Raw genomic sequence first — 57,671 nt, 5'->3', positions numbered from 1 at the left:
CGGAGCTATCTTTGATTTTGTCAGTTAAGTAATCTACGTTAACTGCTTCACTACCATCATTACCTGTTGCATACGCCACGTTAGTTACGTGAGTACCACCAGATTTATTAGTACTATTATATGTAGGGCCTTCGTATGTCACCTTGGATTTATCTACATTCCCAGAACCATCTACATCGTATTTAACAGCGCGATCGTTTAATTTATCGAACTCAGTTTTAGACGCAATATCTTTAATAGTTACAGTATTAGTAGTACCAGATTTATCGTCTTTTACCTTCAAGTCTACTTTATTGCCAGTTACAGTATACGCTTTGTCAGTAGCTGTATCGTTTTCAATCAAGCGATAGTCACTAGAACCGGCATTCGCTGCTCTCACCGCATCACTAACCGTTTTCAATTGATCTTCTGTAGCAGCACGACCAGATACAAATACAGGATTAGCCATGTTCCATGCTGTGTTATCTAAACCAGTTACAAAGTTACCAGTTTGTGTAGCACCTTTGTTATCTGTTGTACCTTGGTTACCCATAGTAGCAGTGCCAGCTTTCACAGTATTGGTAGCCGTCACTGTATTTACATTAAGATCTTTATTCAAAGTAACAGCAATCGTGGAATCATCACCAGTTTGCGTAATTTTTGTGGTGATATTCGTATCGCCAGATATAGTTACGGTAGAGCCAAGTTTATTTGTCTTAACATCATTGTTGTCTGCGTTAAACTTCAAACCTGTGTTGATCAAATCTGTTTTAGTGTTGTTAATTTTATCTGTTAAATCAGATTTTGTAGTATCTAACTCTGTTTTAGAAGCAATGTCTTTAATAGTTACAGTCTTCGTATTCGCTGGAGTACTACCATCTTGCACTGTTAAGTCAACTTTATTGCCAGTTACAGTGTACGCTTTATCAGCAGCTGCACTGTTTTCTACTAATCGGTAATCTCCCGCTGCCGCTACATTGACTGCATATGTTTTATATGTGCCATCTGTACCTTCTGTAACAGTTGTATTTTGACCAGCAATAACTTTTACAGCCTTTTGAGCCTCTTCACGAATGACAGTTTTACCATCATTATTGATATTGGATAGGTCAGTTTTTGCTACCTTAGTAGGATCTACATCAACAGTATAGTTACGAACACCGTTTGCATCAGGTGTACCACCTGTAAGGGTCATCAAGCCGCTAGTGCCTAAAGAAACCTTTGTATCCATAGCATTTACAGTATATGTTTTTTGACCTGTTGTAGTATCTACAGTAGCTGCTGGAATTGTTACATTATGACCAGCCTCAACGATTGTGCCTAATGCAGTGATATTCTTTTTACCTACATTTGTGATGTTGGAAAGATCTTTATTAGCTGCATTATCGATTTTATCCTTTGTATCATTTGTTAAGGTTACATCGATAGTTTGGTTATTAGCTTTAGTCGTTACATAAGTTCCATCGCCTTTTACAGTCAATGTTTGTTTATCTAACAATACATCATTTTTGCCGTTATTGTCATTTGTATTGCCTGCAATTTTAAGGTTTACATTGCGCAATTGAGCCACGTTAACTGCATCTGTATCTTTTTTGCCAGCAGCAAGGTTTGTGATTTGACGTGTTTCTGTACCAACACTTGTGCTTTGACCAACAGATACTGCACCCAAAGTAGATGTTGCTACAGAGCCAGTTAAATCAGTGTATCTATTCGCACGGTTATCCGCTACGCTTACATCATAACCAGCTACGCCAGCTGCCGTATTTGCTACGGAATTAGAACCTAACGCAACGCCATCATCTTCTGTTACTTTCGCGTTATAACCTAATGCAGTACCTTTTTCACTTGTTGCAGTTGCATCCGCACCAAGTGCCGTACCAAAGTTACCTGCTGCAGAGGCACGTACACCTGCTGCTGTCGCATTTGTGCCTGTAGCACCTTTATTATCATAGTTTGCATCAGCAGATGTACCTTTAGCGCTGAAGAAGTTAGTTTGTGCTGCTTCTACAGCTTCTTTTACTGTATGATATGTGCTATTTTTGATATTGAAATCAGGTGCTTTGTAGGTAGAGCCATTTGCTTCATAACCAGTATAGGTAGGGCCTGCAATGGTCATAGCCAAGTTGTTATTTACATAACGCAATTGTTTAATCGTTGCAGCGTCATTATCGTTTTGACCACCTGCTACGTTAACAATACGACGAGGCGTAGCAGTATTACCAACTGCTACAACGCCCGATTCTGCAGGGTTCATTTCGTTGGTGAAAGCAGCATATGTACTTACTAAAGGATCGTTAAATTCTGTGCCTGCCCCAAGTGCAATAGAGTTATTAGAACTAATTTTAGCACCAGAACCTAATGCCATGGAGTTTTCACCAGTAACTTCAGCACCATTACCGATAGCTGTTGCGTTGCTGCTTGTTGCTTTAGAAGCACTACCGATAGCCATAGTACCAGCTTTACTTGCTTCTGCTGTACTACCAATAGCAAGAGCATTAGCCTCTAATGCTTTTGCCTGACCGCCCAATGCAATGGCATTCGCCTTAGAAGCCTGTGCTGTTCTACCCATAGCGATAGCATTTGTACCTGCCGCAGATGCAGTGTTACCAAATGCGAAAGAATCTGTACCAGTAGCACGAGAAGAATTACCCATTGCTACTGCATTAGCTGCTTTAGTTTTAGCATTAGAACCAAATGCCATGGAATCTGTAGCTGCTGCTGTAGTACGCGCTTTTGTGCCGAATGCAAGAGAACGTGCACCTTCTGTTACAGTATTAGTAGTACCATTATAGGCTGCACTAGGTTCATTACCACTACCTGGTACTGTGATAGGCTCAGCTGCACCGATGGCAATGGATTGATCCCCCTTCGATTGCGCAGAATAACCCAAAGCAAAACTACCAGTACCACTCGCCCAAGAAGTTGTACCAATAGCTGTAGAGAAATTACCTGTCGCTGCTGATTGACGCATCATCGCTAGAGAGTTAAAGCCACTAGATAAGGAAGCCGTGCCAATAGCCATAGCAGATGGTTTTGTGGACTGTGCATAATTACCAAGGGAAAAAGATAAACCACCTGTAGCTTGTGCATAATCGCCAATAGCCACACCAGAATAATACGTAGGATCACTAGCCTCTTGAATCTTCGTATTGTGACCAATGGAAATACCATTTAATGCACTACCAGAATAATATCCAGTAGTAGCAGTGCCATCTAAGGCACTCATATTACCAGGGTTATTATAATTGTATAAATAACTCCATTGATTACCACCATTTTTAGCTGTTGCATAGCCAGCATTCACGCCATCAATCATGATAGCCGCTGCATTTACAGATGTAATATTCACACCCGCCAACAATGCAGCTACAGCCATAACTGTACTCATATGGGTATATGTTTTACCAGTATGTAAGGATTTAACCTTACCACCACTGCTTTTTACGATTTCCGAAACAACTACATAACACTTTTTGGTTTTACTCCAAATAACATTGTAAATCCGATTCATAATTTAACCTCTAGCTTACAATACATATAAATAAGTTCTTACTCTCAATGACTTTACTGAAACTTCACCATTTCTTCATAATCATTGAATGTCCTAATCATATCAAAATTTTTCTATGCAGTAAATAAAAATTCATTTTATATTCATGTGTTAGAATGTTTATAAAATATCGCCAATAATGAGCCGTTTCTACCTCATAATAGCTGGTTACTCCGTCATAATGCCCATTTTTTCTATAATTTATATGATTTTACATGTTGTTTTTATGAATAATTTACAACTAATTAAAGATTTGTATATAATTCGGGATGAAAAAAATCTAGAGTTTAAATTTACTATTTCCAGTTTACTACTTGAATTGCAATAAGTATTACTGTTTTCGTTAGATTCTCGTTGCCAGGCTGCATAGGCTGCATCTTGCATTCAGATCAAGGGTGGCAGTATCAGCATAGCAGTTATCAAAAAACATTAAAAAATCACGCTATCATCCAAAGTATGTCTCGAAAAGGAAACTGTTTGGATAATAGCGTGATGGAAAACTTCTTTGGTTTACTAAAGTCAGAATTGTTATATTTAGAGAAATTTACTTCCTATGAAGATTTTATCAACAAATTAAGAGATTATATTGATTATTACAATACGAAACGTATTAAGCTCAAACAAAAAGAGGTAACGACCATTATCGTTACCTCTTTCCTATGTATATTTTGTTATATCTACTGCTTAACGAACGTGTTTAGCATGTTTAGCACGCATAGCTTGTTTCAAGCTGTAGATTACCATTTCGTTCATGTAGAAACGTAATTCGTTGTTGTTCATGTTTTCAGTATTCTTTTCAAGAATAGCTAAAATTTGGCTTTCATATTCAGCTTGGCTCAATTGGGATACTGCAGGATTCTTAAAGAAGTCTTTGTAATCCAAATACATACGATCTAATGCTACGCGAGCATAGCTATCTTTTTTATAGCGATGGCTTGTGATGTACCAGCTACGACGAACGTTCATGTAGTACAACGCATTGTTAGCAAGACGTTCTTGACCAGACACACGGCCAGTATTTGGTTGATTAAGTTGGAATGCAGCGAATTCAGAAACAACTGCTTTTACTTCTTCGCTAGGAACTGCAAGAGAAACCTCTTGTTCGTTCACAGTCATAGGTGCAGATGCTTGTTCAGGCATCATCAATTGATCTTGAGCTGCATTAGCTTGACCAGCGAAACATACACCGGCAATTGCCATAATTGGTAATAATTTTGTTAATTTCATAGTTCTCCTCTCTCGAAGTGCCCTCCCCAGAGCTACTTCATTTATCATGTACTAGATATTATCTCTTTAGGAACTGTTATCCCCATAGAGATCCCCATACTAAGCATGGTAAATTTATTAATACAGTCAGTAAGCATCTATCAATAATGATTCCGTAGCTTACCGTTTCATTAGTATACACGATACATCGTATTTCGTCTATATAATTTTGCCTTAAATGTAGAAGAAAAATGAAGAGTCGCTATGTGCTTAACTCTATGACAAATACTATAAAAGCCTCCTAATAATACAGTTATGACTCTACTATTAGGAGGCTTGATATATTTGGGCTATTTTACAAAGTAGTATTTATTAAATCTTCCTTAGAATTTATGTGTAAATCCTGCATTCACAGACCAACCAGCTTTATAATCGCCAGATAGACCTGTGCTAATATCACCGAAGATGCTGTTATTTGCATTGAAGCCATAGCGGCCACCGAATGCTAGATCTGTCCAAGTACCTTTAATATCTTCGGAAGTGTATTTAGTAGTAGCACCACTTGTGTACGCAGTTTTCACTGTACCAGAGAAGGCATGGTTCACGCCTACGCGAGTATAGATGTTACCTGCACCGAAGTTTTTACCGATTTCAAGGCCAAGACCACCTGCTGTGCTGCTCACACCAGATTGATCTACATGCATGCGGCCTGCATTGAAGCTGTCACCACCGAAGTGAGTGTAGCTCAATTGTGCTTGTGGTTCAATGTATGTACCATTTGAAAGCTTCACAGTTTTACCATAGCGTGCACCGATAGAGTATGCATTAGCTTTAGTCTCGCCAGACAGGCTTTCACCAATTTCATTACGAACCGTGAAGTCGTTAGAAGCACGACCTACTTGAGACTCGATGTGGATGTATTGGTTATTACCAAGATCTTTCAAGCCGTACGCACCAACTGCAAAGGCTTTTTCTTTGCCAGTACCATTGAATACGTAGTCATCGTTGCCACGAAGATAGGAAACTTGACCACCTACGGTCCAACCGCTGCTAGTTTTAGCGTCGTAACCACCTTGAATACGTGTATACGTTGTATCTGTATCGATACCTGTTGTATTGAAGCTGTATTTACCGCCTCCAACGCGAGCCCAAATACCTGTAGGTTCGCCTTGTTGCAATACACGTGGACGATACATATTATCCGTCAATGTTCTCCAACCATTGATATTACTCATGATGGCAGAACGAGCACCGCGCATATGAGGTGTATCAAAATCACCTATCACAACATGAATATGACCGTTGTTCTCAGGTTTAGGAGCTGGAGCTGGCTCTGGTTTTACTTCTGGTTTTGGAGCCGGAGCTGGTGTTGGTTTAACTTCCGGTTTTGGAGCTGGAGCCGGTGTAGGTTTTACCTCCGGTTTTGGAGCTGGAGCTGGCTCTGGTTTTACTTCTGGTTTTGGAGTTGGTTTAGGTTGTGGCTTAGGCTCAGGTTTTGGAGTCGGTTTTACCTCTGGTTTCGGAACCGGAGCTGGTTTATTTTCACCATATACGTATTTACCTTGACCATCTTTATCTGCTTGCCAAGTAATGTCCCCTTCTTTAGCATGACCAGAAGTGATGACTGTAAAACGACCAGATTCAGAACCATCAGATGCAATAGCTACTGTACCTTGAAGGTTTCTTTCACCATTTACATAGTTGTGATAATACATCTTATGTGCCAAGTTATCTAAGATCTTATTTACATTCTCTTCGGAAGACATGTCTAGACCTTTTTGACTAGAGTATACATGGGCGTACGCATTAGGTGCTGCACTTGTAATGTGAATATCTCCACCCCAGAAGGAATCTGGCGTTAAACCATTCACAATATTTTCACGTGGTGTGTATTCTGGATCTTCTGTATCATCGTACTCACCATTTATATCATAAAAGAAATTTACATGACCTTCTAACTTATCGATATGAATTTCATTGTGCTCATTTTGAATGACAGCACTTTCAAAATTACGGTTTTCAGAACCTACCAAGCGATGTACATGGCTTGGTGTTGTCATCGTGCTATAGCTAGTGCCATCTAAACCACCTTGATAGAAATGATCCCAATGGCCACGATTACCAAGGAATACATTGATATGGTTTGGTTGCTTTGCATTTTTATCTGCTAAATTAAGAGCAAAACCAGTCCATAGTACTTCATCATTATCTAAACCAATATTGATTTCAGATGGATGAGTAGCACTGCCATCGATACGTACGTCACCTTCAATAGACATATCATGGCTCGTAAAATTACCTGTATTGCCATCTACGCCAAGATTTACAGTGCCGCCATTAGCAATAACTACAGGTTTACTAAGGCGTCCCATTTGAATATGACCAGCTTTAACATTAACAGTACCACCATTTTTACTGATAATGAAAGAACGACGTTCTGCAGGAATACTTGAAACCACATCATCTACAGTAATAGTACCGCCAGTATCCGCATCAATACCAGCAGCAAAGCCAGTCACTACACCTGCATTGATTTTTCCACCATCTGTAGCAGTAAGATATGCACCTTGAGGTGTAGTAACATATGTACTCCCCGCCATTGCATACGGCACTACAGAGCTAGCAATTGTTAGGGCAATTGCTAAAGATAATTTCGTTTTACTCACACGTTTCATAAAACCCTCTCTAATTCACACTATAAATTATTATTAAATATTTTTAATTATAATTTATAATCAAAGCCTTGTAAATATGAGGTAAAATTGTCACATCATCTCTAGTAGGCGTTACTATCAATACAATAAAGGCAGCGATCATCTCGCTGCCTTTATTATTTCTACTATTTTATATATTTCTATTTATAGATTCTTATTGATTCGCTTATATGTTCGCCATATAATGGACTTAGGATAGTCAGCGAGGTTGGGCCTCTCTTCGTTAATGAAGGGAGGGTTGTCTATGAGTGATTATGAGTTAATCATGATAATTCTAGAGGCAATGACTGTTGTCATTGCCTTTGGTGCACTTGTGGCTCTTATTTGTCTTGGAAAAGACAAATAGCCCTTCGTTATCCCCTGGATAATTAGGTAACTGAAAGGCCATTTCATCAATTTTTTGTAACTGTGAGATGAGCCCGACGGAACCACTCGTTTGGCTATCTGTTTATATTATAGGGTTTATATCATATATCGTCAAATACAGATAAACAATACTAATATGTTGTATTATAAACCAAGAGGCAGCGACTAAGTCACTGCCTCTTATCTTTTTATCTTTATTTACGTGCCACGCGCATGGCCGCCATCATGCCTGGAGATTTCCAGAGGGATTGGCCTTTGTCGCTTACGAGTTTATCGTTATTGTAAAATACGTCTGCATTGTAGTAGTCATCATTGCTAGATGTTACTTTATAACTCAAACCAGCCGTTGTGTACACTGTAAAGTTGAGGATATCCCCCACTCGTTTTACAGAGTCTTGGTCTACATACCAGCTATTGCCGTGATACGTCGTAGCATATACATCTCTACGAGCTTCTACATCACGTGTATTAATGCCGATTAATACGAGTAAAGCAGCCAATATATATACAAATTTACGCATTATGATTACCTCCGTTTTATGGTGAAAATATTTTTATAGTATACTCAAAAACGGTGAAAATCTCATTAAAACTTCAGTTTTTTCTCTATCCTTGATTGAATGCGTTCTCTGGCTCAAGGCCCTCAAACTATTAATATTTTTCGTATCAGTTTATTCTTTAGAGTCTAATATGCTCGTCTTTAGCATATACGACTCAGTACGACCATACTTTACTTTTATAAGATGGTCTTTAGGAATTTGTTTAAACCTAGTAAAGATAGTTCCTCTACTTTTACCACAAGCATTCATGATTTCAGCTTTACTAATACCTACGCCTAATGAAAATAGCCGTGCCTGTAGTAACAAGATGTATATTTCTCGTAATAGTGGATCGGTAATTTCATTAGTGCTGAAAAATTGCTCTAACTTTTGTTTTTCTTCGGATAAACGATTTATTCGCTTATTCAATAGTTCCGTAGCATTATCAATGGTTTTCTCTATAAGCGAAATAAAAGCAATTATAAAATAAGTTAGATCACCACCATTAATCTCAGCAGTAGTCATTTTAAAAGCATCATAATATTCTTTTTTATTATTATTAATAACTGCAGATAAACGTAATGCCACAAGAGGGTGAAAGTATTTTGCTAAATAAGCCGTTGAAATAAAACGATTCGTACGCCCATTTCCATCATAGAATGGATGTATATAGCCAAAATAATAGTGAAAAAGAGCTACCCGAATAGGAAGAACAAGCATCTCATCATTAAGAACTGCTAAAGCTTGATCCATCTCTTGTATAATACGCGACTCAGGTAATGTCCCTCTATGAATTACTTTCCCTTGATGATTAACTATATCTACAGAGTCTCGTCTGAATACAACTCCATCGGGCTGATTTTTATCATCTATTTCACTACTAATGATATCTTCAAATAATGCTCTTATATGTGGGCTACTTTCAAAGGTAAAGCCATGAGGATTCTCAAGGATAGCCTTATATTTACTAATAATACTCGAAAATCTAAGTTTACCATTTTCTCTGTTTTGTATAGCCTCTTGGATTTCTCTTCGACTACTATATACGCCTTCAATATCATTAGTCGCCTTAATTTCAGTAGATAAGAAGGCATTCATAACATGAGAAATCAGGACTGTAGGAACTTCAGAAACTAAAGTAATAAACGCACTGCGCTTTTCTTCTAAAGATAGTAACAGCATTACTAATACAGGGTGATACATAAAAAATGCACCATATGTATTACGCCTATTATATTCATGGATAGGAATAGGTAAAGAAATCGAGCTTTCAGAGTTGCGACGATTATCTAATATACGTTGCCACTCAGTCGGCTGTTTATAATAAATCTTATGCATAGGTTCAAACTTCATCATGTCCCTCCTATCTAACCTAGATAACGATTATAGTAAAAGTACAAAATAATATTATTTTATACTCTAAATGTTATTAATCATAAAGTAATGTTCAAAATCTTTATATTTTGAATATTACTTTATCTAATTATATTAATTATGTTCAAAAATAGCAAATTTTAAACATCAATCAAAAAATATTAAGTAAAATTAAATGCGTAGGTACCACAATACGAGTACAAAAAGAGGCTGCTCTACATGAGCAGCCTCTTAAAGTATCTAAGTATTATATTATTAAATTAGAACGTGCGTTTTACGTCTACACCTACTAAGTATGCAGTTTTATCTTTTTTATCGGTCATGTTATGAAGTCTAGATACGCCTATCTTCGCTGCTAAGGACCAATCGTTAGATAGTTTACGGCTGTGATCAACCCAAACGTTAAGGGCTTTCGCATTTGTATGGAGTTCACGGTTTAGACGCAAGTACTCAACGTTGAAGCCTGTTAAGTTTGCTTTTTTATCCCAGTGACCAAGGCGAGCATATAAACGATTACTGCTGTTGCCCATGTAGTCGCCTATAATATTGCCTTTGTGTACATAACCATCGTTATAGGACCAGTGAGCATACCACCAGTTGCTTGTTCTACCGCCTTCTAAGCGAAGATTCCAGTCATCGTGGTTGCCAAGTTTTGGCAAGTATACGCCTGCAGTCCAAGCGATCTTAGATGGACTCGGAATAAAGCCAAGGCCTGTAGCTTGGTCTTCACCATATACCATGCCATATACCTCCATGGATGGTAATGTCCATTTAATATCGTAACCAGCGATGCTATTCCATTTATCTTTAGAGCGGCTACTTTCATTTTTACCCGTTAAGAAGCGACCATAGTCAGAAAGGCTCAAGTGACGGCCTTCACCGCCCATGATAGATGTTAAGCTCGCACCGACTACAAGGCGTTTTGTAGGGGATACTTCAACGCGAGCACCTACAAAGCTTGGATGTTTCACGTCGTTACGATCATCAGACAATTTCGCATATACAAAGGTTGGCTTAATGGAACGCAAGAAGCGGAACGTACCGCCTACTTTTACAGGGTTAATAGTCGTTACTTTCACACCTGTTAAGGCATTCATATTGTTGGACAGATTGAGGGATGATTGGTACATAGGGCCCCACCAAAGCTCATCTTTACCAGCTTGTACCTCTACGGCACCGATATGTGTTTTCACGTAGCCGTTTACAAGTCGTGCACTGTTATCGCCAGCAAATAAATCAGCGCGCGGTGTAATGGCGTACGCTACATGGTTGCCCGCCGTACCGCGAATGTGCATTTCACCGCTTACAGTAGTGCCGCGATTGTATTTATAACCATTATTATTGCTGTTCAATGGTTGATACGTGCTCGCCGTACGAACCCAACCACCACGGTTTTGGTTGTACTCTGGAGAATTCGTAGATGTAACAGATACAGTAGCAGAGTCGACTACTACTTTGGACTCTTGTTTTCGTGTTGCCAAAGTTTGGATATCATCGGCATACTCAGTTTCAAGATTTTGAAGCATGGATTGAACGAATTGTGGTGTATTAGCATCCACTTTACCATTCGCTTCTTGTACCCATTCAGCCACTTGTAAACGGCTGTAAGGCTTGGATGTTGGCAATGTATCGATATAGCCTTGCGCATGCAAGGAATCGATCATGTCATATGTTGTAGAATTTAAATTTACATTTGGTGATACAATTTGTGCACCATAAACTGGAGCGATGGCCATGGCCATAATAGCGCTTGTAACTAATAATTTAATACGTTTCATCCGATAACTCTCCTCAGTATAATAAAAATTGTACGATTAAAACATACTATCTCTCTCAAAATAATAGTAATGCTCTAAGAAAGCAACTACTTTCACAGATAAAAGCACATTAACCCTCTTGAGCCAAGTAATCCATGAGCAGTTGATAGCCTTCTTTCATATTAATTTGAGGCGCCCAGCCCAAAGCTTGGAGCTTGTCCGCCGTTAAATAATACTTCACAGTTGGCGCATAACCATAGTTATTTGTTTCTGGAATGTCCATCACTACGGAAATGCGGCCCCCTACGACCTCATCAGCCACGAGTTTTGCAATATCATAAATGCTTCTCGTTTCCTTAGCATTGCATATATTATACGCTTCTCCCGGTACGCCAGCTTTCAGCAATACTAAAATACCCGTTAAGGCATCGGTGAGGTAACAGAAATTCGATAAAGACTCGCCCTTTGTGTGCAAAACGATATCTTTGTTTTGCAACGCGCTTTTGGCGAACTGAATCGACACGCGATTGTCCTCACCTGCTACGCCAGGGCCAAAGGTTTGTGCCAAACGAGCAATAGTGACGTTCACACCGTATTCCTTGGCATACGCATAACAGTAACATTCGCAGGCGCGCTTGCCTTCCGAATAAGAACTGCGCGTATCTAGATGATTGATATACCCCAAATCATCTTCGGTCATTGTTTGGTAATCCTCGTATTGGATGCCGTATTGCTCCATAGAGGACAAATAGACCATATTCTTACTATTTTGTGCTTTTGAAAGCTCCAAGCATTCCACCGTTTGATTGATGGATGTATGCAAGGTTTCTACAGGATTGCTGATAAAAAACTTGGACTGCGTTGGTGATGCGGTATGAACAATATAGTCGATAGGCTCCGCAATATCCTTTACGTTTACCTTCGTAATGGTAAAAGTATCTCTTCTAAAGCCTTCAAAAAAAGCTTCTGCTTTTTCTATATTGCGCACATGACCGATTACGCGGATATTTGTATGTAATACATCATTAGCCGTCATAATGGACTTGATGAGCATAGAACCAATCAAGCCAGTAGCGCCAGTAATCAACATAGTGCGACCACTAAAGAACGTAAACAAATCCTTGTTGCTATTGACGGTCCGCATCAACTCGTCTTGTAGTACTCTGTTCATTATCTATCCTCTAAGTAACTATAAACCAATAACATTCATACTATCTTGTACATCTAAATAGGCTTTAAATGTGTAGAAGTCGATTGGCGTTGTAATCTTAATGTTCGCAGGCAAGCCCTCTACTAAATATAAGGTGTGCCCAAAGTGCTGCATCATGGACGCAGAATCGATAAATTCCAATTTCTCTTCATTGGCCTTTAGATGGGCTTTATGAATATCACCTAAGAAGAAGCACTGCGGCGCCTTAGCAATTACACATTGTGAGCGATCTAAAATTGTACCTGCCGTATGAGGCTCCGCCCCTTTTACGAAGGTAGTTTCCGTAGACGGTGCTACGGTAATGGCATTACCATGATGAAGCACGCAAGAAATGCATTCTTCAATCATCATTTCATTGATGATCGGTCTAACCCCGTCATGCAAGAGCACTACAGTTTCATCATCGAATAGTCTGCGACATTCTTCTAAACCGCGGAAGATAGATTCCTGACCTGTACTACCACCAGGAATGATGGATACAACCTTCGTTAGACCAAACTTAGCCACCAAAGACTCCACTTGAGGAATCCCCGACGCTAAGGATACTACAATAATCTTGTCGATATTAGGCGCATATTGGAAATGCTCCAACGTATGGACAATAATTGGCTTTTGATTGACTAGCAAAAATTGTTTTGGAATACCGGACGAGCTCATGCGTTGTCCTGTCCCACCTGCAAAAATGATAGCTACATTCATGGTAATACCCTCCTTTTTTTGATAACTACTAGTTAGTGAAATGGTTCTAATCAGTAGATTACAAAAATCAGTAGATTCTACTAGTTAGTTATATTATGAAGTGTATAAGCAAGTGACGCAAATGGTGCAATATCACTTGGAATAATACGATGAGATTTAGGTACGTAGATCATATCGCCATCTTCAAGAGCGATGTTTTGTTTAATATCTTGTTTCTTGATGAAAGCTTCCATATCTACTTCTCGTACGTATACAGTGTCATCGATAACGCGCACCACTTGGATGTGACGTGGACGAGCCTTTCTAGCTGTACCTTGTGCGCTAGAGATGGCAGCAAATACGTTCATGTAATCAGCGCCTAAGCGGTAGATACCAGGTTTTGGTACTTCGCCCATTACATAGACTTGGCGACCGCCGTATTCAGATACGTTAACTGTCAAGTCTGGATCATGGACGTATCTAGAGAACTTCTGATTGAGCAATGCTGTTGCTTCATTCAATGTAAGACCAGATAATTTAACAACACCAGTATATGGTGTATTGATTCGACCATCTGGACCAATCATGAGGGTAATACCAGACTTGCTTGTTGCATCCCCGCCACCAGTAAAGCCGAGCTCACCATTACTATAGCCTAACATGTGAAGATTGATTTTATCGTATTTAGATAAACGGTATTCCCCAATATCTGTACGAGCCAAGGAGAATACGCTGTCTTTTGGATCAATGTACTCGCCATTTTCAAGAACCATCGTCAACTTTTGTTCCTTTGTAGGATGTTTTGTTTTGAAAGTAACGACCTCTCTACCTTTAACATGGCTATCTACGACAGATACGTCTTGTACCTCTTGATTATAAGAAGTAGAAACGCCACCCATATACTCAACACCAGCTGCATTTGCCATAGCTACATTACATGCCAAGCAAGCACCTACCAATGCCATTAATAACTTACGTTTGTTCATGTTTATCTCCTTAGTATTACCTTTTCTTCAATCTTAACTTCACTAAAACTGAATCACTTAGCTGCCTTTCATAGGTGTTAAAGTTAATCACTCGTTGAAGCCCGAAGTAAATAAAAGCGTATACTAACATACTAATAATCAGAATATAAATAGATTTGTTTAAATCAATATAAGGAATAATATATATGCCCGCTACTGTTACTGCAATAGTAACGAGGGACAAGCGGAAAATTTCTTTCCAGAAATGAATGATGTTCAGCTTCATCGTCCGTTGGTAGTACACATTCATGATGAGGCCATTGCCTAGCACCATGGAAAGACCAGTAGCCGCCGCACCACCGATAATGCCGTACGCATCAATCCAGAAGTATGCAAGCACTACGTTTAAGGTACCAACGAGAACATACACTACAGCGCGCACATGATATACATTGCGAGCCTGCATAACAGCAAGACCTACGTTCTGGATCAAGTCGATAGTAAATGGTCCGATGATGAGTAAGGTAATGATATATACCAAGTCAAAACCGTCGCCAACCCAGTAATGAAGGAAGCTATGTCCAAATACGATAAATCCGCTGAGGATTAAGGACAATAAATAAAACTGTAAACGGCCTATCTTGAGGAATAAGCTTTGGAACTCTTCGTCGCTACAACGATTCGTAACCATAGCTGTAATCTTTGGTAACAATGTACCTGAAACGGCGAGAGCAATATTCATATAGTTAATATAAATCTGACTCGCAATGGCGTAAATCGCAACGGATTCAGCGCCCATTTTCATGCCTAGTAAAAGCTGGTTACTTTGCCAAAACACTTGGTCCACAATAGCTACTACGAACATGCTAAGGGATAGGTTGCGCATGGCGAGGATAATTTCATTATCCCAGCCGCGGTACACCAATCGAGTGCCCAATTTATTGTGGCAGTATAGAACTTTCACAATCACCAGCACCACATTGAAGATGGTTTGTACTAACACAACGCTCAACGCCGATGGATAGATTATAATCATACCGATAATTGCAAAGGGTTGTAGCAAGATTTGTAGTAAACTAACGGAACGATGAAATATGAAGCGCTCTTCGGAAATGATGACCGCATCAAAGACCTTAGATGCGAAAAGCACCAATAGGTTCAGTAAGAGTAATAAGAAAATATTTTGAGCACTACCGATCATAGATGGGTCTAGGGTAGCCCCAAAGATATATGGAATACAAAAATAGAATATGAGACCTACGAGACTAAGGAGTATGCCAATGCCTACGTAGAGGATGAGAGACATCGTTAAGAGCTTATCGATTTTCTCTTGATCTTGTAACGTCTTATATTTTACTAAAAATCGGGTAATCGTTGCAGATAACCCGAAGTCTAGTACGTTGAAATAAGCGATAATAGAGCCGAGCAAGCGGTATAAACCAAACTCAGCAACGCCGATAAAGGACAGTAGAATTGGTACATAGGCTAAGTTAACGATGGTATTTCCTAGCAAGAGTGCATAGGACAACAAGGTGCCAACCTTTCTCTGTTTGGAAAAATTCTGAGACATAGAGTTTCTCCTATTCTACCGATCAAACATCTTGAAGTTAAATTGGTACTCAATATTCATACTCGACGGAAATGGGTTACGCCAATTTGAATAGTAATCTTGTGGTATGGCAGACATCGTATTTAAGAATGTATACATATACAATAATAATATAATATAACCCCATTTAAAGTTATAGATTTTATCTTTCACCTGTAACAAGAAATTGGAATTTAAGTATTGAATTGTATACGGCATAATGAGAATAATAAAATACTCAAAATATTTAGTTAAGCGCGTAATTGGTAAAGAAAAGGCAAACAAGAAATGACCTAAAATCCCTAAGAACCAAATGTTTAACAAGCCTTTATACTGTGGCTTAAGTTCTAAAATCGCTAAACGAGCAAGGGAGAATAAGCCAAAATGATAAAACATATAAAATCCTGTCATTTTAACAGAGTCTACATCAGAAAGATAACTTAAATAACGACCATCTACCTGCAATATAGCAAACAAAGTAGATAAAAAGGTTAATACAATATTAAGCTTAAATACGATGAAGGTTAAAATAAATACGATAGCGTACTTGTACCAAGAGAATACTCTAGTAGGCACAAAGTATAGTACGGCAGCTACGACAGCACTATAGTGCATAGATGCAGCAAGGGCTACTACTAATAAATATTTCCATAAACTACGTTCTAAACAGTAACGGTACCCCCAAAAGATAAGAACCATGCTAAGACCTTGTCGAATACCATTTAAAGAAAAGAAATACTCTAAACAGTAAAATAATGCGACAGTTAAAATTTGGATTTCCGTATCTTTTATGTAATACTTAATAGCGCTCCATAAGATTAACATAATTGGGAGCTCATAGGCGATAAACATCACCTGATAAGAGAAATGAAACTGACGTAAGAATTCAACCAATAATAAAAATGTTGGTTCTGGGTATAAATCATCAATTTTAACTGTATCAAATAACACTATATACCAGTCATAGTCCGTGCCAATTTCAGATCTAAATAAGCCGAAGAAAGTTAATACCACCATTACGAGGATGGGCATACACTTTTTATACTGTGGCGGAAGTAAACGCTCCGCCACAATGGAGGTTAGTATAAATATGGCCAGACCAATCCAAAATGCCATAGGATCACCTAATCTTTCATGCCACTCATACGTCTAGTGTATTGCACATAAATAAATGCACCTGCAATCACTAAGTATAATAAGCCGCCCGCAACCATTACATAAAGTTTACGTGGCCAAGAATGTTTCAATGGTAATGTAGGCTCGTTGATAACACGCATATCCATACCGTCGATATTTTCTTTAATTTTTAATTCTTCCAAGCTCTTTGTTAACAAGTTGTATGTATCGGCAGATACTTTAGCATTACGTTGTAATTCTAAGAACTTAACGGATTTTTGAGATAATTGATTAGATTGTTCTATATTTTGTTTACCCAATGTATCAAGTTGAGCAAGAGCCGCTTGCGCTGCTTCGATGTTATTCTTAGCAACTACGCGTTTTTGTAACAAGTCCATTTGCACTGGGCTGATTGTTACGTTTTCAGAAGCGATGGATTTCGCTACTGTTTTAGATAATTCGCCTTCTAAGTAAGCAATGTTTTCTTTAACTTTTATAACTTCTGGATAATCATCAGTAAATTTGAATTGTAATTTAGCTAATTTTTCGTTTTCGCTGAACAATTCTTTACGGATAGATTGGATTTCAGAGTTGTCCGCCATTTGGGAATCTACTAATTTTTGGTTTTGGCTATCGATTTGAGCCTCAATAGAGCCTAATACAGCAGTATTTGTATTGATTTTTACAGTTTCTTCTGCTTTTGCTTTTTCATAACCAGATGTTCTTTCCAACAAGATTTTTTCTTGTTCTGTTGGAGAGAATACGCCATTTTCTTGTTTGTATTTTTCAAGAGTCGCTATATCTGCATCCATTTTTTGTTTAGCTGCTTCGTTTTTCTTTTCCAAGATTTTAACTAATGTAGAGTCTTGTGCAGAGCTTACATCAGCAATAGCATTTTTCAAAGATTCAACTACATCACTAGCAATGCGTTGTGCATTTTCAGGAGAGTCTGCAGTAATAGTAAAGGACAAGATAGAAGTACCACGAGGGTTATCTACTTGCATGTATTTTTTTACGAAATCGTCAGCATCGAAGTTTTCTTTTTCTGCATCTTCATTGCCTAATTTTTTAATAACAGGATTGATAACCTTGTCACTCTTAAGTACGGACATATAGTCTAGTACAGAGTCACCACTGGAAATACCTGCTAGTGTTAATAATGCAGCGTTTTGTGCCAACGCACCAAAGGCTCCAGCTTTTGGTTTTACTTGAATCATTACACTAGATTGATACTGCTTTGGCAGCAAGAATGCTAATAAAAGGAATATTACAAAGATGCCTCCCATTAAAACAAGGAGTAATTTCTTATACTCTTTGATAATATCCTTTATAAGCTGATATGAAATAACTTTCGGTCCCATACAATTCCTTTCTTTGACAATACATAAACTATCTACGTCTAAATTTATAACGATAATAAACAACTACTATCCAATATAGCTTCATCTGTAACAAACACACAATTAGCTGCTTCTTACTACTTAAAATTGAATCTACTACTAAAGGATGTAATGTGGCCAATCTTTTTACGCATTTATAATACGAGGATGTAGTAAAATTATCCTCTAACGCCGCATACTTGTTTAATAAATCGATTATTTGATAAATATAAATAGTATTATAACTTGTTGGACAATGCTCCTTTAAAAAACTATATTCTATCTCCATTTTAAACAGGTCATCAGAAAAGGTTTTTTCTGTGTATAAAGTGCTCAATGATATTTTTGTATCATAGTGAAAGTATTGATATAAACTATCTTCTTCTATTTTATAAGATGTGATGAATCTATAATAGGAGAAGTTAAAAACTTGGTCTTCTGCTACGGATAAACTCTCATCAAATCTAAGATGATGCTCATCGATTATAGATTTGCGATACAACTTTGCTACAGGTCCCCGAAGCCAATCAATAAGACTATAATATTCTTCAAATAAGTTACCTTTAAGTGGTGCTTTATGTTTGCGCAACTTTTTTTTATAAATACAGCCATTTCCATCTACATATATATCTTGTAGAGATCCAATAACAAGATCCGCCTCGGTACTCGCATTAATAAATAATTCCAAATAAGTATTAGAAATAATATCATCACTGTCAACAAAGACAACAAACTCGCCACAGGCTGTATCTAACCCTATATTACGAGCTGAGCTGACTCCACCATTTTTTTTATGTATTACATGAATCTTCGAACTTATTTTTGCTAGTTGATCACATAGTTCTGATGAGCCATCTGTGCTACCATCATCAACTAAAATCAATTCATACTGTTCATAACTTTGCTCCAGTATAGAATTTACACACTCCGTTAATTGTTCTTTAACATTATATACTGGAATTATAATACTAATTAAAGGCTTCTCCATAAAACTACTCCAACATCTAAGGTTATTAATAATATATGACACATCATCCACTTGGTTTACAATTAAATATATTTATTTACGACGTTAATATATCATTTGTGTCATTATTTCTTTACTTATTAAAATAAGTGTATGTTTTAACTAGTCCATCATGAAGATTACATTTAGCTCTAAATAAAAGATCTCTTTCTGATTTTTCAGTTGCCAATACAGAATCTCTAATATCACCTAATCTAGGTTTTTCATATACTACATCAATATTTTTATGACTTATACTTCTAAATTCATCCACTAATAAATTAATAGAACTAGGAATATTAGTACTTACATTATAGATACCATTAAACTGGCTTTGCATACCTAGAATATTAGCTTCAACTACATCATCAATATATATAAAATCCCTAGTTTGTTCACCATCTCCATAAATAACAATCGAATCATCTTGAGATATGGCTTTAGAAAAAATACTAATAACTCCACCTTCCCCCCCATTACCTTGTCTAGGGCCAAATACATTAGAATATCGATAACAGATATACTGTAATCCATATGATTCATGATAAATACGAAGATAATGTTCTGCCGTAAGCTTTGTTAGTCCATAAAAAGAAGACGGATTCCCGGTCATTGTCTCATCTAATGGTAAGGTAGTTAAATTACCATATACAGCAGCAGAAGATGGCATTAAAAATTTCTTAATATCTAACTTTACAGAAACATTGAGTAGATTTATTAGCCCCATCAAATTAATATCACAATCTAACATAGGGTTATTCATCGAGGTTGTGACCTCTGTTTGTGCAGCCTGATGAAAAATATAATCTGGTTTAAACAATTCTAACGTAGAATATAGTTCTGAACTCCGAATATCCAGTTCCACAAACTCGGCCTTCGGATTAACAAAATCCTTATTCCCTGTATATAAATTATCAATAACTTGTACCGCATGGCCCTCTTTAATTAAACGGTCAACTAAATGAGAGCCAATAAAACCTGCTCCACCTGTTACAACTATTCTCATTATTTTCCCCTTCATATAAAAGCTTCTATTATTAAATGAACATAAAACAGCAACTCTTTATCTTTAAATACCACTCTTCCTATAAAATTAAATCTTATAAGCTTTAATACTTGATACTTTACGTTTATCCTCAGCAGGTATTTCCATATAATTATGACCATATAAATTACTTAAATATGTATCGTAACATGAAAAAATCTCTAATGTTAAATCTCTAAACTCTATAGGGACACGTTTTTCAAAAGCATCCTTTACCATACATTCAGCTTCACCATAAACGCCACCAGTAATAGCGCCTACATGATTAGAAGTATTATAATCATACTGTTTTGCTAATTGATCTAATTTATGAGCCCAATATTTATATCCCACACATTTAGCCAAAATAATTAATATAGACTTGATACATGCTCTAGTAAATGATTTACCATGTCCTAATTTAGCATCACATAGTTCAAGCATCTTACTATAAATTTTACGTTTTTTATAGATACTAATAACTTCATTTTTATCATTTGGTAATCCATCAACAGGCATAATATCCATAAATAAAAACTGATTAGCATTACTGTACTCATCTTCAATCCTGATATCAAGCTTTTCTAATCGTGCAAAAGGATATTTTGAGTTATTACGCTCAATAGATCTAAGCAGGTAATTGCTATTTAAAACCTTTGGAAATATAGTAATTAATTTTTCATAATCTGGCCGACTTAAACAAATGTCTATATCATCATCCCAAGGAATAAAATCTTTATGCCTAATGGCCCCTAATAATGATCCTCCTGATAGCGAATATTTAATATCATTCTCTTTACAAAAGGAATCAAACTCTTTAAGCATTATAAATAAATGATCTTGAATTTCAGATATAGTCAACATTATTAAAAATCCCCTAATTTTCAAACCATACTAACTTCATTTGTCGTATAAATTCATCTTCTGACCAGTCTTCAATACCGAATCTAGGTATAGAAAATGGATTAGCATTAGAATGAAGCTGTGCTCTTCTAGTACTAACTGAATATGTGAATCCTAGATCTTGAACAATTTGTTCTGTCACTTGATCAAAACTTTCTTTATGACCAAAAGGATACGCAAAAATATCTATATCCGTGTGTAACAAATTCTCTAAAAAAAGCTTAGAAGATTGTATTTCATGTATTTGCTCTTCTCTACTAATTTGTTTCAACGCTGGATGGTGTATAGTATGCGCTCCTAATGTAATTAACTGACTTTGATATAACTCTATTAACTCCGACGAAGTCATAGTCCTATTATTAGGATTAACCTTCAATCCATAAAATTCATACCATCTGTCTAATATCATATCTCTTTCATTAGGATGTAGAGAAAAAAGCATATGGTGTAACGTATAAAAACTATGTAATCTCTTTGTATCATCGGATATATCAAATACATGTCTTTGATTTAATATATCTAACTCAATTAATTCTCTTAGATTTTTATTTTCGAATAAAACAGTTTCTAATCGATCCCACCAAAACTCTTTATCTGTATCTACACCCCCAGAAGTTATAAATATCGTAGCTGGTACTTGATATTTTTTTAAAATTGGAAATGCATATTTATAATTATCATAATAACCATCGTCAAATGTAATAATAACCGACGGTTCCTTTATATTGTTATGTTTTAAATCATCAAAAGTTATTACATTATACTGGCTTTTTAAGACTTTAATATGACTATCAAAATTTTCAGGTGTTACATTGATATTAAATAAGTCTCTGTTTAAATAATTAATTCTATGATAGAGTAATACGGCTACTGGTTTATCAATCATATTATGAATTATATTAATAGGTGCCCATCTTTTTCTATAAATAGAGCGAATCCATGGTAAATTTTCTTTTATATACCCTTTTAAACTCATTTTTTTTCCTTATATATTTTTTCAATTTTTTTTATTGCATCACGAGAATCATATCCCAATGCCTTAATTTCATTTCTACAATCAATAAATTTATTCTTCTTAAATCTAAATAAAATCTCTTGAGCCCATTTTTTAGAATTATCAATTGGTAAAGAGACACATAAGTCTGTTAGCATAACCTCTTGTGTAATCGTATCAGAAACTAATATTGGTATACCTAATGCTTGAGACTCAATAGCAATTAGCGGTAGCCCTTCAAATAAAGAAGGTAATATCATAATATCTATAGCTTGCATAACATCCACAGTGTTATTTACATACCCCATAAAAATAACCTTGTCAGATATAGCTGCTGATTTTACAAGACTTTCAATCTTATGCCGTTCTACACCATCACCCAAGAGAAATAAATAACTATTAGGATTTTGTTTTAATACCTCTTTAAATATATCGATAATAAAAGGGTGATTTTTAACAGGTGTAAAACGACCAATATGTCCTACTATCAATGCATCCTTAGGAATGTTAAATTTTTGTCTAACCTCCAACCCTAGATTTATATTTCTATCGTATAAATCCAAATCGATAGCATTATGTAATAAATAATATGAATCACTATCTATACAAATTCTAGGAAACATCCATTCTGATGCCTTAGTAGAGCAGCCTATATAAGTATCAACCGAATAAGGTAATAAAATTCTTCCAACCTTATGTAATCCTGTCTTTAGAAAGCGTACAATTTTTCGATTATCATCTATACTAGAGCTATGCGCATGTAAAATAATAGTTTTAAATCCAGCTAATTTAGCAATCAAAATAGGAATAATATTGACATAAGATTGATGAAAATGAATGATATCTTTTCCTTCAGAAAGTAGGCACTTCATTTTTTTATAAAACTGAATAATATGATACGGTCTACTAACCGTCTCTACCTTATAATTTACATCAAAATTTTGAGGATCATCATAACTCAGTAATGTTAATTCAAATTCTTTTTTATCAATCATTCTATACAATTGAAGAACATAAGATGTTAAACCACCCATATCTTTATCTATAGGAAGCTCTATTACCTTTATCATATCAGTATATTATCTCCCAAATAATTTACGTTTTAAGAATAAGCCACCTTTTTTCAACCAGTTTTGTGGCTCCATAAAGGATACATTTTGTTCCTTATAGTCAATATTATTTGCTTCAATCCATACATCTAGCAAGATTTCGCTTACAAAGCCATAAATACGCGCTTCGTATGTATCGTAATTGGAAATATCGACGCGATGTTCAATCTCTTCCAAGATAGAGAACATCCACTCGCAGTATTGATCAAATAGGTCGCGACGCATGACAAACATGTTGAACATATGCGCCCAGGTGCGATTGCAAACCTTTGTGAAAGCAGCGCTATATTCTGGATATTTTTCAGCGATGATTTGCTCTGCCGCATCAAGGCCGTCGCTATGATGAGCATTATTATAATGAGAACGGTTGGATTCAATATAATATTTACGTTTATCTGCTACTACTACAGGATACTCTGAAAGCAATTTCTCCCATTCTGCGCCTGTAAGAATTTGATTTTTTTTATCCTCTACAGAACGAACCTCTTTGCGAGTAAAGTAACGTCTGTAATGAACGAGACCAATATAGTCCGCATCAAGATTTTTCCAAGCCCAATATAAGCCTGTTAATTCACAATAATTTGCATTTTTTGAAGATATATTATCTCCCGTATGATCACCCGTATAGCCAATATCCGCCTTGCCTTCTCGACCTACATGGATTGGCAGATAGACAGGGTCTTCTGGCATCCAATATTGTTTATGGGTGGCTACTAATATTTTAATATTCACTATATTCCCACCTTACTAATTTCCTATATCCCATAAAAATACTATAAATATAAGTATCTTATGCCTTAATTTTCATGAGTTTAGAATTTCCAAAAATCCAAGAAGTTATTTTAAATCTATCAAAAAACATAACAATAAAAATTGGTATTATTGTACTAATAATACAAGATAGCAATATAACAACTATAATATTGTCGATAGATAAGTTTTTAAATATTGTTCTTAATGGGCTTGAGAAATATAAATGCAAGATATAAATCCCTAGGGAATATCGACCACAAATATTCCAGAAAGTAATCAATTTTCTATCTTTTAATTTAAAAAATAAAATAGCAAGAAAAGAGGATGCGCCTAATGCACATACAAATTTAAAAGCCGTATGGACTGTAGTATATGGAAAACTTATACTCGCCATCAAAATACTAATAAGTCCAACGATAAGCAAATTTTTACTTATAATATTTTTTATACTTTCATAATACGTATATATTACAGATCCTAAAGTAAAGTACACTCCACCATAGATAATTGAGTTAACAACTTTAAATATACCTTCTACTGGTGGTAGAAATAAATATAATAGCAAGAATGTTATAAAAATCACTAAAGATTTAAATAAAGACTCAAATAGAGGAACAAATACAAATAACCAAATAAGCACATATAAAAACCATAAATAAGAAAGCGGAGCAATATATATATGCATTAAGTCTGAAAAAGTAAAAAAATCACTCATTTGAATTTTCCCATAAAGAGAAGCATAATATTTTGATATCCAAAAGACAACTGAAAATAAAAGATACATAGGAATCAAATTCAAAAATTTATTAACAATATTTATTACAATCCCTGTATTTTTTTTTGACCAAGTAAGTTTATATAAGAAACCACTAATCAGAAAAAATAATGGCATATGGAAACTATAAATCAAATCGTGAGTCAATTGTAAACTCCATTGGTATTCAGGAAATATTCCAGCCCTTAAATAACCAAGAACAACATGACCAACTACAACTAAAAATATAGCAAATCCCTTTAAAGAATCTAACCATTCTATTCTCATTTATCGAGTTCCTTTTTACATAATTCTAATGCACTAGCTATAACTTTATCCATATCGTAATATTTATATTCCCCTAAACGACCACCGAATATTACATTAGAAACTATTTTCGCTTTCTTTACGTATTTAGCATATAAATCTAAGTTTTTTACATCATTAACTGGATAATATGCTTCTTCACCAATTTTCCAATCTTTAGGGTATTCTTTTGTTACGTATGTAACAGGCTGCGTACCAAATTCAAAATGTTTATGTTCGATAATACGAGTATATGGTATTTCGCCTTCTGTATAATTCACAACTGCCACGCCTTGAAGGTTTTCCTCTTCAAGACGCTCTGTTTCAAAATGAAGACCGCGGTATTCCAATACACCTTCAGAATAGTCAAAATACTCATCAATAGGACCTGTGTAGATAATTTTACCTGCCAACGTTTCATATTCATCGCGATGTTTAAGGAAATCTACACCTAAACGCACTTCAATACCTTCTAACATACTCTCAATCATCTTTGTATAGCCACCAATTGGAATACCTTGGAAGCGATCATTAAAGTAGTTATTATCGTATGTATAACGAACAGGTAAACGTTTAATGATGAAAGCTGGTAGCTCCGTACATTTACGGCCCCACTGTTTCTCTGTATAGCCTTTAATAAGCTTTTCATAAATATCTGTACCAACTAGGCTAATTGCTTGCTCCTCCAAATTTTTTGGTTCCCCTGAAATTACTGCACGTTGCTTATTGATAATTTCGTTAGCCTCTTTTGGTGTACGAATATTCCACATCTTAGAAAATGTGTTCATATTGAAAGGCAAATTATACATTTCACCTTTATAGTTAGCTACAGGACTATTTACATAATGATTAAACTCTGCAAATTGATTTACATAATCCCATACATGTTTTATTGATGTGTGAAAAATGTGAGCACCATAAACATGGATATTAATATCATCTTTAGTTTCACAATACATGTTACCTGCTATATGATTTCGGCGATCAATAACTAATACTGATTTACCTCGTTTATTTGCTTCATGTGCAAATACAGCACCAAATGGTCCTGCACCGACAACTAAATAATCATATTGTCTTTTCATATATACCTCTATTTTTTTATACCTAAACAAAGTAATCGTGAATAATGATTTTTTCTTAACATATAACCAATGAAAATAGATACAATAGTAGATGCTACGAAACATACAATAAATGCTTCATAATACAAGCCTAATTTAGACCAAAGTAGAATCCTAAATGGAATTTTAACAATATCGCTGAATATATAGATATCCATTGAAACAGTACCTAAGAAAATTAAAAGACTGTTATACCATCCAACTCTATTATGAATTTGATTAGCTACATAATATGTAATATTAATGCCTGAAATAGCAGTTATGATATTAAGTATTTTAAACATATTAACATCGAGCAGTAATACATAATTGCCTATGCTAAAAACAACAATAGATACAAGTACAATTACTGACGATTTGATGTAATCCAAAAGCTTATATTGTTTAATATATAAGCCTAACACATAGAAAAACTGAAAATACAATATACTTGAAACCATTGATATGGAGGAAATATTTATTACATCAGAAAAAACAGCAATAAGTAAGGATATACTTAATAAACTTACATTTACACGTTTAACTAATAACCCCATAAGAATGGAAATAAAGAACAAGCAATATAAAAACCAAAGTTCTCCATCAGGGTTAACACCAATAAAAATTTTCCATATATCCTGTGCATTTATTTGTTGATTTGCAAATTTAGATAAGGCTAATTTAAACGGAAAATATAATAAACCTATTGTAAAATATGGAACCATTAATCGTATAAATTTATCTTTTACAAACTTATTAAAACCTTCTTTCAAAGGTATATGAATGAAATAACCGGCTACAAAGAAAAACACAGGCATATGAAAACTATAAATTATCGTTCTCATTAAATATAAAGGATAGCTAGCAATCCCACTTGCGCTTGCTTGATCTGGTACTGAATGACCTAGTACAACAAGTAAAATAGCAATCCCCTTCATAATATCAAAACTACTATCCCTCATAGTTAATACTAGTAAGCCCCTTTCGATTTAATAACAGCAAAAACTGTTTTTACTAGATACACAATATCGATCCATACAGACCAGTTGTGTACATACCAAGAGTCCATAAGAACTCGTTCTTCATACGTCGTATCACTACGACCACTTACTTGCCATACGCCAGTAATCCCTGGTGGTACGAGATAGAAGTCGTTAATATATTCGCCATATTTTTCAACTTCTGCACGCACGATAGGTCTTGGTCCTACAAGGCTCATATCGCCAATCAATACATTCCACAATTGTGGCAATTCATCAAGACTTGTTTTTCGAAGGAATTTACCGATTTTTGTAACACGAGGATCATCTTTTAATTTGAAATCACGTTCCCATTCTTCACGGGCTTCAGGATTTTCTTTCAAATAAATTTCCAACGCCTCTTGTGCATTAGGCACCATAGAGCGGAATTTATAACAAGGGAACTCCTTGCCCCCTTGGCCTACACGTTTATGACCAAATACGATAGGACCTGGAGAGTCTAAGTAAATTAAGATCGCTACGATAGCTATTACAGGCAAAATCAAAATGCCACCGATTACTGTAGCTGTAATATCAAAGATTCGTTTAAAGAGACGATTGCGTCGTTGAGCAAGGTTATTTTTAACCTCTAAAATCAAGGTTTGCTCGTTCATCAAGCCCCGTGCTTGAATATTCGCTGCAGGAATACCGAATAACTCAGGAACGAAGGTTACCTTTTCAACAAGAATTTGCAGTTTATTAATCAAAGTGACTAATTTGTGAGATTCCAAGCCTGGCGCACAGACGAGAACATTTGGAATATTATATTTCTTAATTACTGCTTCAGCATCGTTGAATTTGCCAAGGCATTCGTATTTGTTAGCTAATACAGAGGATTTAGGATGATCATCTACAAAACCTACAATTTTGTACATCGCAAGCGGCATATTGCTGAAATGAACGTCCACGAGCTCTGCTGTTTTACCAGCCCCTACAAGTAATACAGGAATAGCTAAAATGTTCAATTTAATAAGTGTACGAGCTAAGATATAACGGAATAGAATGATGTAAAGTAATATAAACCCATAAGATAAAATCACGAACAAGCGGGATACATTATTTATAATATGACCTGCGTACATTAAAACGATAGACAATACGATACCAATAGTAATACTGCGGAAGATGATTTTTACCTTTTCCCAGTAGGCTGTATCGATTTTATAACCGTGGTTCAAGAAGAGAACTGTTATAAAAAGAAGAGGTGTTATAATATAGGCATACCAATAATCGATATGCAATACCATGTCACTTTCACTAAATGGTAAAAGCAACCTCAAATTATAAGCGGATACAATGCCGCAAATAACAGAAATATAATCGACAATTACCATTAAGGTCTTAACGATGACATTAGAATTAACGTATGTATTTTTCATATATACTCCCTCATAACTACTAAACTAGTTATTTTAATTAATCTAACTTCCCATTTTTAATACATCAAATATGTATCATATAAATACACTAATCATACGAATACACTACAAGAGGTTATAATTAATGAAAAAAACGATTAGCACAGTAATCATTCTCTTGATTATTGCTTTTATTTGGAGTAATTCATATCAAGCAAAGACTGACTCCGTTCAGCTCAGCATGTTCTTTACTACAAATATACAACCCCTATTAATCAAACTTGGATTACATCCAAATGTAAATATTCTAGATACCTATGTGCGTAAACTGGCTCACCTTACAGAGTTTATGGCTCTCGGTGCAGTTATTTACTATACATTCAAACAAATTTTTACAACCCATATAGCCAAAAAAAGTATCCTACTGGCAATCTGCATCGCTTCATTAGATGAAGTCATTCAAATTTACACACCAGGTAGGACAGCAACAATTGGCGATGTTCTGCTTGATACAACAGGCTCTATGATTGGTATTCTGATCATGAAAGGCCTTCTCAAACTATTTCACTAAGCTGCTTATCCTAGAACTAATCTCCCCATTCTAAAATAAAACGCTTATTTATTTCTCAAATCTAAACTCTCTTATATTAGTTATCTTCGATGTATAATAACTTTCTCATTATTTATACTTATAAAAAAAAGGTCATTTTCTCAACACAACATCAAGAAAACAACCTTCCTTCTTTATATAATGATACTAAACTCTCTTAATTTCATTATATTAATTTTACCATATTCTCATGTAGTTTTCATATAAACTATTTATAAAATGTTACATTTTTTACTCATAAAACAGCTTATATATTGGCACCTCTAATAATACAGCTCAACACTCTAAATCCTGTATTATTAATGCTCTAACCAACCACGGAATTTATGAGATGTACCGTCATTGGAATCTAAATTCTCTAAGTATACATAAGAGTTTTCCATGTCTACTTTAATACCTAAAGATTTCTTCTTAGATTTTGCCATATTAATAGCAAGACCTAATACGTTTACAGTCTTAAAGAAATATTCTGTAGCAGTTAACTCTTCTAAATCATGATTTGCATCTGCAATCATACGCAATTTATAGTATTTAGAATCACCATACATTTTAAAAGTAAAGATGGCTTGTTTAGATGCTGCATCAAAATCGATTTTATATTTTTCAATAGCCCCTTCTAATGTAGTAAGAGTGCTATTAGTAGTAGTGTCTACCACTAGATTCATGATCAAATCCATTGGATTGTTCATCATCATAAATGTAGTACTCATATCTTCTCCCTCAATATTTATCAAATCCGAATTATACTAACCCCAAACATTACTAATTGATATTTGATATTTAATAATTTCGATATTGATAGTATACATGATAATTCTAAAATTTCTACATAAAAGTTATAAAACTTTCATGAATTCCTCATTTTTAATTAAATGTAATTATTTTATTTAACTTATCTATTTCTTAGATTAATAAATGAAGAAACTTTATATATCAAAAAAAGCTAGTGTTCAAAATAATATATTTTGAACACTAGCTTTTTAGTTTAAGTTAATTCTTAGCCACCCTTTCATCGAATAGGATGCTTATACTTTTATCTTAAAATATTAGTCAATAATTATTTTAAGTATGGCTTTAAATTTTCATGAACTTGTACCATATATTGATCAAGTAATTCATAGCGTTTTCTGTATTGACTACGTTTTTGTGATTTGATTTCTTCAATTGGCTTGCGATATTCTTCTAGTGGAATTTTGTAAAATCTAGGATCTTGTGAAAGTTCGCCACCACTTTCTTGCCATAAAGAATCGAGTTCCGCCACTTTAGCACGATGAATACGTATTAAATGGGTATTTGCATAAAAACCTTCATCAGATACAGCATAGATTGTTTCTACACCACATTCTTTTGCGATCAATCTAAGTAAATATATAATAAAGTTTTTTGGTCGATAACCAAACATCTTTTTGGTAGCTATTTTTGCATTATCTAAACCATCCTTATAGCCTTGAATCGTACCAATCCACATGGCTTTTTCCCCATTAAAACCTTTACCAAACCGGAAATTAGCATGATATACACCTTTTGATTCTAATGTTAGTAATAACGTTAACAAGCCTTCTTTACGTTGCCCTGGTCCATAATAGAGTTGAGCTTTCATGTTTAATTCTTCTGATTCCCAAACGATAAAACCGCGCTTAATACGGCTTACATCATCCCAGATATTAGTTTCGTCAACAGAATACATAGATTGAATGGCTTCATCAGTAAATATGTTTTGAATATAATCAAAATGATTGATAATAGCATCTAAACGCTCATCTGCAGTAGATTCTTTAAAGAAAAAGATCCGCGTCATCAACTCATATAAACCAATTTGACGGTGTAGTAATTCTGGATCTGGTTTATAATTAGCAAAATAGTTTTCTAATCGTTTCATATGCTGGCGGCGACCTAAGGAGCGAGCCGTGTGCAATACAACTCGTCTCGTTTCTCTCCAACTGCGCTTACCATATATTTTTCGGCCTTTTGTCCATTGATTTTGTATATATTGAAACACCTTTATCACCTCAAATAACGAATCTCTTAACTAAATCCCCTATCTATACAATATTCATTAAAAGATGATTAACATATGTTAATCATCTTTTTTTGAAAATAGCTTTTCTTCATGGTTAATTAACCAAGTTGTTAATAAACTCCAATCTCGTGCTTCTTTAGCATGATTATCTATAGGTCTTATCTGAGTTACTGGTTCAGCTGATGGTTGATTACTTTCACCATAATCAGATCGAATATCCCCCATAAGTGAATCGGTAATCCATTGATAGGGAGTCACCAAAGGTTCTGGTTGGTCATCAAACAAAGATGGCGTAATCGAGTAATACTCAAACCCTTTTGGTGCTATCGCCTCAATAATGGTTGGCATTAAACTCATATGAGTCCCTTTTTGAGTAGTAATCATATTACGATCTAAATCAGGATGTTGTAATAACGCAACAGTGCAGAACGTGTCGCGTAATGTATAGTCACGATGAATGAGAGACGTATTATTCAACGATCCAAATAAATTTGAATGGTCACCAGTAATAATAAATAAACTATCTGGATAAGCCTTTTTCATAGAATCGACAAATGAAAAGAGAGCCTTATCACTATACCGATATGTAGCCAGTTCCTTGTTCCGAGTCTTGTTAGAACGTAAATCCTCACCTACATGAGGCATAACTGTTGCAGGATCATAATCGAGTAAAGAATCCTCTATCTTGTATGGACTATGGTTTGATGTAGTATAGATAAAATGGAAGGTTGGTGTATCAAGAGCTTTAATTTGTTGCTCAATATTTTCTAAGAATATATGGTCATAAACTCCAACCCATGTCTTTGGTGCATCAGGACCACAGAAGATAGATGCACTTTCTACTCGGTCAAAACCTTGAGCCTTACCAAAATGATTAAAATTACCATATGACGCATTGCCGCCATACCAATATATGGTTTGATACCCCAGCTGCTTCATTTGATAGGCAAACGATGTAGGAAAGGATCCATTCCAAAATTGCTCTCGTTCATTGAGTTCTAAACCCGCATCATAGATACCACTCATAAGACTAACAATAGATGGTCTTGAAACATTGCCAGCAGGTAAAAAATTTGGAATTTGTACAGTATTCGACTGGCTTTTAAAATCCCAAAGCCCTGGACAAATATTGAGTGCCTTATGTGTTTCGTCTAAGGACCACTGAGGAATACTTTCACCAACAATAAAGAAAATATGTTTAGGTTTCTTAATCTTTGGCCCTTTAGCTATTTTTTTGAAAGCATATAGAGGGTTATCGAGTTGTTGCCACGTGTTTTTATATTCACTGGGAACAATACGGTGTATGGCATCATTAACATCCTCTTCGGAAGCAGTGTATTCAGAGCGTAAAGGGTGTTTGTAAACGGTTTCCAACGCACATAGATCTGGTACTGTAGCACGAGCAAAGAAGATATCTTCTTTAACCACTGTAGGAATTGTATCCCATTCAGGTTTATTATCGTGAGATAAAGTACCACCATAGCGAAACCAATAAAAACCTACTACAGATAGAGCCACTAATAATATATTCCACCCAACTATCATCCACGTATCTGTCAAATAAGACTCTGGATATGGAATGGACGGCAAGGATAAGAATAGTGTTCCCATATACCAAGATGCAATAGCAATAGGAATAAAACCTAATAATACAAGTGCGCCTCGATCTTGATTAAAGAATATATCTATCAAATTGCGTTTCTCTGCATGATTGCCATAGTGAACCATATAGTTATAGGTATCATGGAAATGCTTATAGAATATCATCTTACCTGCAAAGGCTGCGTAGAGAACACAAGAATAGATTGTTAACTCAATAATTCTAATTACATCCTCATATTGGTGGTATGTATCAAACCACAATGCAGGAATAGTAACTAAAACTAAGGAAATTAAAAATATATACGCATCAAAATCCATGCCCCACCAAAAACCATATCGTAATGAACCTATAGCGGCCTGCCATCTTCCTTTCCAAGAGGAGTATGGGTTATAGACAATCATAAAGATAATTCTAAAAATGGTTGCTAATATAGGTGCCCAAATCATTAATTTTATATTTTGTTGTATAGATAAATAAAATTGTTCACTCATTATATAGCCTAAATTTACGGGAGGGACTTGCTTTTATATTAATTATAGAAAAAGATATGCTTATAATTTTCCATTAGATTTAATCAAATAATACAGTTTTACATACTTAGTAACAGTATACATGTAATGGTATAAAGATAAAATAAAGCCAAATTTACCGTCTAAAAAACCTCTTTGTAAAATATAAATTTTAAAGAAGGCCCATTGAGGTCTCAAAATGATATCTAGCAAAAATGAACAGGATTTACCTTGCTCATAATAATTTGTCGCAGCAGCTGACGTATATTTGTTAACTTTATTAAGATACTGTGTCCAGTTATCGTAAGTATAATGATATAACTTTCCTTTTAATTTATCTTTCGGGAAAGGACTAATAAATGCTTCATGGACAAAGCCTTCTACGGTAGCTCCTTCTTTTGGCATTAACCGTAATACCTTATCTGGTCGCATGGTTCCATGACTAGCAGTATTATGACGGAATAAACTATGACGAGATAACCAATATGCTTTTTGATCTCCACTATTCACAGCTTTTAGTATTTCTTCATTTAATTCTGGAGAAACTCGTTCATCCGCATCAATAAATAAGATCCAATCAAATGAAGCTTGACTAATACCAAAGCGACGTTGCTGAGACCAGTCATTATTTAATGGATGAGGTATAACTATAGCACCTAATGACTCTGCTAGTTCTACAGTTCTATCTGTACTACCATCATCAATGACTAGAATTTCATTAGCGCATTGAATGCTATTAATACAATCTACAATATGTTGTTCTTCATTTCTAGCTAAAATGATAGCCGTAATTGTTGCCATAATACACCTTTAAATTTAATTTTATTTATTAATAATCTAACAATCTATAATTGTTTAATAGAAGCAACCATTTTTTCAATAGTAAAAGTAGATTTTACACGACTATAAGCATTTTTTCTTATTTTTTCGTATTCTATTGGATTATCCATTAAGTATGTAATAGCATGAGCAATAGTCTTATCTTCTACAATATCTAACAAAATACCATCTTCACCATTAGTGATAATTTCCTCTTGAGCACCAGATTTACTCGTAATAACAGGAGTATTACAATACATAGATTCGCAGATAACGAGACCAAAAGCTTCTTGAATCTTGGATGGCACCACTAAGCAATCAATAGTACGATAGAACTGATTTACATCCTTCTTAAATCCTAAATTCTTTACATATGCTTCCATATGGTTAGACTGAATATATGAATTAATTTGACTTAACGTATCCTCTGATATAGCGCCACACATGCGTAATTCTACACCTCTACCTTGTTCATGAAGAATTTTAATTGCTCCTAATAATTCCATAATACCTTTTTCAATAGAAATTCTACCTGCATAGCCAACTATAAAATTATCATCTTGAAGCTTATATTCTACCTCAACTTGAGGAAATCTATGTGTATTAATACCGTTATAAATAAGATGATACTTTTCCTTATTCTCCTTTACAACTTGTGCATCATACACACATTTAGATACGCAAACAAAACCATCTACTTGATCTTGAATCCATCTATGATAGATATCAGTTTTAGCAGGGAGTATATTATGTTTAAAGAATAAAACCTTAGCACCTGTTAATTTTTTCAATATCAAAGCAAATAATATAAATTTACCAGTATGACATAAAATTGTATCAATATTATGTTCACTCATAAATTTTGCTACTGTATTAACATACAAATATCTACTATTTTTTCTTAACTTAATAGGCAATACAGTAGCTACTTCACTATATCTATCAATAAACTCTAGATTACCAATATCCGTCAATACAAATGGAGAAATACCTTGTTGTTCTAACTCTTCACTCATATCATATACATATTGCTCCATGCCCCCCCACACGGAACTATCCATAATATTGAGAAAACCATTGTTTTCTGTCATTTTAATACCCCTTTATCATTCAATTCATAGTCCATATACTTATGGATACACTTCAAAGTGAGAGTAATAATATAGACATGCTATTGATTCCAGATCTGTATCACCTAGAATTTAACATTTTAATTACATAACTATCCTGGATATTTCTTACATTTAGGCCCCTTACATCGCTTGCATTTACCGCATCCACGGTCGATAGTTCCAGCACTTGCCGATTTCTTTGCACTAGTACTCTCCTTAGCCCCCTGTTCAGAGGCCTTACTATTCCATACGGAAACTATCGTTTCTGCTTTTTTTCGGATCTATCCTTTTCGGACTTTTTATCCTTTTTCTTATCTTTCTTCTTATCTTTTTTCTTGAAAGTATCCGCCAAAAATACTGTTTTTAACTTATCGTTCAAGACTTTAAGCTTCTTTTCAGCCTTATCTTTCTTTCTCTTTAACTTTTCTTCGTCCTTAGCCTGTTTTTCTTCCTTGGACTTTTTGTGTTTTTTCTCTTTTTTATCTTCCTTAGACTTTTTATCCTCTTTAGATTTCTTATCTTCTTTAGATTTTTTTTCGTCCTTGGATTTTTTTTCGTCAGAGCCGTTGATCCGCGCCCATTCATCATCAACGCGTTTCAATTGCTTTTTAAGAATCTTTTCTAGCTTCTTATTTGCTTTATCGGACTCTAAACCAGCTTTACCAAATAACAATGCATTTACCGCTGTATATGGATCGATAGAGGACATATCCTCTTCATCCAATACATCTTCTTCCTCTAATTTCTTATCTTTTTTAGATTTTTTTTCTTTGTTCTTAGATGATAACATTTCTTCTAAATCATCATTATCAAAAGGATTTTCCTCGTTTAAATGATGAACTTCTAAGCTTTCAACGCCGTCTAGTGGATTTACATCAAGGTGCTCAATAGTCGCATCCTCAAGATCAACAATTTCCTTAACGGAGCTTTCACCAGAGCCTGTGAAAAGGCCACCAATAGAGTTCAATTCGTTCAATTTAATGTGGTTCATGCCCACTGTGGAATCATGTTGCACTGGCACATCGGACAATTGCACCTGTTCCATAGCGTACACGTCATCGTTATGACTAGCACCCTTGCCAAGATACGACGTATCGGACAGAATAATGTCTTCCTTATCGTCGCCAAGTACATCACCAAACAAATCTTGCTCAAGAGATTCGTAGGTATGCAACAAGGAGATCCGTTTTTGAACCTCTTCTATTTGGTTCCACAAATCAACGAGAGTAGATGTATAGTATACTCGTTCCTTTACCTCTAAATAGGCTTGGTAAACGATAGCCAATTCAGACTCATTAAGGCCCTCTTCGGCGCCGATTTCTTCAATCATTTGTTGAATTTGTTGATCTCGGTCGTAACGTTTAATTAAGGCCTTGCGAATGCGTTCAATCAATACTGTATCGATGAGTTCCATGCGTACCTCCTGTATTCAATACACTCATCCCTACCCACTAAACTAGCGCATACGAATCAATGTATAGAACTGTAAAAAATGAATTGATTTTATAATCTCTAATATATTATTATAGCAGAATTTATAGGCTTTTTCCTTAATAATATAGGTGAAAGCCCCATAAAATTAGAATAAAAATAAAAATGAAAACCTCGATTCAAACAATCCTTGGTACTGTAAATTAGTACTATTAAAGATCATTCAAATCGAGGTTTACTAAAGAATCATTGAGATCGAGGTATAGTTATTTAAAATAGATTAACGGAATAGACGAGAATTCGCTCCTTTGCATCCTTTTCTTCAAAGAGATCACTGCAGTCAATAGGTTCTTCCTGTTCGAGTCGCACATGGTTATTTAAGAAGTTTTCTACCTCTTCGTTAACATAGTAGAAAAATAATTTGATTTCACGCGGATGATGATACAGGGAATCAAAGATATTTCCTAATACGCGCTTAATCGTATGAAGCGCAAAGGGATTAAAGAAAAAGCATCGATCTGCTTGAGCTGGCAATTCATAGAGCGCCGCATCACCGTGCATAAAACTCACCCGATTGCGCGCTGCTGGGCTTTCACCATTGAGTAACGCCTTTTCATATAATCGTTCATCGTATTCGATACCGATGGAGTGACAGCCCGTTTGGTAAGCCATAAAAATGCTAACACGGCCCTTGACACTACCATAATCGATGAGAGTATGTTTCTTGCGAATATGACCGCTATTCGCCAACCGCTCTAGAACGCAATAATCTGTCGGCTCATACGGATGATGCTCCGTATCAGACCGACTATCATCGCGGCCTGCTGTTTTTATTTGTAAAACCTGTTCCCATTCCTGTTCACTTGTCATATGTCTATTTTCTACCTTATATCAATCGTAATATATTAAGTAATATTAAGTAATATTAAGTAATATCTAGTTATATCAACTATTGTATATGCATATAATATTATTTACAAATAATACTAAATTGTGTAATATAATTATAGATAAAGGAAATAAATATTTTGCTAGCATTTTAATGCATGCAAAACAAAAGAGGAGGGTGGCAGCCCTCCTCTTTTTGTGCTAGTTACCGGCCTAATATCTATCTAGCCACTTGCAAATATAATATCCAATTATACTTGCTACGATAGATACTGTGAAGGAAATAAATATTTCGAGCATTTTAATACACCCCCTTCCTGTTACCAGTTTGGGGCGGTAACACCTATAGTATATACCAAAAGCACCCTTTTGGGTGCTTTTATTGTGTCAAACATTTATTGATGTTAATATGGTATACTAAAGAGTAATATTTCAATATTCTCATGTGCAGAATGATATGTCATCAAAAAGGAGTGTCTACTTACATGGACAGTGATCTGACCTTAGATTTTATAATTATCGTCGTATTAATCATCGCCAATGGCTTATTCTCCATGACGGAGTTAGCCATCGTCAATGCTAAAAAACGTAAACTCGAAGAAATGGCAGAGGCAGGCAACGAGCGTGCTAAAAAAGCCTTTGAATTAGCAGAGAATCCTAATAATATGTTTTCTACTATTCAAATTGGTATTACCCTCGTTGGTATTTTAACTGGTTTGTATTCTGGTGCGACCTTCTCTGGTCCATTAGAAGAGATTTTAGTAGCTAATATTCCAAGCATTGAGCCCTATGCAGCATCCATTAGTTCCTTACTCATCGTTACGGTTATCACCTATTTATCCCTCGTTATTGGCGAACTCGTGCCGAAACGTTTAGCCTTAAATAGTCCTGAAAGCATTGCCGTAGTCGTAGCAAAACCGATTTATTGGTTGTCTGTAGCCTTAAAGCCAATCGTTAGCTTTCTCGGCGTTTCCACAGAGTTCCTCTTAAAATTACTAGGCGTGACTGTGAAAGAAGAGGCTCCTGTTACAGAGTCTGAAATCAATAAAATGCTCACCGAAGGCGTTGCTATGGGTGCTTACGAAGAAGAGGAACCCATTCTCGTAGAAAATATCTTTCACCTTGCAGATATGAACGCTGGCGACGTGATGACGCCGCGTACACAGCTCAAATGGATCGACCTTAACGGCACTGAGGACGAAATCATGGATGTCCTAAAAAATGCCAACCATTATCGCATTCCTGTTGGCACCGATTCCTTGGACGAACTCAATGGTCTCGTTACCGTATCTGACGTATTAGTTCAAATTATGCAACGTCCTAGTGAAAGTTCCATTCAAGATATCATCAAGTCTTGTCTCAAGGAACCTGTCCTCGTTCCAGAATCCATTCCACTTATGAAGTTATTGAACGTCCTTCGTACTGAAGGTGTTCACGAGTCCATTATCCTCGATGAGTACGGCGGTTTTACAGGTCTCGTAACCTTACATGACATCATGGAAGAAATCGTAGGCCTCATGCCTTCTGGTGAAGACGAAATCAAAGAAGAAGAAAATAAAATCATCGAACGCGATGGTGCATGGCTCGTAGACGGTCTACTCGACGTAGATGAATTTAAAGAATTCTTCCACATCGATGAAGAATTACCAGGCGAAGAAGATGACTTGTACAAAACTATGGGCGGTCTTTTGAATCTACTCTTTGGTCGCATTCCAAAAGAACTAGACAAGGCAAAATGGAATGGCTATACCTTTGAAGTCATCGACATGGATAATACCCGTATCGACAAAATCCTTGTTACCTATGAAGAACCTATCGTAGAACAAGAAGAAGAAAAATAATAACATCTACTAGCTTACTATTATTAACGATTAAACCTTAATAATTAAGGGTATTTAAAGATAATTAAGCCTTAATAATTTAGGTTAAGAAGATAAAAAACAGTATATATAAGCTTATAAATATGTGTAAAAGAGTGAGTTCTCTAAAGAGGACTCACTTTTTTATTACTAACAACCTAACAACCTAACAACCTAACAACCTAACAACCTATGATTTTAAAATAAAAAGGCATATATTCAAAATATACTAATAAATATGTCAAATAAGTATATAATTCTTTTATATTCCGCATAAAGGGTAGAATTATATATTTAAATATAGTATTATTAAATTGTATAAAATATATAAGTAGAATAGTATTTCTATATCCTTATCTTGTGTATGTATTTAGAAATATGCTAACAATAAAAGTCCTATGATGTTTATGTAACGAATATGTTGCAGCTTTCATAGGGCTTATGTGTGGTAGTAAAAGGAGAGATTCTATGAATCCAAGAGTCATAGCAACCATAGGGGCCCTATTAATAGGGACTGCCGTCATAAGTGGTTGTGGATCAGAAAAGCCACCTGAGGATACAAGCCTCAAGGTGCGCACCATCACTATCGGTGAAGAATCAGGCACTACCAGTGCTGGTTATGCAGGCACCATCCACAATAAGACGGAAACTAAACTAGCCTTTCAAATTGGAGGCCGCGTTATCAACAAATTTGTTAATGTTGGTGATGTAGTGGAAGCAGGACAAGTGATTGCTCAAATCAACGGTTCTGATACGGCAGCACAAATGCAAAATGCAGAAGGCGCCGTAAAAGCAGCTCAATCGGCTTACGAATTAGCAGAAACCAATGCTAATAGATACCGCGAACTCTATGCGCAACAAGCGATTAGTAAATTGCAATTAGACCAAGCGGAAAACCAATTAAATGCGACAGCTGCTCAACTACAACAGGCCCAAGCAAGCCTCAATTTGAGTAGCAATCAAAATAGCTATACTAGCTTAACCGCTCCAGATACGGGTATTATTACAGCTCTCAATCTTGAATCAGGCCAAGTGGTCGCAGCAGGTCAAAGCATTGGTACCTTAGCGGCTGGTCACGATCCAGAAGCAGTCATCGCTTTACCGGAACAAGAATTGAGTAAAATTCACGTAGGAAGCCCTGCCACTATTACCTTCTGGGCGTTGCCAGATGTAAAGGTCCAAGGCGTTGTACGTGAAATTTCACCAATTCCAGATCCTGTGGCGAGAACGTATACCGTAAAAATTTCCTTACAAAATGCACCTAGTGAAGTACAACTAGGTATGACTATTAACGTAAATCTAACTACAACAGATACTAGCAATATCACCATTCCGTTGACGGCTCTTGTGAAAGACTCGAACGGCAATAATGCAGTCTATATCATCCGCGATAAAAAGGCTCATCTCGTATCTATCAAAACAGGCGATTTTGGTCAAAACTCAGTTATCGTCACATCTGGCTTAGCTAAAGGCGACATTGTCATCACCGCAGGTACCCAACAGTTACAAGAAGGGACGGCGGTTAGTCAATGAAACAGTTTAACTTAGCCGAATGGGCTCTCAAACACAAGTCCATTATCTACTACTTCATGGCTGTGCTCCTCACCTTTGGTATCTTCTCGTACTCCCAAATGGGACGTATGGAGGACCCAGACTTTACAATGCGCACCATGGTTGTCGGCGTTGCTTGGCCAGGGGCTTCCCCGCAAGAAATGTCGGACCAGGTAACGGACAAACTAGAAGAAAAACTGCGCGATCTACCTGGCGTAGATTATACGAAATCTTTCACAGATGGCAGCAAATCGGTAATTTATATTAATCTGAAAGAAGATTTACCATCTGATAAAATTCGTCCCGCTTGGGAAGAAGCGCGGAATATGATTAACGACGAATGGAAATCACTGCCGCAAGGCGTTCAAGGCCCTACCATCAACGATCGATTCGACGATGTATACGGCATCATTTACGCCATCAGTGGTGATGAATATTCGTACGAAGAAAAGCGGCAACAAGCAGAAGACTTGAAACGTCAGCTTTTATCAGTTCCTAATGTAAAAAAAATCAGCCTCATTGGGGTACAAGAACAAACCCTCAATGTAACGATCAACAAGGATAAGCTAGCATCTTATCAAGTCAGCACGCAACAGCTATTAACGGCTATCAAACAGCAAAGTATGATGGTTCCAGCTGGTATGATTACGACAGATACAAACAATGTATATCTCCGTGTTAATGGCCTATTCGATAGCCCTCAAGCGGTACAAGATATGCCAATTCGCATCAATAATCAAACGTTGCGACTCGGCGACATGGCTGATGTAACTATGACCTATCAAGATCCTAGCAATCCACAGTTCTACTTTGAAGGTAAGCCAGCTATTGGCATTGCCATCTCTATGGATGCAGGGGGCAATAATATCGAATTCGGCGAAGCTATCGATAAAAAACTAGGAGAATTAAAGAAAACCATTCCTGCAGGCCTCGAACTCAGTCAAGTATCGAATCAGCCTCACATTGTTAAAGAATCCATTGGCGATTTCTCTCAATCCTTATTTGAAGCCATCGCCATCGTATTGCTCGTAAGCTTTGCATCCCTTGGCTTGCGAACAGGTGTCGTAGTAGCCCTCACCATTCCAGTCGTTGTGTCTACGACGTTCATCTTGATGTATGAAAACGGTATTTACTTACACAAGGTTAGCCTAGGTGCCCTCATCTTAGCACTGGGCCTTCTCGTAGACGACGCCATTATCGTTGTAGAAATGATGAGCGTTAAACTCGAAGAAGGTTGGGGACACTTTAAAGCGGCCACCTTTGCTTACCAATCGACGGCGTTCCCTATGCTATCTGGTACGCTTATTACCTGTGCAGGCTTCTTGCCACTAGCACTAGCAGAAGGGATGGTAGCAGAATTTACAAAATCTCTATCCATCGTTGTATTTATGGCTCTCATCCTATCATGGTTTGCTTCTGTTCTCGTCAGCCCTGTTCTCGGTTATAAAATCATCGAAAATAAAGAACCAAAACCTGAATCAGAATGGACTAAACGAGACCATATCATGCACAAGCTAAGCGTGACCTTCTATGAAAAGTTTGAAAAGCTTTTACATTGGGCACTAGGTCACCACAAAGCAGTATTACTAGCTACTTTAATCATATTCGTACTATCTCTACTTTCACTACCATTGATCAAACAGGAATTCTTCCCTTCATCAACGCGTAATGAAATTATCGTGTCCATGCAGTTCCCTCAAAGCTCATCCATTGAGTACACCGCTAACCAAGCAAAGATCATCGATGAACATTTGCAAGGGGACGAACGCATTGCAACGTTCTCATCCAATATTGGACAAGGTTCACCTCGTTTTGTCCTCACCTTGGAACCTGAATTGCAACGAAACAATTTCTTACAATATATAATCGTTACAAAATCCTTAGAGGACCGAGATAACCTATATAATGAGTTAACGTCTTACTTAAATACAGAATTCCCATCAGCTCTTGTAAATGCTCAGTTTGTACAAATCGGGCCTCCATCTAAGTATCCTGTTATGCTCCGCGTAGCAGGTCCTGATCAAAAGGTGGTAAAAGACATTGCAAACCAAGTAAAAGACAAAATGCAAGACGATAAGGATTTAAAAAATATCTCCTTTGACTGGCCAGATACGGAACCAGTAGCCAATATTCACATCGATCCGAACAAGGCACGCCTACTAGGTATCGATAGCTACGCTGTATCCTTGCACTTACAAAGTCTATTATCTGGTACAAAATCTGGTGAATATTACGAAGGCAATCAAACTATACCTGTTACCTTCCGTTTAGGCGGCAACGAACAGCACAATTTAAGTGCCCTTTCGTCCTTACCGATTCAAACAGGCAACGGTTCCTACGTACCACTTAACCAAATAGCAACTATTACCATGACGCAAGAGGATGGTATTATTTGGCACCGTAACATGATGCCTACCATCAGTGTGTATGCTAATGTAAAACCTGGCGTCTTAGGCAATGCGAAAACGAAAGAGGTCTATAAATCCTTACAAGACATTCGCGATTCCTTGCCTACAGGCTATACGATTGAGCTAGACGGTGCTGCTGAAAAGAGCGTAACAGCAGTACAAAGATTATTAAAACCAATGCCGATTATGCTCTTTGTGATCATGACAATCCTCATGTTCCAATTGAAGCGTATCGCCCTCATGATAATGGCTTTACTCACAGCCCCACTAGGCCTCATCGGTGTCGTATTAGCACTGAATATTACGAGAACGCCGTTAGGCTTTATGGCCATACTAGGTATCATCGCCCTATCGGGTATGATTATTCGTAACTCCATTATCTTGTTAGACCAAATCGAAATCCACAAGGCAGAAGGCCAAAAACCTCGTGAAGCGATTATCAACTCCGCTACACTTCGTTTCCGCCCTATCATGCTCACCGCTCTCGCAGCGATTTTAGGCATGATTCCTCTCATGGGATCTGTATTCTGGAGCCCACTAGCTATCGCCTTCAGTGGCGGCCTACTAGTGGCAACGGTGCTAACACTTATCGTACTACCAGTCATGTACGCAAGCTGGTACAAGATTAAATAATTACAAATATACCTACATTTGTAAAATCTAATATGTACTAGGAACTTTATTTCCTTAGTAAAAATCCCCTAATCTTTGTAAAAGCTATATCGCTTATACATTGATTAGGGGATTTCTTTTATACATAACATATAAAAAAACAGCAGGACTAAAGCCTGCTGTTTTTTAGTCACAAGAATACATTGCAACTTACTTATTTCCCTTAAGATTATATTAACAGTTATATCTAACGTAGTCTACTATCTATTAAACTACTACAGCTGTACCATTGCATGTAATCATAAGCATGCCATTTTGTGCACCTACAGTACTATATTGGAAGGATACACCAATAATAGCATTAGCACCCAATTTAGAAGCGCGTTGAGACATTTCATCGAGAGCTGCTTGGCGGGCACTCATCAAAGAATCTTCATAGCTGCCACTACGTCCACCAACGATATCTCGAATACCAGACATGAAGTCTTTAACGAAGTTACGACCTTCTACTACTTCACCAAATACGATACCTTTATACTCTTGTACAGGTTTGTTTTCAATATGAAACGTTGTTGTAATAATCATAATTCTCTCCTCATTATCTATCAAAGTCGCGGTCTAGGTTAACTTCTTTCAACGGCACAACTTTAGTTTTGTTGATGTATTTGTAACCTAGGTAAACTGCGAAGAAGATTGGCAAGCCAATGTACGCAACGGATACGCCGTACCAGTCGATTGTTTCGCCTGTGAAAGCGGAGTAGTTTTGACCAGCGATGATGATGACGCAAAGAATGAACGCCAAGATTGGACCTACTGGGAATAACCATGCTTTGTAAGGCAATTCGCTAAGATCTCTGCCTTGTGCAATGAAAGCACGACGGAAGCGATAGTGAGAAACAGCGATACCAACCCATGCGATGAAGCCGCAAAGACCGGAGATATTAACAATCCAAGTATAGGCAGTACCTTCGCCGATGAAGCTTGTAAGGAATGCAAATAAACCAATTGCTGTAGTTAAAATTAACGCTGGCACTGGAACGCCACGGCTATTAAGCTTAGCAAAGATTTGAGGTGCTTGTCCTTCTTTAGCAAGTGCATATAGCATACGCGTAGAAGAATATAGACCAGAGTTACCAGCACTGAGTACTGCCGTTAAGATGATAGCATTGATGAAGTTAGCAGCAAAGGCAAAACCAAAGCGGTCAAATACGAGTGTAAATGGAGAAATAGAAACGTTTTCCACACTAGCATTCAAAAGATTTGGATCAGTGTACGGAATTAAGAAACCGATAACTGTGAAAGCACCAATATAGAACAATAGAATACGCCAGAAGATAGAGTTAATCGCTTTTGGCACGTTCTTTTCAGGGTCTTCTGCTTCACCAGCTGCTACGCCAATAAGCTCAGTACCTTGGAAGGAGAAACCAGCTACCATGAAGATAGCGAGGATGGATTCCCAGCCACCTACGAATGGCGCTTCCCCTATTGTCCAGTTCGTAAAGCCTGGAGATGTGTCACCAATGCCAAAGATGAGCATGGATCCACAGAATAGGAATACGAATACAGTAATAACCTTGATGCTAGAGAACACATATTCACTTTCACCAAAGGAACGAGTCGATAAATAGTTCAAGCCGAATAGAATGAGCAAGAACAGAGCAGACCATACGATGGCAGGCACATCAGGGAACCAATATTTCATGATGAGCGCCCCTGCTAATACTTCAGCAGCCAAGGTAATAGCCCAGTTAAACCAATAGTTCCAACCTAAGGCAAAACCAAAGGCAGGGTCTACATAGCGTTTTGCATAAGTCCCGAAGGAACCAGGAATCGGCAAGTAAGTAGCCATTTCCCCAAGAGAAGTCATGAGGAAGTAAACCATGAGGCCAATGAGGCCGTAAGCTACAAGAGCACCACCAGGGCCTGCAGTACTTACTACTTCACCACCGGCAACGAATAAGCCAGTACCGATAGCACCGCCAAGAGCGATCATGTTCATATGACGCGCTTTCAGGGTACGTTTTAGATGTTGATCTTTGTTAGACGTAAACTCTACGTTATTATTTTGATTATCAGCCATGGTGCACCTCTTACAAATCTAGATTACGCACGTATTTTGCGTTATCTTCAATAAATTTACGACGAGGTTCTACCTTATCACCCATGAGAACGGTAAAGATTTTATCAGCTTCGATGGAATCTTCTAAGCTAACTTGTAAAATCGTACGATTTTCAGGGTTCATAGTAGTTTCCCATAATTGTTCAGGGTTCATTTCACCTAAACCTTTGTAACGTTGAATTGCGATGCCTTCACGGCCTACTTCATCAAGTTTAGCAGCTAATTCTGCATCAGAATATACATACCATTGGGACTTGCCCTTCTTGATTTGGTACAAAGGTGGTTGAGCAATGTAAATATGGCCTTCTTCCACCAATGGTTTCATATAGCGGTAGAAGAATGTTAATAACAAGGTACGGATATGAGCGCCGTCAACGTCCGCATCAGTCATAATGATGATCTTGTTATAACGGGATTTAGTAATATCGAATTCTTCCCCAATGCCAGTACCGAAAGCGGTAATCATGGATCGAATTTCGTTATTCGCCAAAATCTTATCAAGACGCGCTTTTTCTACGTTAAGGATTTTACCGCGCAACGGCAAAATCGCTTGGTAACGACGGTCGCGACCTTGTTTTGCAGAACCGCCCGCAGAATCACCTTCGACTAGATAAATTTCAGTCATAGATGTATCTTTTTCGGAGCAGTCTGCCAATTTACCAGGAAGACTGGAAATTTCCAAAGCATTTTTACGACGAGTTAAGTCGCGGGCTTTACGAGCTGCCTCACGAGCACGGCTAGCCATTGTCGCTTTTTCGATGATTTTCTTCGCATCTTGCGGATGTTCTTCAAAGAATGTTTTAAGACCATCAGATACGATAACATCTGTAATACCTTTAACTTCGCTATTGCCAAGTTTAGTTTTTGTTTGACCTTCAAATTGAGGTTCCAATACTTTTACAGATACAACAGCTGTCAAACCTTCACGTACGTCTTCACCGGAAAGGTTGGACTCATTTTCCTTGATCAAGCCAGCTTTACGGCCATAATCATTGAGGGTACGAGTCAAAGCAGCACGGAAGCCAGAAAGATGTGTACCACCGTCAATAGTGTTGATGTTATTTACGAAAGACAACAAGTTTTCGCTGTAACTATCGTTATATTGCAAAGCTACATCTACTACTACATCATCTTTTGTATTTTCGATGTTGATAACAGTTGGATTAACAACTTCTTTATTTTCGTTCAAGAATGTGATGAAAGAACTCAAACCACCTTCATAGTGGAAGCTTTCAACACGAGGTTCCTCTTGGCGCAAATCGCTCAATGTAATGCGAAGTCCTTTGTTAAGGAATGCCAATTCTTGTAAACGCATTTTCAATGTATCAAAGCTGAATACGGTAGTTTCAAAGATCTCAGCATCTGGCTTGAAGATAACTGTAGTACCAGTACCTTCCGCTTTACCGATTTCGTGCAACTCAGAAGTCTTGTGACCACGAGCAAAGGAAATCTCTTGAATGATACCGTTTTGAGATACTTGAACCTTAGTCCATTCACTCAACGCATTTACTACGGAAATACCTACGCCGTGAAGACCACCAGATACCTTGTAGCCGCCACCGCCAAATTTACCACCTGCATGCAATTTAGTTAATACTAACTCTACCGCAGACATACCGGATTCATGCATCCCTGTTGGGATACCACGGCCATCATCGACAACAGTAATGCTGTTATCTGGATTGATGGATACTTCGATATGTGTAGCGTAACCTGCAAGCGCTTCGTCTACAGAGTTATCTACAACTTCGTATACGAGGTGATGCAAACCGCGAGTAGATGTACTACCGATGTACATACCCGGGCGTTTACGCACCGCGTCGAGACCCTCAAGAACCTGAATATTCTGAGCGCCATAATTTTGTTCAGGCATGAAACAAACTCCTCCTAACAATCTATCTCACTGTACATACTAGAATTTGTATGACAACACATGTACAGGATTAAACTTTATCTCTTTATTATACTATAAAATTCATCAATTCGCCTCATTAAAGTCTTAATACTAATACCAGATCCATAAATGCAATCATCAGTGACCACATAGGTCTTGATTTGCTCCTCTGGCACCATGGCGATATACTCTAAGCTTTCATAGTGATGAATAGGACTTTTATGGGATTTTCCGCCCTTGGCGTGCACCATAGTAATGATGGATTCAATCGGTACGGAAACGGTATCCCCAATATGAACGTACATAGGAATGCCTCCTCTACTTTTCTAATGTCCCATTTAATGAATCAATTTTTAGCTGTTCCTCTTCAGCAAGGAACTTTGATCGATATTTGTTGCACAAATTAATAACGTGCTGATCCGTCAACTCATCAGGCTTCTTATGAGTGATGAGCATAGCCACCATATACATGTGACGACGATTGATGGACCCTTTATAAATTTTATCTAAGTAAAAGTATATAGATTCCCGCATAGCTTCTGCAAAGTCTGGGAAGGTACACTGTATAAATTGCTGACAGTCGCTATATTTAAAGTACGGATACTTTCTAATAACTGCCTTAATGTCCTTAATATGAGCGCGATGCAATTCGTATTCGCAAGTCGGACAGATTTCTTTTTTAGATTCCATGTGCATGCCACATCGACCACAACGATGATAGCCATGCTGCTCTAAATAGATTTCCCGCTTTCGAGCCGTAATTTGTACTTTTCTGAAAGCCGCCTTTAATTCTTCATTGTCTGTTTGTTCCAAGGATTTATCGATGGCGTCTACGTCTTCTTTTGAAAGCACGATATCTGCAAAATTAATCTTTTTAGATTCCCCTATTTTGTCAGGAAGAGATATAGACGTATTGTTCTCTGCTTTCACATAGCTCTGACGTTTCATAATAAAGCGAATATCGGTGATGACCTCTTGGCGGTAATACTTGTTAATCGCCTCGATAATACGCCGTTTTTGCATCTGTAGTTCCTGCATCCACATGGAATTATCTGCGCTAATCACCATATCTGGAGGCTTGATAGACACAATTTTCGTATGGTCTGCAATGACATCGCCCACTACATGACTCCACTTGTGAACAAGGGTATTTAATTTATATTGTTCCAGTAAATTCAGTTCTGCTAAGGCCTTTGGTAAACAAAGATCAAGGCTGTCCATACTGAACCTTACCCCCTTCACAAGAAATAAATTGTACGGATTTCAAATCTTTAAAATCGTGAATATCTGTAGTAGTAATAAATGTTTGAATGCGTTTATGAATAAACTGCAATAAATTCGCTCGTCTCGACTCATCAAGTTCGCTCAATACATCATCTAGTAGCAGAACTGGATATTCCCCAACCTCGGACTTGATAAACTCAAGCTCGCTCAACTTTAAGGACAATACAGCCGTTCGTTGCTGTCCTTGGGATCCAAATTTCTTTAAATCCATCGCATCGGAAAAGAATCGTAAATCATCGCGGTGAGGACCTACGCTGGTGGTCATCCGATGACGATCCTGTGGCAACGCTGCTTTAATGCGCTCGTAAAAGCCTTCCTTTGTATATTCTAAGGATCCATTATCTATGTAAGGCTGTTCATAACCGATGGTTAAATTCTCAAGGCCACCCGTCAATTTACGATTCATCAAATCGATAAGAAGGTTAATTTTCTTCAAGCTCTCTAACCGTTTCTTGACGATAAAGCTCGCCATATCGGCTAATTGCAAATCCCATTCTTCAAGAGGAATGTTTTGCTTTCCTCTATATTCCTTAAGGACTGCATTTCGTTGCTGTAATAGCCGATTATACTGCATCAACTGATGATAGTAGGTAGCGCTAGTCTGAGAGATTTCCATATCGAGAAAGCGTCTACGTCCTGACGGCGTTCCTTTGATGAGCTGTAAATCTTCAGGACAGAAGATAACTGTATTTAATGTACCAATCAGTTCTTTTTGCGATATTTTCGTATCGTTTAAGCGAATATCCTTAGGACCTTGGCGAAATAACTTAATATTTACCTTTTGAGGTGTATCCTTTTTCTCGAACTTAACAACAATACCTGCTTCATCAGCATTGAACATGAGCATATCCGATGTATCGTTTGTCCGATGGCTTTTACCAATGGTACCTACATAGATGGACTCGAGGATATTCGTCTTACCAGCCCCATTGGTACCGTGCAAAACGATAATCTCCGGATTAAACTGAATCATTACATCCTTGTAATTACGAAACTGGAATAATTGCAGTGAGTCAATTCTCACCGATTATGCCTCCTCTTGAGTAATTACGAGATCTACATCGAGACCTTCGCAAGAAATCACGTCCCCAACGCGACACTTCTTGCGCTTTTCTGTCACAACTTGACCATTTAAAGTAAGAATGCCTTCATCGATAAAGGATTTAATTTGACCACCCGTTTCAATGATGCCTTCTAACTTCAACAACTGATCAATTTGGATGTACTCCGTATGAATGGGTACCTGCTGTTGCTCTTTCATAACGTCCTCCTATAGTGGACAATTTATAACTATATGGGAATTAGGTAACGATGACTTTTAATCATCATTACCTAATAAAAATATGTATATTAATTCAATGGAATATACGATATAGTGATATTTTTATCAATAAACAAATAATAGATTTTGACATTTAATATTATTAATTATTTAGTACCAGAGTACAGTTCCTCACTGTGAATTTTCTTTAGGCTACGTTGTAGCCTAGAAAATTTTACGTTCGGAACAAAGTGATGCAGTGTCACTGTCGTCGCAAGCTCCTCCATTGACTACTGCCCTACTTTATGCGTTCGTACGAACTGGTGTTACTACGTATGTATAGTTCGGATTATTGTCTTGACGAATGACAACAGGACCGTTTTGTTTTAAGAACAAGTGGATGTTGTCGCCTGTGCTATGACGCAAGATGTCAGAGATGTAGCGGCCATTGAAGGAGATAGTGAAAGGTGTTCCTTTAAATTCAACAGCTACGTCTTCTTTTGCCATACCTATTTCAGTATTTTGAGTAGACAATGTTACATTACTTTCAGCCCAATCATAACGAATTACGTTATAGCTGATGTCTTTAGCCAATAAGGATACGCGGTCAACAGCACCAGCGAATTCGCGGCGATCGATAACAGCGCTAGAGTCGAATTGGGAAGGAATTACCTTTTCATATTCTGGGTACGTGCCTTCGATCAAGCGAGAAATGATGTAAATCGATTCAAAGTTAAACACGATTTGTGTGCGATTCCAAATGATGTTGATCATCGCTGGATTATCTGTTGGTAACAAACGAGATACTTCAGCCAACGTTTTTGTAGGAATGATGGCGCGCATTGGTGTAGTTGCTGGTTCATCAATAGTAATTTTCTTAACAGCCATACGATGTGTATCAGTAGCAACCATAGTGACTTCATTTTCTTTGATTTCAAGAAGAGCACCAGTAAATACAGGACGATCTTCGTCTGTTGCAGCTGCGTAGTTTGTTAAATCGATGAGTTCTTTCATAGCAAAGCTATCGATGTTTACATGATCTTGGTCGTGAATTTGTTCAACCAATGAGAAATCATCTGGATGTAATGTTACAAGGTTGAATTCGGAAGAACCAGATGTGATTGTTAAAGAATTACCGTCCTCTGGTTTATAAAGTTCGATAGTATCGCCAGGTAATTTGCGGATTAATTCTTGGAAATAACGGGAACCAACTACTAAGGTACCAGGTTCTTTAATGTCGCCGTCGATGGTTAAACGAATGCCGAGTTCAAAATCGTTACCTTGTAATTCTACTTGGCCATTTTTTGTAGTCATGTAGATAGCGCCTGGTAAATTGGAACTTGTTTTATTTTGAGATACCTTTTGCAATACGTTGATTGCTTTTTGGAGATTTGCTTTTGGGAATGTAATATGCATTTATAACTCCTTTATGATTTGTATGTTTGTTTGTAATATTCTATGTTTGCTACCGTAGATGCTCTATAGATATTCTGCGATAGATCTGTTTCTACTGGTTTTTTGATTGTTTGTTAGTTTTAGTAGTAGTAATAGTAGGGGCCTGTTCATATGTGTAAAAGTGAATTGGGGCCACTAGCTGTGTGATTTTTGGGTTGTGTATAACTATGTTGATAGTTTGTAACCACTTATCCACATACTCACAGGTAAGTGCGAGTTTTTGGATATCCACAAAGTTACGCACAATATATCCACAGAGTTATCCACAGGTTGTTAATTTCTGTTTAATTTCTCCTACTATGCGTTTTGTTTCTTCGTTTTTTTCAATTTCCTTCGTGATTTTATCGTACGCATGGAGAATTGTTGTATGGTCACGAGAGAAAGCAGCTGCGATTTGCGGATAACTTTCGTTGATCATGTCGCGGCATAAATACATGGCGATTTGCCGTGGGAATGCGAATTGAGCCTTTCTCTTCTTGCCGAGCAAGTCTTGCTTTTTAATATTGAAATAAGAACTTACAAAATTCTGGATGCTTTCAATATTAACCATGTTCACCTCTTCTGTGTGAACGAGGCCAGCCAAGGCTTGTTTTGTATATTCTAGGTCGATAGATTCAAGACGTTGATCGATGGATGCGGTGCCGATTAATTTGGTGAAAGCACCTTGCAACACGCGGACATTTTCGCTAAATTGTAACGCTACGTAGTTGATGGAGTCGTTATCGATGCGGATAACACGGTTCTTTTTATATTCTCGTTCTAGCAAAGATCTAAAGATGGCAATGCGCGTTTCTAAATCTGGATTTTCCATGGTGGCAATGTAGCCAGCTTGGAAACGAGAACGGAGACGGTCTTCGAATTGCTCCATATCGTTTGGCATCGTATCAGAGGTGAGGACGATTTGCTTGTTGTTATTTAATAACTCATTGAACGTATTAAATAGTTCAGTTTTCGTACTTTCACGACTTTCAAGGAACTGAATATCGTCGATCATGAGTACATCGATATTGCGGAATGTGTTACGGAACAATTTACCTTGGTTACGTTGCAATGTTTCGACGAAGATGTTCATAAAGTTTTCGCTCGTAATGGACATAACCTTCATGTGTGGATGATTTTCCTTGATGGCATTGCCGATGGCATGCATCAAATGCGTTTTACCTAGACCTGATGGACCATAGATAAAGAGCGGATTATAGTCGCCACCTGGGAATTCAGCTACATTTTGAGCAGCTCCAAATGGAATGCGGTTGGCGTTGCCTGTTACATAATTATCAAAACGGTACGCTGGATTGAGGTTAGATAAGGACAAATCTACAGGTACATTATCAGACTGTAATGTAGGTGTTGTAGTTTCAACTGTTTTACTAGGCGCTACCATTGGCTCATCTGGAATATTCACAGGCGCTGGTGCGCGATCGATGTAGACAGGCTCCTGATACACCGGTGTGTAGAACTCATCTTGTTGAGCTTTTTCCTCTACCACAGGCGGTAATGGCATCGGTGGAGCCACTACAGGAGCATCATCGATGAGACTTTCATCAACAAAGGTAGTATCTATACTCTCTTGATTGAAATCGAATAACACCATATCTCGATGAGAACCGATAACCGTAGTAATAGCATCCTGTAAAGCCTTGCTAATCTGCGGCTGCTGATCGATTAAGTTTTTAACAAATGTTTGCATGACCCCAATATGGATCGAATGACTGTCGAGAGACATGGGAATCAACGATGACGTAACGCGCAAGTACAATGCGTCAGGCAAATGTTGCATGTTCTTTTTCGCCTCTTGCAATATATGTTCCCATATATTATTCAAATCAAATGATTGCATGACGTGCCTCTTGTGTATAACTATTACGATAAATGTGTATAACTTTAGGAATAATGTGTATAACTATTGTAAAAGCTGTGGAAAACCATATTATTCCTGTGAATAACCTGTGCACAACCTGTGAATAAGTGAAAATAAAATTCTCTTCCAACCAGATAATAACTGACTTTATAGATTACACAGGTCAAAAGAGAAAAAATGTGGATAACTTTAAAAATTATCCAACAAAAACTTATAAAAATATATACTTTTTCCTAATTTCAGTTATGATTGTACCAAAAAATCACTAGTTTGTCATTTATTCTGTGGATAACTTTTGATTATCTGAAGGAGAAATGTTAATAACTCAGTAATTACCTCATCTTTTGTTCATCAATTACTTTTGGGGGAGGACTGAAAACTACTTTTATCGCTCCATACGACGCGTAAGTCACTCAAAAAGTAGTTTTCAGTCCCCTCCTCCTATAAGATAATTTTTATGATTACAATACACATAGATGAAAAAGTAATTGATGAACATAACAGCATCAACCTTCAGATAATCAAAACTATATGATCAATAAAAATGACAAACTAGTGATTTTTCTAAAAGGGAGTGTTAGGAGCAGGAATAGATGTGGATTTTTGACCGAAACGTGTGAAGGGATAAAAACACATCTATTCCTCCCCTCTTTCTAACTAGAGATCAAAAGGTAAATTTGTCTTATATAAAAAGATTAGAATGTGAGTTCTTGTGTTGTTGTAAATTGATGTTACGTTTACATCGTGTAGTGGTGTGTAAGGTGACATTAGGATTTACTTAGGGAGGGAATATAGGGTCCTTTTGAGCGACTTTACGCGTCGTATGGAGCGATGAAGGAGCCCTCTTTTGGAAACGTAACATCAATTTCTCTCTTTCCCTTCAAGAGGTTAAAAGGTAAGATTTGTTAAATCTTAGATCCGCATTCTGAAAGACTTTTATTGATTTGCTATAAAACTGATACTACTTTTTATACTGGTGGTAGGTGTTATAGTAGTTATTAGAATGTGTTGGGAGCAGGAATAGATGTGGATTTTTGACCGACTTACGTGTCGTATGGAGGGAGAAAACCACATCTATTCCTCCCCCTATAAAAGTAGTATCAGTTTTAAGTTCTATCGGATTTAAGTAAAATCCATATAAAAGTCTTTCAGAATAGCCCTAAAATATTGACAAATTTACGTTTTAACTCTATAATTACCCTGTTATGGTATAAGTAAAACAATACAAAATGACGAGGAGGTGTTTTACTAATGAAACGTACTTACCAACCAAATACTCTTTGGAGAAAACGTACCCATGGTTTCCGTGAACGCATGAAAACTATCGGTGGCCGTCTCGTTTTAAAAAGAAGACGTGCAAAAGGCAGAAAACGCTTATCTGCATAATATAATAGCTGTTAGGCAGGAGAAAAAACTTGGCGCTGCTGCCAAGTTTTTCTATTCTTAGGACTTAAGGACAATGCATATGAATTTTTGCCTCGATAAAGCAAGACGACTGACGCACAATAATGAATATCGCCTTGTGTATAAGCACGGTAAATACGAAGTAGGCCGTATGTGTGTACTGTATCGTATGCCCGTGGCGAAGCAATCTATGCGCATTGGTTTTGTAACAGGCAAAAAGGTTGGTTGTGCAGTGGAGCGCAACCGAGCTAGACGCCTTATGAAAGAGGTATATCGCCTTAATCAACATTCCATTCGCGAAGGATATCATATCGTAATTGTTGGACGTGGCCCTCTGAAAAACGCTACCTACGAAAAAGCGGAAAAGGAGATTTTGTATCTCTTGCGAAAAAGCAAATTATTGGTACAAAATGATAAATAGGACCACAAGTTAGAGGCTTTGGTCCTTTTTGTGTATATGGAGATTTCTATGAAACGCTGTATAACAATGCTTTTACGACTTTTAATTAGGTTCTATCAGCTTGCCATATCTCCCTTAAAACCTGGATGTTGCCGTTATTATCCGACATGTTCCACATATACTCTGCAGGCCATCGAAAAATATGGTCCTTTGAAAGGTAGCTGGATGGGTTTAAAACGCATTCTTCGCTGTCATCCTTTCCATAAGGGTGGCTACGATCCAGTTCCCTAACCCACTTGGGCTTAGGCTGGTTATGTGTTGTGTGAAAGCAACTTTCACCATTACCATTTAGCACAGATTTGGAAATACCTGAGCATCTGTATGGATGAAATTTAGACCATACCATAACGATATATAGATGCGCAAAGGACGATTTCGGACTGTATGAAAAAGGAGAAACAATGGAATTTTTAAGTAGTGTATTCCAACCTATCGTTGATTTAATGAGTTCTTTGGTAACTTACGCGTTCCAATTCACTCAAATGGTAGGTTATCCAAGCTACGGTGTAGCTATTATCCTTTTAACAATCTTTATTAAAGCGATTTTAGCACCACTTACTGTTAAACAAATTAAATCCATGAAGGCTATGCAAGAGTTACAGCCTCGCATGCAAGAATTGCAGAATAAATACAAAAACGATCCTGCAAGATTGCAAGCGGAAATGGGTGCATTGTACAAAGAAATGGGCGTTAATCCACTAGCTGGCTGCTTGCCTTTATTGGTTCAAATGCCATTCTTGATTGCTATCTTCTACGCTTTACAAGGCTATCCATACGATCAAAACTATGTACAATTCTTATGGCTTCCTAGCCTTGGCGAACCAGATCCAATGTACATTTTGCCAGTATTGAGTGCGGCGTCCACTTGGATTATGTCCAAACAAACTGGTAGCGGTGCAACTGGTGCTGCTGCGCAACAACAAAAGATTATGACAATCTTTATGCCTCTATTCATTGGTTACATCTCCCTTAACTTCCCTTCTGGCTTAGTTATTTACTGGATCGTATCCAATGTGTTCCAATTTGTGCAACAACATTTCATTTACAAAGGCTTAGAAGCTAAAAAATAGGAGACACTATGGAATTTATCGATGTATCTGCTAAAACCATTGAAGATGCCATTGCCAAAGGTGTAGCTCAATTGGCTGAAGATGGCCAAGAATTGGTTGAAACTAAAGTTTTAGAACAACCTTCTAATGGCTTCTTGGGCATTGGTCGTAAACCAGCAGTTGTGCGCTTATTCTTCACATCTATGGCAAAAACTGCTACTGTGGAAGAAGTAGCTGAAGCAGAAGAACAATCTGTAGCTGTTGCTTCCAAGCCGGTTGCAACGACTGAAACAGAAGTACAAGAAACAGCAGCTGTGGAAACTTTTGATGACGAAGTAGAAGAAAAACCTTCTAAAAAGGAACTTTCAAAAGAAGATCAACAAGAAATTGCTGAAAAAGGTAAACAATTCCTCGATGATATGTTTACTCAAATGGGCCTCAAAGTAGTTATCGAAAAAATGATGACGAAAGATAAAATTACATTCCAAGTACACGGCGAAGAGCTAGGTATTTTGATCGGCAAACATGGTCAAACATTGGATGCTATCCAATACTTAACTAATCTCGTGGCTCACAAGGATGTATCCGGCCACTGCCACATCGTTGTAGATGTGGAAAATTATCGTTCTCGCCGAGAAGAAACATTGGTGAACCTCGCGAAACGCTTGGCTTCTAAGGTAAAACGCAACCGTCAAAAGGTTTCCCTAGAACCGAT

47 protein-coding genes and 1 pseudogene (2 of these 48 running past the window's edge) are annotated in these 57,671 nt (G+C 36.9%); 10 read left to right on the top strand and 38 right to left on the bottom strand.

Features of this window, described 5'->3' with window-relative positions; translation table 11 throughout:
- Nucleotides 1-3,490, bottom strand: partial view of a YadA-like family protein gene (locus VRHSUH09_RS07745; protein ID WP_105081842.1) — the start only. 4,898 nt of this gene lie to the left of the window's left edge; 3,490 of the gene's 8,388 nt are visible here — the first part of the coding sequence; it begins with the start codon at nt 3,488-3,490; its stop codon lies off the left edge, out of view.
- Nucleotides 3,491-3,904: 414 nt separating this feature from the next.
- Here VRHSUH09_RS07745 and VRHSUH09_RS07740 point away from each other — a divergent pair.
- Nucleotides 3,905-4,156, top strand: a pseudogene (locus VRHSUH09_RS07740) (transposase); the annotation flags it as partial.
- 57 nt (nt 4,157-4,213) lie between these two features.
- Here the strand turns inward: VRHSUH09_RS07740 and VRHSUH09_RS07735 are convergent.
- The 21 genes from VRHSUH09_RS07735 to wbaP all read right to left on the bottom strand — a co-directional run bounded on the left by VRHSUH09_RS07735 (nt 4,214) and on the right by wbaP (nt 28,771).
- Complete coding sequence (locus tag VRHSUH09_RS07735) at nt 4,214-4,756, bottom strand: hypothetical protein (RefSeq protein ID WP_054747840.1); 543 nt, start codon at nt 4,754-4,756, stop codon at nt 4,214-4,216.
- 362 nt (nt 4,757-5,118) lie between these two features.
- Nucleotides 5,119-7,410 carry an autotransporter outer membrane beta-barrel domain-containing protein gene (locus VRHSUH09_RS07730; protein ID WP_105081841.1) on the bottom strand — a complete coding sequence of 764 codons (2,292 nt, stop codon included), beginning with the start codon at nt 7,408-7,410 and terminating at the stop codon, nt 5,119-5,121.
- A 599-nt stretch (nt 7,411-8,009) separates the two neighbouring features.
- Complete coding sequence (locus VRHSUH09_RS07725; protein ID WP_105081840.1) at nt 8,010-8,336, bottom strand: Tat pathway signal protein; 327 nt, start codon at nt 8,334-8,336, stop codon at nt 8,010-8,012.
- A gap of 150 nt (nt 8,337-8,486) precedes the next feature.
- The gene (locus VRHSUH09_RS07720) at nt 8,487-9,710 is read right to left on the bottom strand and encodes a Fic family protein (protein WP_105081839.1); all 1,224 of its coding nucleotides are present in this window, start codon (nt 9,708-9,710) and stop codon (nt 8,487-8,489) included.
- A gap of 278 nt (nt 9,711-9,988) precedes the next feature.
- Complete coding sequence (locus VRHSUH09_RS07715; RefSeq protein WP_105081838.1) at nt 9,989-11,506, bottom strand: capsule assembly Wzi family protein; 1,518 nt, start codon at nt 11,504-11,506, stop codon at nt 9,989-9,991.
- Between the two features lie 109 nt (nt 11,507-11,615).
- Nucleotides 11,616-12,656 (bottom strand): NAD-dependent epimerase/dehydratase family protein, encoded by a 1,041-nt coding sequence (locus VRHSUH09_RS07710; protein WP_105081837.1) that lies wholly within the window; start codon nt 12,654-12,656, stop codon nt 11,616-11,618.
- Between the two features lie 18 nt (nt 12,657-12,674).
- A complete protein-coding gene (locus tag VRHSUH09_RS07705; RefSeq protein ID WP_105081836.1) occupies nt 12,675-13,394 on the bottom strand; it encodes an IspD/TarI family cytidylyltransferase in 720 nt (239 codons plus the stop codon).
- A gap of 80 nt (nt 13,395-13,474) precedes the next feature.
- Nucleotides 13,475-14,359 carry a polysaccharide biosynthesis/export family protein gene (locus VRHSUH09_RS07700; protein WP_054747858.1) on the bottom strand — a complete coding sequence of 295 codons (885 nt, stop codon included), beginning with the start codon at nt 14,357-14,359 and terminating at the stop codon, nt 13,475-13,477.
- Between the two features lie 16 nt (nt 14,360-14,375).
- A complete protein-coding gene (locus VRHSUH09_RS07695) occupies nt 14,376-15,908 on the bottom strand; it encodes a lipopolysaccharide biosynthesis protein (protein ID WP_105081835.1) in 1,533 nt (510 codons plus the stop codon).
- A gap of 15 nt (nt 15,909-15,923) precedes the next feature.
- Complete coding sequence (locus VRHSUH09_RS07690; protein WP_105081834.1) at nt 15,924-17,042, bottom strand: EpsG family protein; 1,119 nt, start codon at nt 17,040-17,042, stop codon at nt 15,924-15,926.
- Between the two features lie 8 nt (nt 17,043-17,050).
- Nucleotides 17,051-18,403: a GumC family protein gene (locus VRHSUH09_RS07685; RefSeq protein WP_105081833.1), complete on the bottom strand. Its 1,353-nt coding sequence runs from the start codon at nt 18,401-18,403 to the stop codon at nt 17,051-17,053.
- 28 nt (nt 18,404-18,431) lie between these two features.
- On the bottom strand, nt 18,432-19,409 hold the full coding sequence (locus VRHSUH09_RS07680) for a glycosyltransferase family 2 protein (protein WP_105081832.1): 978 nt from the start codon (nt 19,407-19,409) through the stop codon (nt 18,432-18,434).
- A 112-nt stretch (nt 19,410-19,521) separates the two neighbouring features.
- Nucleotides 19,522-20,433, bottom strand: coding sequence for an NAD-dependent epimerase/dehydratase family protein (locus tag VRHSUH09_RS07675; RefSeq protein WP_105081831.1), 912 nt, complete (start codon nt 20,431-20,433; stop codon nt 19,522-19,524).
- A gap of 87 nt (nt 20,434-20,520) precedes the next feature.
- On the bottom strand, nt 20,521-21,315 hold the full coding sequence (locus VRHSUH09_RS07670) for a LicD family protein (protein ID WP_105081830.1): 795 nt from the start codon (nt 21,313-21,315) through the stop codon (nt 20,521-20,523).
- A gap of 13 nt (nt 21,316-21,328) precedes the next feature.
- Nucleotides 21,329-22,330, bottom strand: coding sequence for a polysaccharide deacetylase family protein (locus VRHSUH09_RS07665; protein ID WP_054747876.1), 1,002 nt, complete (start codon nt 22,328-22,330; stop codon nt 21,329-21,331).
- Nucleotides 22,327-23,418, bottom strand: coding sequence for a glycosyltransferase (locus VRHSUH09_RS07660; protein WP_105081829.1), 1,092 nt, complete (start codon nt 23,416-23,418; stop codon nt 22,327-22,329). Before VRHSUH09_RS07660 ends, VRHSUH09_RS07665 begins: the two co-directional genes overlap by 4 nt.
- 9 nt (nt 23,419-23,427) lie before the next feature.
- Nucleotides 23,428-24,189, bottom strand: a complete 762-nt coding sequence (locus VRHSUH09_RS07655) for a DUF4422 domain-containing protein (protein ID WP_105081828.1) — start codon at nt 24,187-24,189, stop codon at nt 23,428-23,430.
- 58 nt (nt 24,190-24,247) lie between these two features.
- A complete protein-coding gene (locus VRHSUH09_RS07650) occupies nt 24,248-25,252 on the bottom strand; it encodes an acyltransferase family protein (protein WP_054747878.1) in 1,005 nt (334 codons plus the stop codon).
- Nucleotides 25,249-26,355, bottom strand: a complete 1,107-nt coding sequence (glf, locus tag VRHSUH09_RS07645; RefSeq protein ID WP_105081827.1) for a UDP-galactopyranose mutase — start codon at nt 26,353-26,355, stop codon at nt 25,249-25,251. Before glf ends, VRHSUH09_RS07650 begins: the two co-directional genes overlap by 4 nt.
- Nucleotides 26,356-26,363: 8 nt before the next feature.
- A complete protein-coding gene (locus VRHSUH09_RS07640; protein ID WP_105081826.1) occupies nt 26,364-27,335 on the bottom strand; it encodes an acyltransferase family protein in 972 nt (323 codons plus the stop codon).
- 8 nt (nt 27,336-27,343) lie between these two features.
- Entirely contained in the window at nt 27,344-28,771 is a 1,428-nt protein-coding gene (gene wbaP / locus VRHSUH09_RS07635) for an undecaprenyl-phosphate galactose phosphotransferase WbaP (protein WP_105081825.1), read from the bottom strand.
- Nucleotides 28,772-28,895: 124 nt separating this feature from the next.
- Between wbaP and VRHSUH09_RS07630 the strand changes: the two genes are divergently transcribed.
- Entirely contained in the window at nt 28,896-29,321 is a 426-nt protein-coding gene (locus tag VRHSUH09_RS07630) for a VanZ family protein (RefSeq protein WP_105081824.1), read from the top strand.
- A gap of 338 nt (nt 29,322-29,659) precedes the next feature.
- Here VRHSUH09_RS07630 and VRHSUH09_RS07625 read toward each other — a convergent pair whose 3' ends face one another.
- The 7 genes from VRHSUH09_RS07625 to VRHSUH09_RS07590 all read right to left on the bottom strand — a co-directional run bounded on the left by VRHSUH09_RS07625 (nt 29,660) and on the right by VRHSUH09_RS07590 (nt 37,724).
- Nucleotides 29,660-30,070 (bottom strand): hypothetical protein, encoded by a 411-nt coding sequence (locus VRHSUH09_RS07625; RefSeq protein WP_105081823.1) that lies wholly within the window; start codon nt 30,068-30,070, stop codon nt 29,660-29,662.
- Between the two features lie 347 nt (nt 30,071-30,417).
- Entirely contained in the window at nt 30,418-31,359 is a 942-nt protein-coding gene (locus VRHSUH09_RS07620; RefSeq protein WP_105081822.1) for a VirK/YbjX family protein, read from the bottom strand.
- Between the two features lie 78 nt (nt 31,360-31,437).
- Nucleotides 31,438-33,474 carry an LTA synthase family protein gene (locus VRHSUH09_RS07615; protein WP_105081821.1) on the bottom strand — a complete coding sequence of 679 codons (2,037 nt, stop codon included), beginning with the start codon at nt 33,472-33,474 and terminating at the stop codon, nt 31,438-31,440.
- A 60-nt stretch (nt 33,475-33,534) separates the two neighbouring features.
- Nucleotides 33,535-34,293: a glycosyltransferase family 2 protein gene (locus VRHSUH09_RS07610; RefSeq protein WP_054747888.1), complete on the bottom strand. Its 759-nt coding sequence runs from the start codon at nt 34,291-34,293 to the stop codon at nt 33,535-33,537.
- Nucleotides 34,294-34,337: 44 nt separating this feature from the next.
- Nucleotides 34,338-35,402: a glycosyltransferase family 4 protein gene (locus VRHSUH09_RS07605; RefSeq protein ID WP_054747890.1), complete on the bottom strand. Its 1,065-nt coding sequence runs from the start codon at nt 35,400-35,402 to the stop codon at nt 34,338-34,340.
- Nucleotides 35,403-35,679: 277 nt separating this feature from the next.
- Nucleotides 35,680-36,837, bottom strand: a complete 1,158-nt coding sequence (locus VRHSUH09_RS07595) for a transcriptional regulator (RefSeq protein ID WP_146104579.1) — start codon at nt 36,835-36,837, stop codon at nt 35,680-35,682.
- Between the two features lie 287 nt (nt 36,838-37,124).
- Entirely contained in the window at nt 37,125-37,724 is a 600-nt protein-coding gene (locus VRHSUH09_RS07590; protein ID WP_054747893.1) for a class I SAM-dependent methyltransferase, read from the bottom strand.
- 503 nt (nt 37,725-38,227) lie between these two features.
- Between VRHSUH09_RS07590 and VRHSUH09_RS07585 the strand changes: the two genes are divergently transcribed.
- The 3 genes from VRHSUH09_RS07585 (at nt 38,228) to VRHSUH09_RS07575 (ending at nt 44,193) form a co-directional block, all read left to right on the top strand.
- Nucleotides 38,228-39,583 (top strand): hemolysin family protein, encoded by a 1,356-nt coding sequence (locus tag VRHSUH09_RS07585; RefSeq protein WP_054747895.1) that lies wholly within the window; start codon nt 38,228-38,230, stop codon nt 39,581-39,583.
- Nucleotides 39,584-40,069: 486 nt separating this feature from the next.
- A complete protein-coding gene (locus tag VRHSUH09_RS07580) occupies nt 40,070-41,134 on the top strand; it encodes an efflux RND transporter periplasmic adaptor subunit (RefSeq protein WP_105081820.1) in 1,065 nt (354 codons plus the stop codon).
- Nucleotides 41,131-44,193, top strand: coding sequence for an efflux RND transporter permease subunit (locus VRHSUH09_RS07575; protein WP_105081819.1), 3,063 nt, complete (start codon nt 41,131-41,133; stop codon nt 44,191-44,193). Before VRHSUH09_RS07580 ends, VRHSUH09_RS07575 begins: the two co-directional genes overlap by 4 nt.
- Nucleotides 44,194-44,439: 246 nt before the next feature.
- On the opposite strand, the gene VRHSUH09_RS07570 is transcribed toward VRHSUH09_RS07575, so the two are convergent.
- The 9 genes from VRHSUH09_RS07570 to dnaA form a co-directional block, all read right to left on the bottom strand.
- Nucleotides 44,440-44,757, bottom strand: a complete 318-nt coding sequence (locus VRHSUH09_RS07570) for a YbjQ family protein (protein ID WP_009351557.1) — start codon at nt 44,755-44,757, stop codon at nt 44,440-44,442.
- Between the two features lie 13 nt (nt 44,758-44,770).
- Complete coding sequence (locus VRHSUH09_RS07565; protein WP_105081818.1) at nt 44,771-46,252, bottom strand: amino acid permease; 1,482 nt, start codon at nt 46,250-46,252, stop codon at nt 44,771-44,773.
- Between the two features lie 10 nt (nt 46,253-46,262).
- Entirely contained in the window at nt 46,263-48,164 is a 1,902-nt protein-coding gene (gyrB, locus tag VRHSUH09_RS07560; protein ID WP_105081817.1) for a DNA topoisomerase (ATP-hydrolyzing) subunit B, read from the bottom strand.
- 77 nt (nt 48,165-48,241) lie between these two features.
- Nucleotides 48,242-48,490: a DUF370 domain-containing protein gene (locus VRHSUH09_RS07555; RefSeq protein WP_009351583.1), complete on the bottom strand. Its 249-nt coding sequence runs from the start codon at nt 48,488-48,490 to the stop codon at nt 48,242-48,244.
- A 13-nt stretch (nt 48,491-48,503) separates the two neighbouring features.
- Complete coding sequence (locus VRHSUH09_RS07550) at nt 48,504-49,406, bottom strand: DciA family protein (RefSeq protein ID WP_105081816.1); 903 nt, start codon at nt 49,404-49,406, stop codon at nt 48,504-48,506.
- Complete coding sequence (recF, locus tag VRHSUH09_RS07545; protein WP_105081815.1) at nt 49,393-50,493, bottom strand: DNA replication/repair protein RecF; 1,101 nt, start codon at nt 50,491-50,493, stop codon at nt 49,393-49,395. Before recF ends, VRHSUH09_RS07550 begins: the two co-directional genes overlap by 14 nt.
- A 3-nt stretch (nt 50,494-50,496) precedes the next feature.
- Nucleotides 50,497-50,730 carry an RNA-binding S4 domain-containing protein gene (locus VRHSUH09_RS07540; protein WP_004692943.1) on the bottom strand — a complete coding sequence of 78 codons (234 nt, stop codon included), beginning with the start codon at nt 50,728-50,730 and terminating at the stop codon, nt 50,497-50,499.
- A gap of 303 nt (nt 50,731-51,033) precedes the next feature.
- The gene (dnaN, locus tag VRHSUH09_RS07535) at nt 51,034-52,146 is read right to left on the bottom strand and encodes a DNA polymerase III subunit beta (RefSeq protein WP_054747902.1); all 1,113 of its coding nucleotides are present in this window, start codon (nt 52,144-52,146) and stop codon (nt 51,034-51,036) included.
- Between the two features lie 298 nt (nt 52,147-52,444).
- The gene (gene dnaA / locus VRHSUH09_RS07530) at nt 52,445-54,022 is read right to left on the bottom strand and encodes a chromosomal replication initiator protein DnaA (protein ID WP_105081814.1); all 1,578 of its coding nucleotides are present in this window, start codon (nt 54,020-54,022) and stop codon (nt 52,445-52,447) included.
- Nucleotides 54,023-55,294: 1,272 nt separating this feature from the next.
- On the opposite strand from dnaA, the gene rpmH reads away from it, so the two are divergent.
- The 5 genes from rpmH to jag form a co-directional block, all read left to right on the top strand.
- Complete coding sequence (rpmH, locus tag VRHSUH09_RS07525) at nt 55,295-55,429, top strand: 50S ribosomal protein L34 (protein ID WP_004692946.1); 135 nt, start codon at nt 55,295-55,297, stop codon at nt 55,427-55,429.
- A 79-nt stretch (nt 55,430-55,508) separates the two neighbouring features.
- Complete coding sequence (rnpA, locus tag VRHSUH09_RS07520; protein WP_043005915.1) at nt 55,509-55,868, top strand: ribonuclease P protein component; 360 nt, start codon at nt 55,509-55,511, stop codon at nt 55,866-55,868.
- Between the two features lie 48 nt (nt 55,869-55,916).
- Nucleotides 55,917-56,138 (top strand): membrane protein insertion efficiency factor YidD, encoded by a 222-nt coding sequence (gene yidD, locus VRHSUH09_RS07515; RefSeq protein WP_012865047.1) that lies wholly within the window; start codon nt 55,917-55,919, stop codon nt 56,136-56,138.
- Nucleotides 56,139-56,308: 170 nt separating this feature from the next.
- A complete protein-coding gene (locus VRHSUH09_RS07510) occupies nt 56,309-56,977 on the top strand; it encodes a YidC/Oxa1 family membrane protein insertase (RefSeq protein WP_105081813.1) in 669 nt (222 codons plus the stop codon).
- Between the two features lie 8 nt (nt 56,978-56,985).
- On the top strand, nt 56,986-57,671 hold the 5' portion of the coding sequence (gene jag, locus VRHSUH09_RS07505; protein ID WP_105081812.1) for an RNA-binding cell elongation regulator Jag/EloR. The gene runs 115 nt beyond the window's last position; only the first 686 of its 801 coding nucleotides appear in the window; the start codon lies at nt 56,986-56,988; the stop codon falls past the right edge of the window.

It is taken from the genome of Veillonella rogosae JCM 15642 (genome assembly GCF_002959775.1).
Classification (GTDB): domain Bacteria; phylum Bacillota; class Negativicutes; order Veillonellales; family Veillonellaceae; genus Veillonella; species Veillonella rogosae.
Note: the sequence above shows the minus strand (reverse complement) of the source record. Positions and strands in the feature narration are given on the sequence as shown.

Bases quoted from the DNA above. Each gene is read 5' to 3' on its own strand.
- VRHSUH09_RS07735 (WP_054747840.1), bottom strand. From the start codon at position 4,756: ATGAAATTAACAAAATTATTACCAATTATGGCAATTGCCGGTGTATGT.
- VRHSUH09_RS07730 (WP_105081841.1), bottom strand. From the start codon at position 7,410: ATGAAACGTGTGAGTAAAACGAAATTATCTTTAGCAATTGCCCTAACA.
- VRHSUH09_RS07725 (WP_105081840.1), bottom strand. From the start codon at position 8,336: ATGCGTAAATTTGTATATATATTGGCTGCTTTACTCGTATTAATCGGC.
- VRHSUH09_RS07720 (WP_105081839.1), bottom strand. From the start codon at position 9,710: ATGATGAAGTTTGAACCTATGCATAAGATTTATTATAAACAGCCGACT.
- VRHSUH09_RS07715 (WP_105081838.1), bottom strand. From the start codon at position 11,506: ATGAAACGTATTAAATTATTAGTTACAAGCGCTATTATGGCCATGGCC.
- VRHSUH09_RS07710 (WP_105081837.1), bottom strand. From the start codon at position 12,656: ATGAACAGAGTACTACAAGACGAGTTGATGCGGACCGTCAATAGCAAC.
- VRHSUH09_RS07705 (WP_105081836.1), bottom strand. From the start codon at position 13,394: ATGAATGTAGCTATCATTTTTGCAGGTGGGACAGGACAACGCATGAGC.
- VRHSUH09_RS07700 (WP_054747858.1), bottom strand. From the start codon at position 14,359: ATGAACAAACGTAAGTTATTAATGGCATTGGTAGGTGCTTGCTTGGCA.
- VRHSUH09_RS07695 (WP_105081835.1), bottom strand. From the start codon at position 15,908: ATGTCTCAGAATTTTTCCAAACAGAGAAAGGTTGGCACCTTGTTGTCC.
- VRHSUH09_RS07690 (WP_105081834.1), bottom strand. From the start codon at position 17,042: ATGGCATTTTGGATTGGTCTGGCCATATTTATACTAACCTCCATTGTG.
- VRHSUH09_RS07685 (WP_105081833.1), bottom strand. From the start codon at position 18,403: ATGGGACCGAAAGTTATTTCATATCAGCTTATAAAGGATATTATCAAA.
- VRHSUH09_RS07680 (WP_105081832.1), bottom strand. From the start codon at position 19,409: ATGGAGAAGCCTTTAATTAGTATTATAATTCCAGTATATAATGTTAAA.
- VRHSUH09_RS07675 (WP_105081831.1), bottom strand. From the start codon at position 20,433: ATGAGAATAGTTGTAACAGGTGGAGCAGGTTTTATTGGCTCTCATTTA.
- VRHSUH09_RS07670 (WP_105081830.1), bottom strand. From the start codon at position 21,315: ATGTTGACTATATCTGAAATTCAAGATCATTTATTTATAATGCTTAAA.
- VRHSUH09_RS07665 (WP_054747876.1), bottom strand. From the start codon at position 22,330: ATGAGTTTAAAAGGGTATATAAAAGAAAATTTACCATGGATTCGCTCT.
- VRHSUH09_RS07660 (WP_105081829.1), bottom strand. From the start codon at position 23,418: ATGATAAAGGTAATAGAGCTTCCTATAGATAAAGATATGGGTGGTTTA.
- VRHSUH09_RS07650 (WP_054747878.1), bottom strand. From the start codon at position 25,252: ATGAGAATAGAATGGTTAGATTCTTTAAAGGGATTTGCTATATTTTTA.
- glf (WP_105081827.1), bottom strand. From the start codon at position 26,355: ATGAAAAGACAATATGATTATTTAGTTGTCGGTGCAGGACCATTTGGT.
- VRHSUH09_RS07640 (WP_105081826.1), bottom strand. From the start codon at position 27,335: ATGAGGGATAGTAGTTTTGATATTATGAAGGGGATTGCTATTTTACTT.
- wbaP (WP_105081825.1), bottom strand. From the start codon at position 28,771: ATGAAAAATACATACGTTAATTCTAATGTCATCGTTAAGACCTTAATG.
- VRHSUH09_RS07630 (WP_105081824.1), top strand. From the start codon at position 28,896: ATGAAAAAAACGATTAGCACAGTAATCATTCTCTTGATTATTGCTTTT.
- VRHSUH09_RS07625 (WP_105081823.1), bottom strand. From the start codon at position 30,070: ATGAGTACTACATTTATGATGATGAACAATCCAATGGATTTGATCATG.
- VRHSUH09_RS07615 (WP_105081821.1), bottom strand. From the start codon at position 33,474: ATGAGTGAACAATTTTATTTATCTATACAACAAAATATAAAATTAATG.
- VRHSUH09_RS07610 (WP_054747888.1), bottom strand. From the start codon at position 34,293: ATGGCAACAATTACGGCTATCATTTTAGCTAGAAATGAAGAACAACAT.
- VRHSUH09_RS07605 (WP_054747890.1), bottom strand. From the start codon at position 35,402: ATGACAGAAAACAATGGTTTTCTCAATATTATGGATAGTTCCGTGTGG.
- VRHSUH09_RS07595 (WP_146104579.1), bottom strand. From the start codon at position 36,837: ATGGAACTCATCGATACAGTATTGATTGAACGCATTCGCAAGGCCTTA.
- VRHSUH09_RS07590 (WP_054747893.1), bottom strand. From the start codon at position 37,724: ATGACAAGTGAACAGGAATGGGAACAGGTTTTACAAATAAAAACAGCA.
- VRHSUH09_RS07585 (WP_054747895.1), top strand. From the start codon at position 38,228: ATGGACAGTGATCTGACCTTAGATTTTATAATTATCGTCGTATTAATC.
- VRHSUH09_RS07580 (WP_105081820.1), top strand. From the start codon at position 40,070: ATGAATCCAAGAGTCATAGCAACCATAGGGGCCCTATTAATAGGGACT.
- VRHSUH09_RS07575 (WP_105081819.1), top strand. From the start codon at position 41,131: ATGAAACAGTTTAACTTAGCCGAATGGGCTCTCAAACACAAGTCCATT.
- VRHSUH09_RS07570 (WP_009351557.1), bottom strand. From the start codon at position 44,757: ATGATTATTACAACAACGTTTCATATTGAAAACAAACCTGTACAAGAG.
- VRHSUH09_RS07565 (WP_105081818.1), bottom strand. From the start codon at position 46,252: ATGGCTGATAATCAAAATAATAACGTAGAGTTTACGTCTAACAAAGAT.
- gyrB (WP_105081817.1), bottom strand. From the start codon at position 48,164: ATGCCTGAACAAAATTATGGCGCTCAGAATATTCAGGTTCTTGAGGGT.
- VRHSUH09_RS07555 (WP_009351583.1), bottom strand. From the start codon at position 48,490: ATGTACGTTCATATTGGGGATACCGTTTCCGTACCGATTGAATCCATC.
- VRHSUH09_RS07550 (WP_105081816.1), bottom strand. From the start codon at position 49,406: ATGGACAGCCTTGATCTTTGTTTACCAAAGGCCTTAGCAGAACTGAAT.
- VRHSUH09_RS07540 (WP_004692943.1), bottom strand. From the start codon at position 50,730: ATGAAAGAGCAACAGCAGGTACCCATTCATACGGAGTACATCCAAATT.
- dnaN (WP_054747902.1), bottom strand. From the start codon at position 52,146: ATGCATATTACATTCCCAAAAGCAAATCTCCAAAAAGCAATCAACGTA.
- dnaA (WP_105081814.1), bottom strand. From the start codon at position 54,022: ATGCAATCATTTGATTTGAATAATATATGGGAACATATATTGCAAGAG.
- rpmH (WP_004692946.1), top strand. From the start codon at position 55,295: ATGAAACGTACTTACCAACCAAATACTCTTTGGAGAAAACGTACCCAT.
- rnpA (WP_043005915.1), top strand. From the start codon at position 55,509: ATGAATTTTTGCCTCGATAAAGCAAGACGACTGACGCACAATAATGAA.
- yidD (WP_012865047.1), top strand. From the start codon at position 55,917: ATGAAACGCTGTATAACAATGCTTTTACGACTTTTAATTAGGTTCTAT.
- VRHSUH09_RS07510 (WP_105081813.1), top strand. From the start codon at position 56,309: ATGGAATTTTTAAGTAGTGTATTCCAACCTATCGTTGATTTAATGAGT.